This window comes from Secundilactobacillus folii (assembly GCF_009720675.1).
In the GTDB taxonomy this organism is placed as follows: Bacteria; Bacillota; Bacilli; order Lactobacillales; family Lactobacillaceae; genus Secundilactobacillus; species Secundilactobacillus folii.
Window position 1 is genome coordinate 1 of the sequence record NZ_WNJO01000005.1, and the last position, 57671, is coordinate 57671.

The 57671-nt window shown below is 45.5% G+C and carries 53 protein-coding genes and 1 tRNA gene (1 of these 54 running past the window's edge); 30 read left to right on the top strand and 24 right to left on the bottom strand.

The genetic code is table 11. The features are described from left to right. Positions 1-313 precede the first annotated feature (313 nt). Entirely contained in the window at positions 314-544 is a 231-nt protein-coding gene (locus tag GM612_RS04995; RefSeq protein ID WP_173021227.1) for a YbaN family protein, read from the top strand. Positions 545-595: 51 nt separating this feature from the next. Here the strand turns inward: GM612_RS04995 and lplA are convergent, their stop codons facing one another. The 3 genes from lplA to GM612_RS05010 all read right to left on the bottom strand — a co-directional run bounded on the left by lplA (position 596) and on the right by GM612_RS05010 (position 4470). After that, positions 596-1651 carry a lipoate--protein ligase gene (gene lplA / locus GM612_RS05000; protein WP_155431291.1) on the bottom strand — a complete coding sequence of 352 codons (1056 nt, stop codon included), beginning with the start codon at positions 1649-1651 and terminating at the stop codon, positions 596-598. Between the two features lie 124 nt (positions 1652-1775). Next, positions 1776-2885 carry a lactate oxidase gene (locus tag GM612_RS05005; protein ID WP_155431292.1) on the bottom strand — a complete coding sequence of 370 codons (1110 nt, stop codon included), beginning with the start codon at positions 2883-2885 and terminating at the stop codon, positions 1776-1778. 229 nt (positions 2886-3114) lie between these two features. Then, positions 3115-4470 (bottom strand): DUF2252 domain-containing protein, encoded by a 1356-nt coding sequence (locus GM612_RS05010; protein ID WP_155431293.1) that lies wholly within the window; start codon positions 4468-4470, stop codon positions 3115-3117. A 266-nt stretch (positions 4471-4736) separates the two neighbouring features. On the opposite strand from GM612_RS05010, the gene GM612_RS05015 reads away from it, so the two are divergent. The 7 genes from GM612_RS05015 (at position 4737) to GM612_RS05045 (ending at position 13713) form a co-directional block, all read left to right on the top strand. Then, on the top strand, positions 4737-6464 hold the full coding sequence (locus tag GM612_RS05015) for a phospho-sugar mutase (protein ID WP_155431294.1): 1728 nt from the start codon (positions 4737-4739) through the stop codon (positions 6462-6464). A 317-nt stretch (positions 6465-6781) separates the two neighbouring features. Next, complete coding sequence (locus GM612_RS05020) at positions 6782-7954, top strand: galactokinase (RefSeq protein WP_155431295.1); 1173 nt, start codon at positions 6782-6784, stop codon at positions 7952-7954. 89 nt (positions 7955-8043) lie between these two features. After that, the gene (gene galE / locus GM612_RS05025) at positions 8044-9048 is read left to right on the top strand and encodes a UDP-glucose 4-epimerase GalE (protein ID WP_155431296.1); all 1005 of its coding nucleotides are present in this window, start codon (positions 8044-8046) and stop codon (positions 9046-9048) included. Between the two features lies 1 nt (position 9049). Beyond that, a complete protein-coding gene (locus GM612_RS05030) occupies positions 9050-10513 on the top strand; it encodes a UDP-glucose--hexose-1-phosphate uridylyltransferase (RefSeq protein WP_155431297.1) in 1464 nt (487 codons plus the stop codon). Positions 10514-10546: 33 nt separating this feature from the next. Further along, on the top strand, positions 10547-11542 hold the full coding sequence (locus tag GM612_RS05035; RefSeq protein WP_343031814.1) for a LacI family DNA-binding transcriptional regulator: 996 nt from the start codon (positions 10547-10549) through the stop codon (positions 11540-11542). Between the two features lie 384 nt (positions 11543-11926). Continuing rightward, on the top strand, positions 11927-12856 hold the full coding sequence (locus GM612_RS05040) for an L-lactate dehydrogenase (protein ID WP_155431298.1): 930 nt from the start codon (positions 11927-11929) through the stop codon (positions 12854-12856). A gap of 77 nt (positions 12857-12933) precedes the next feature. Then, the gene (locus GM612_RS05045) at positions 12934-13713 is read left to right on the top strand and encodes an alpha/beta fold hydrolase (protein ID WP_155431299.1); all 780 of its coding nucleotides are present in this window, start codon (positions 12934-12936) and stop codon (positions 13711-13713) included. A 47-nt stretch (positions 13714-13760) separates the two neighbouring features. On the opposite strand, the gene GM612_RS05050 is transcribed toward GM612_RS05045, so the two are convergent. Beyond that, on the bottom strand, positions 13761-14708 hold the full coding sequence (locus GM612_RS05050) for a sugar-binding transcriptional regulator (protein WP_155431300.1): 948 nt from the start codon (positions 14706-14708) through the stop codon (positions 13761-13763). A 238-nt stretch (positions 14709-14946) separates the two neighbouring features. Between GM612_RS05050 and GM612_RS05055 the strand changes: the two genes are divergently transcribed. The 7 genes from GM612_RS05055 (at position 14947) to GM612_RS05085 (ending at position 21394) form a co-directional block, all read left to right on the top strand. Further along, the gene (locus GM612_RS05055) at positions 14947-16131 is read left to right on the top strand and encodes an NAD(P)-dependent malic enzyme (RefSeq protein ID WP_425500332.1); all 1185 of its coding nucleotides are present in this window, start codon (positions 14947-14949) and stop codon (positions 16129-16131) included. A gap of 1 nt (position 16132) precedes the next feature. Further along, positions 16133-17197: a [citrate (pro-3S)-lyase] ligase gene (gene citC, locus GM612_RS05060; protein WP_155431302.1), complete on the top strand. Its 1065-nt coding sequence runs from the start codon at positions 16133-16135 to the stop codon at positions 17195-17197. Continuing rightward, positions 17187-17480 carry a citrate lyase acyl carrier protein gene (citD, locus tag GM612_RS05065; RefSeq protein WP_155431303.1) on the top strand — a complete coding sequence of 98 codons (294 nt, stop codon included), beginning with the start codon at positions 17187-17189 and terminating at the stop codon, positions 17478-17480. Before citC ends, citD begins: the two co-directional genes overlap by 11 nt. Next, a complete protein-coding gene (gene citE / locus GM612_RS05070; protein WP_155431304.1) occupies positions 17480-18394 on the top strand; it encodes a citrate (pro-3S)-lyase subunit beta in 915 nt (304 codons plus the stop codon). The genes citD and citE overlap by 1 nt, the downstream gene beginning before the upstream one ends. Next, entirely contained in the window at positions 18384-19922 is a 1539-nt protein-coding gene (gene citF, locus GM612_RS05075; protein WP_155431305.1) for a citrate lyase subunit alpha, read from the top strand. Before citE ends, citF begins: the two co-directional genes overlap by 11 nt. Before the next feature lie 66 nt (positions 19923-19988). After that, positions 19989-20558, top strand: a complete 570-nt coding sequence (citX, locus tag GM612_RS05080; RefSeq protein WP_155431306.1) for a citrate lyase holo-[acyl-carrier protein] synthase — start codon at positions 19989-19991, stop codon at positions 20556-20558. After that, on the top strand, positions 20546-21394 hold the full coding sequence (locus GM612_RS05085) for a triphosphoribosyl-dephospho-CoA synthase (protein ID WP_155431307.1): 849 nt from the start codon (positions 20546-20548) through the stop codon (positions 21392-21394). Before citX ends, GM612_RS05085 begins: the two co-directional genes overlap by 13 nt. Before the next feature lie 160 nt (positions 21395-21554). Here GM612_RS05085 and GM612_RS05090 read toward each other — a convergent pair whose 3' ends face one another. Next, complete coding sequence (locus tag GM612_RS05090; RefSeq protein WP_155431308.1) at positions 21555-23474, bottom strand: M13 family metallopeptidase; 1920 nt, start codon at positions 23472-23474, stop codon at positions 21555-21557. Positions 23475-24051: 577 nt separating this feature from the next. After that, positions 24052-24276 carry a hypothetical protein gene (locus tag GM612_RS05095; RefSeq protein ID WP_155431309.1) on the bottom strand — a complete coding sequence of 75 codons (225 nt, stop codon included), beginning with the start codon at positions 24274-24276 and terminating at the stop codon, positions 24052-24054. Between the two features lie 481 nt (positions 24277-24757). On the opposite strand from GM612_RS05095, the gene GM612_RS05100 reads away from it, so the two are divergent. Further along, positions 24758-25186: a universal stress protein gene (locus tag GM612_RS05100; protein WP_155431310.1), complete on the top strand. Its 429-nt coding sequence runs from the start codon at positions 24758-24760 to the stop codon at positions 25184-25186. A 95-nt stretch (positions 25187-25281) separates the two neighbouring features. On the opposite strand, the gene GM612_RS05105 is transcribed toward GM612_RS05100, so the two are convergent. Continuing rightward, positions 25282-26955, bottom strand: coding sequence for a glycoside hydrolase family 13 protein (locus GM612_RS05105; protein WP_155431311.1), 1674 nt, complete (start codon positions 26953-26955; stop codon positions 25282-25284). A gap of 346 nt (positions 26956-27301) precedes the next feature. Here GM612_RS05105 and GM612_RS05110 point away from each other — a divergent pair, with 346 nt between their 5' ends. After that, a complete protein-coding gene (locus GM612_RS05110) occupies positions 27302-29038 on the top strand; it encodes an ABC transporter ATP-binding protein (RefSeq protein ID WP_343031815.1) in 1737 nt (578 codons plus the stop codon). After that, the gene (locus tag GM612_RS05115; RefSeq protein WP_216644507.1) at positions 29031-30833 is read left to right on the top strand and encodes an ABC transporter ATP-binding protein; all 1803 of its coding nucleotides are present in this window, start codon (positions 29031-29033) and stop codon (positions 30831-30833) included. Before GM612_RS05110 ends, GM612_RS05115 begins: the two co-directional genes overlap by 8 nt. 337 nt (positions 30834-31170) lie before the next feature. Here GM612_RS05115 and GM612_RS05120 read toward each other — a convergent pair whose 3' ends face one another. Both GM612_RS05120 and GM612_RS05125 read right to left on the bottom strand, forming a co-directional pair. Beyond that, positions 31171-32121: an amidohydrolase family protein gene (locus GM612_RS05120; protein WP_155431312.1), complete on the bottom strand. Its 951-nt coding sequence runs from the start codon at positions 32119-32121 to the stop codon at positions 31171-31173. Positions 32122-32220: 99 nt separating this feature from the next. Then, positions 32221-32775: a TetR/AcrR family transcriptional regulator gene (locus tag GM612_RS05125; RefSeq protein ID WP_155431313.1), complete on the bottom strand. Its 555-nt coding sequence runs from the start codon at positions 32773-32775 to the stop codon at positions 32221-32223. Positions 32776-32944: 169 nt separating this feature from the next. On the opposite strand from GM612_RS05125, the gene GM612_RS05130 reads away from it, so the two are divergent. Continuing rightward, a complete protein-coding gene (locus GM612_RS05130) occupies positions 32945-34081 on the top strand; it encodes a YibE/F family protein (RefSeq protein ID WP_155431314.1) in 1137 nt (378 codons plus the stop codon). After that, complete coding sequence (locus GM612_RS05135; RefSeq protein WP_155431315.1) at positions 34060-34839, top strand: YibE/F family protein; 780 nt, start codon at positions 34060-34062, stop codon at positions 34837-34839. Before GM612_RS05130 ends, GM612_RS05135 begins: the two co-directional genes overlap by 22 nt. A gap of 112 nt (positions 34840-34951) precedes the next feature. On the opposite strand, the gene GM612_RS05140 is transcribed toward GM612_RS05135, so the two are convergent. The 5 genes from GM612_RS05140 to GM612_RS05160 form a co-directional block, all read right to left on the bottom strand. After that, entirely contained in the window at positions 34952-35689 is a 738-nt protein-coding gene (locus GM612_RS05140; protein ID WP_155431316.1) for a glucose 1-dehydrogenase, read from the bottom strand. A gap of 94 nt (positions 35690-35783) precedes the next feature. Further along, positions 35784-36026 carry a hypothetical protein gene (locus GM612_RS05145; RefSeq protein WP_155431317.1) on the bottom strand — a complete coding sequence of 81 codons (243 nt, stop codon included), beginning with the start codon at positions 36024-36026 and terminating at the stop codon, positions 35784-35786. Positions 36027-36202: 176 nt separating this feature from the next. Beyond that, positions 36203-37240 carry a peptidoglycan recognition protein family protein gene (locus GM612_RS05150; RefSeq protein WP_343031816.1) on the bottom strand — a complete coding sequence of 346 codons (1038 nt, stop codon included), beginning with the start codon at positions 37238-37240 and terminating at the stop codon, positions 36203-36205. 561 nt (positions 37241-37801) lie between these two features. Continuing rightward, on the bottom strand, positions 37802-38266 hold the full coding sequence (locus GM612_RS05155; RefSeq protein ID WP_155431319.1) for a Fur family transcriptional regulator: 465 nt from the start codon (positions 38264-38266) through the stop codon (positions 37802-37804). Between the two features lie 82 nt (positions 38267-38348). Continuing rightward, positions 38349-38738, bottom strand: a complete 390-nt coding sequence (locus GM612_RS05160) for a hypothetical protein (protein ID WP_155431320.1) — start codon at positions 38736-38738, stop codon at positions 38349-38351. Positions 38739-38939: 201 nt separating this feature from the next. Between GM612_RS05160 and GM612_RS05165 the strand changes: the two genes are divergently transcribed. Together GM612_RS05165 and GM612_RS05170 are read left to right on the top strand one after the other, a co-directional pair. After that, a complete protein-coding gene (locus tag GM612_RS05165) occupies positions 38940-39980 on the top strand; it encodes a lactonase family protein (protein ID WP_155431321.1) in 1041 nt (346 codons plus the stop codon). Positions 39981-40174: 194 nt separating this feature from the next. Beyond that, complete coding sequence (locus GM612_RS05170; protein WP_155431322.1) at positions 40175-40456, top strand: hypothetical protein; 282 nt, start codon at positions 40175-40177, stop codon at positions 40454-40456. Positions 40457-40555: 99 nt separating this feature from the next. Here GM612_RS05170 and GM612_RS05175 read toward each other — a convergent pair whose 3' ends face one another. From GM612_RS05175 to GM612_RS05185, 3 genes are read right to left on the bottom strand one after another with little or no spacing between them, the layout of a single operon-like run. After that, positions 40556-41452 carry a sce7725 family protein gene (locus tag GM612_RS05175; RefSeq protein ID WP_155431323.1) on the bottom strand — a complete coding sequence of 299 codons (897 nt, stop codon included), beginning with the start codon at positions 41450-41452 and terminating at the stop codon, positions 40556-40558. Continuing rightward, the gene (locus tag GM612_RS05180) at positions 41449-42144 is read right to left on the bottom strand and encodes a hypothetical protein (RefSeq protein ID WP_343031817.1); all 696 of its coding nucleotides are present in this window, start codon (positions 42142-42144) and stop codon (positions 41449-41451) included. Before GM612_RS05180 ends, GM612_RS05175 begins: the two co-directional genes overlap by 4 nt. Next, positions 42141-44534, bottom strand: coding sequence for an ATP-dependent DNA helicase (locus tag GM612_RS05185; RefSeq protein WP_155431325.1), 2394 nt, complete (start codon positions 44532-44534; stop codon positions 42141-42143). The genes GM612_RS05180 and GM612_RS05185 overlap by 4 nt, the downstream gene beginning before the upstream one ends. 557 nt (positions 44535-45091) lie before the next feature. Here GM612_RS05185 and GM612_RS05190 point away from each other — a divergent pair. The 4 genes from GM612_RS05190 to GM612_RS05205 all read left to right on the top strand — a co-directional run bounded on the left by GM612_RS05190 (position 45092) and on the right by GM612_RS05205 (position 48116). Next, positions 45092-46036, top strand: coding sequence for an aspartate carbamoyltransferase catalytic subunit (locus GM612_RS05190; protein ID WP_155431463.1), 945 nt, complete (start codon positions 45092-45094; stop codon positions 46034-46036). Position 46037: 1 nt separating this feature from the next. Next, complete coding sequence (locus tag GM612_RS05195; protein WP_155431326.1) at positions 46038-47321, top strand: dihydroorotase; 1284 nt, start codon at positions 46038-46040, stop codon at positions 47319-47321. A gap of 61 nt (positions 47322-47382) precedes the next feature. Continuing rightward, entirely contained in the window at positions 47383-47592 is a 210-nt protein-coding gene (locus GM612_RS05200) for a hypothetical protein (protein WP_155431327.1), read from the top strand. A 134-nt stretch (positions 47593-47726) separates the two neighbouring features. Continuing rightward, positions 47727-48116 carry a hypothetical protein gene (locus tag GM612_RS05205; RefSeq protein ID WP_155431328.1) on the top strand — a complete coding sequence of 130 codons (390 nt, stop codon included), beginning with the start codon at positions 47727-47729 and terminating at the stop codon, positions 48114-48116. A 268-nt stretch (positions 48117-48384) separates the two neighbouring features. Here the strand turns inward: GM612_RS05205 and GM612_RS05210 are convergent, their stop codons facing one another. Genes GM612_RS05210 through GM612_RS05230 form a run of 5 tightly spaced genes read right to left on the bottom strand, consistent with a single transcriptional unit; the run spans position 48385 to position 52578 of the window. Beyond that, positions 48385-48723 (bottom strand): hypothetical protein, encoded by a 339-nt coding sequence (locus GM612_RS05210; protein ID WP_155431329.1) that lies wholly within the window; start codon positions 48721-48723, stop codon positions 48385-48387. Positions 48724-48771: 48 nt separating this feature from the next. Beyond that, on the bottom strand, positions 48772-49848 hold the full coding sequence (locus tag GM612_RS05215) for an ABC transporter substrate-binding protein (protein ID WP_155431330.1): 1077 nt from the start codon (positions 49846-49848) through the stop codon (positions 48772-48774). Continuing rightward, positions 49845-50657 (bottom strand): ABC transporter permease, encoded by an 813-nt coding sequence (locus tag GM612_RS05220; protein ID WP_155431331.1) that lies wholly within the window; start codon positions 50655-50657, stop codon positions 49845-49847. Before GM612_RS05220 ends, GM612_RS05215 begins: the two co-directional genes overlap by 4 nt. Beyond that, a complete protein-coding gene (locus tag GM612_RS05225) occupies positions 50654-51475 on the bottom strand; it encodes an ABC transporter permease (protein WP_155431332.1) in 822 nt (273 codons plus the stop codon). The genes GM612_RS05220 and GM612_RS05225 overlap by 4 nt, the downstream gene beginning before the upstream one ends. After that, complete coding sequence (locus GM612_RS05230) at positions 51472-52578, bottom strand: ABC transporter ATP-binding protein (RefSeq protein ID WP_155431333.1); 1107 nt, start codon at positions 52576-52578, stop codon at positions 51472-51474. Before GM612_RS05230 ends, GM612_RS05225 begins: the two co-directional genes overlap by 4 nt. 286 nt (positions 52579-52864) lie before the next feature. Between GM612_RS05230 and GM612_RS05235 the strand changes: the two genes are divergently transcribed. The 3 genes from GM612_RS05235 (at position 52865) to GM612_RS05245 (ending at position 55010) form a co-directional block, all read left to right on the top strand. Next, the gene (locus tag GM612_RS05235; RefSeq protein WP_246147578.1) at positions 52865-53545 is read left to right on the top strand and encodes a Crp/Fnr family transcriptional regulator; all 681 of its coding nucleotides are present in this window, start codon (positions 52865-52867) and stop codon (positions 53543-53545) included. A 56-nt stretch (positions 53546-53601) separates the two neighbouring features. Then, positions 53602-53674 (top strand) — tRNA-Ala (locus GM612_RS05240). A 664-nt stretch (positions 53675-54338) separates the two neighbouring features. Beyond that, complete coding sequence (locus tag GM612_RS05245) at positions 54339-55010, top strand: hypothetical protein (protein WP_155431335.1); 672 nt, start codon at positions 54339-54341, stop codon at positions 55008-55010. Between the two features lie 119 nt (positions 55011-55129). Here GM612_RS05245 and GM612_RS05250 read toward each other — a convergent pair whose 3' ends face one another. After that, the gene (locus GM612_RS05250; protein WP_155431336.1) at positions 55130-55834 is read right to left on the bottom strand and encodes an MIP/aquaporin family protein; all 705 of its coding nucleotides are present in this window, start codon (positions 55832-55834) and stop codon (positions 55130-55132) included. A 282-nt stretch (positions 55835-56116) separates the two neighbouring features. Next, on the bottom strand, positions 56117-56488 hold the full coding sequence (locus GM612_RS05255; RefSeq protein ID WP_155431337.1) for a hypothetical protein: 372 nt from the start codon (positions 56486-56488) through the stop codon (positions 56117-56119). Between the two features lie 173 nt (positions 56489-56661). On the opposite strand from GM612_RS05255, the gene GM612_RS05260 reads away from it, so the two are divergent. Next, on the top strand, positions 56662-57671 hold the 5' portion of the coding sequence (locus tag GM612_RS05260) for an MFS transporter (protein WP_155431338.1). Its footprint extends 442 nt past the window's final position; the window shows 1010 of its 1452 coding nt (coding positions 1-1010); it begins with the start codon at positions 56662-56664; the stop codon falls past the right edge of the window.

The following is a 57671-nucleotide window of genomic DNA, read 5'->3' on the forward strand; positions in this document are numbered from 1 at the left end:
TGGCGAGCGCGTTTCAGCTATGAGGCCAAAGAGCGCTGAAAATACGACTGAGTTGGCCATTGAAAGCAGTGCTTTGAACTTGGGATATCCGTCTTATTGATTTACGCGGCCGGGCGCTGTTTTGGCGAGCGCGTTTCAGCAAAGATGCCACCTTCAAATCGAATTTTTAAGCCTTCTAAATGCAATACTCATCTTTAAAATAGTAAAATAACGGTAGAGAAAGTTAACTTTTCCTAAATCACGAATAAACCCCTTGCTGAATTTCAAAATTCAATCTATACTACTTTAAAATTAAACGAAAGGGATGAATGACATGCAATTTATACTTACGCGGTTACTATGGTCTTCGCTGACATTTACAGGGTTTGTTGGCGCCATTATTGGTTTTGCCTTGCCAATCATCCCAGGAATTCCGTTTTTAATTCTGATGATTTATAGTTTGAAAAAACTCTCACCGGCTTTCCATCGCTGGTTGAGTCGTACGCGGTTCGCGGAATGGTTAAAGAAACATCAGCCGACTTTAGCAAAATGGCTGGTTAGTTAAACAGTAAGAAGGTGTGACGCATTCTTAGCGGTCACACCTTCTTTGTCTAAACTATTTTTTAACCTGAAACTTCTCCGGCTGTAGCAACATCGTCGTAAAATCACCTGGCGTCATCCAGGGCAGTACCTGGCTGATTAAGCCCGATTCAAATGCAGTTACAAGGTCAGATTCAGTCATTGGCGTACCAACAAGCTGATCTTCAGCGTCGGAGATGTTTTGGACCTTCGTAAAGAAATCGCCATACAGCGTAAAATGGGCTAATTTATCATCGACAACATCAAAGTTAAATGAGACGGTCCCCTGGTCAAAGTGATGGCTAACATAGTGCTCATAGTGCGGACGCTTGCCGTAGTTCCAATCATCATTGCCATAGCGAGTCTTAACTAACTCGTCAATTGCAGCCCAGTCGGCGTCACTTAAATGCATTAACGGAATGTCGGCCACTGATTTGACGTTAAAAATGTTGAGTAACCAGCGTTGGGTGAACTCTGCGACGGTAATCTGCTTGTACTTATCAGGCAGGGCAGCTCGAACGTCTAAGATGCGGCTTTTGACGGATGAAAAGCCCTTCGAAGTGTATTTTGAACGGAGTGGTGTCAGCACCTTACCAGCCGTTTCAGTATCGACATCGAACAGTAACGTGCCACCAAGCGAAAAGCGGTTCTTCATTTGAAATGCAGCCATGCCGGACACCTTTTGCCCGGCAATCGTAATATCGTTTCGCCCACTGACACCCACGTCTTCAATCCCTAACTCCTTCAACGTTTTCACTAGCGGGGCGGCATAGTGTTTAAAATCTAACCAATAGTGCTGATCCTGGGGTTCCATAACGTGGAACATATAGACAAAGTTTCCCATGTCTGTGTAAACCGCACCGCCACCAGCCGCACGGCGAAGAAGACCAATGTGATGACGCCGCAGATAGTCTAAATCGACCTCAAGGTAAACGTCTTGATATTTACCAACCACGACTGTTGCTTCATTACGCGCCAGAAATAAGGTGTTTTCGCTGAACGGATTATTCATGGTTAAGTACGAACTGATAGCTTCAACTGTTGGGGCATCGGTGACGACTTTCCCATTTCTTGAAATGTCTAATAATTTCATTTGCTTGCCTCCAAAGTAATTTGACTCGATTATATCGCCTGACTGGTGGCAAGGGATAATGAAAAGATTTGGTACCAAAAAAGGCGCTCTGTAAAGAGCGTCTTTTGTACTTTTATAAATACAATTAATAGTGAATGTTTAACAGTTCCGTTTTCTTAATATCATCAACCGTCTTCGTGCCAGCTAGTTGCATGATGATCTTCAGTTCATTATTCAAATGTTCAAAAACGGAGAAGACACCATCAGCGCCACCTAAAGCAAGGCCATAGATTGCGGGACGACCGATTCCAACTAGGTCAGCACCAAGCGCAATTGCCTTGAAGACATCTGAGCCGCGGCGAACACCAGAATCAAAGAGTACTGGTACTTGACCGTTAACTGCTTTTGCGACACTCTCTAAAACATCAAAACTGGCAGGTCCACCGTTCAATTGACGGCCACCATGGTTAGAAACGTACACCCCAGCTGCACCAGCACCAATCGCATAAGCGGCGTCTTCTGGAGATTCGATTCCTTTGACGATCACTGGCAAATCAGAGTAATCAATGATCCGTTTAACGTCTGCCGGACCAATTTTTTGAGCTGCAGCGGCGTAAATTTCAGAGATGCCTTTACCTTCGCCATCGCCCTCACTGAATTTGATCAAATTAGCCATTGGGATTGGGAACTGGAACTGATTGATGATATCAGCTTCACGGTAACCCCCGACCGTGGCATCAACCGTTAAGATAATGGCTTTCATACCAGCCTGCTTTGCTTCATCCAGCAGTGATTTATTGAAATCCCAATCCTTGCTCATGTAGAGTTGGAAGAATTGCGGTGCGCCTTCGCCACCAGCTGCGGTGTCAGCAATTGAAGTTGACGAATAGGTACTTTGTGCCATCAAGCCACCAGCCTTGGCCACGCCCTTGGCAGTGTCAACTTCACCCTTGGCATGTGCTAAGCCCTGGGCAGCAGTGGGCGCCATAAAAATGGGGGTCTTTAAGTCGAGACCGAAGACGTTGGTGTTTGTCTGTGGATCTTCCATGTCACTCAATGACTTAGGCACGATTTGACGGTGAGTAAATGCCGTTCGGTTCGCCTTCAAAGTCCATTCGTCTTCGGACCCACTGGAAATATAGCCAAAGCCGCCAGTTGGAATAATCTTCTTAGCCTCAGCTTCTAACTCGGTCAAATTCAAAATATTTAAAATTTTTTCGTTTTCCTGTTGCTCGTAACCATTTGTCATTACCATAATCTTTGCCTCCAAGATCAATAATTTAATTGAATAAATAGAGTGTACTTACTTTTTGTAAGTAAATCAAGGATAAAGTTTCAAACGTGCTCACCCAAAACGTCCGTAGAGGGATGGTAACTAAAAAACGCTAGCTTCCAACAGTATTGCAACTGGGAATCTAGCGTTATTTTAACTTAACTGATTGGCTTTAGCAGGAATAACGCCCACGGATTTTAGTGTGTAAGTCCTAGAGACGGTATTTTTTAAATGCAGCGTAGTCCTTATCGACTTGATCAGCATAGGCGGTGGTCCAGTTCTGAATGGCTTTACCAAACGATTCAGAATGGCCAAGGTAACCTAAAATAACACCGGCAGTAGGGCTTTGTGCATGACTGATACCTAGGACCCACGCACAGGTATTAGCGTAAGCTTCGAACTGATCCCAATCCAAGTCAGCTAGTTCAACTGAAGCTTTCATATCACGAAATTGGCGTACGTAATAGCTGCGGTCAGTGGTCGCAAAGTAGCCGAGAAAGGGGTCAGACGCCGACTGCATGATCTTTTGACAATCAACGATTCGTTTGCCTTCATTTTTTTCAAATTGAGCGTTGTGGACGTCAAGTTTATCGGCTAATTGACGGTGGGGCAGCGCTTCTTTGATCTGCAAAACTAGGTGTGAGCCGTCAGTGCTAGTCAGCAGTACCAAATAACAGCGGGAACCAAAGCTGCCGACACCGACACTGTGGCGAACGATGTCGGTGACGCTGAATTGCGATAGCATCAGATTCACGTCGGTTGCCAAGGTTCGGCGGTAATCTTCCAAATATTCGCTGATCCCTTCAGTGACATTATCTTCAACGTGACGGGTGCGCGGGGCGTTTTCTTTAAATGCAGTCTGGCCCTTACTATCAGTAACCGTAAACTTTCGAACGACCTGTTCTGAGTCTCTTTTACCAGCCTTATTAAGAAACTTCTTTAGCTTTTCAGTATGCAGTTCCTGACTCGGCATCGAATTTAGCACCGTTTCCACGTTGTTCACCGGATAAAAACGGTTCAACGCAGAACGTTCAAACATGTTTCGCAGACTTTGCTGGTAGGTTTGACCAAGCTTTTGAATCAGCTCAGCTAATTGTGTTTCGTTAAAGTCGTGCTCGCGACCGGCCAACAACGCACTGACCGCTAGCCGTTTGATGTCCCATTCAAAGGGGTTAATGCCGGCTTCATCAAAATCGTTTAAATCAAATAAGAGGTGGCGCTCAGGTGACCCGAAGAAACCAAAATTACCAATGTGCGCATCACCACAGATCACCGCGTGAATTGGTGAATTGGCTTGATGGGCAAGGTCATATTCCATTAATTCGGCGGTGCCACGATAAAAGGTAAAACTGGACTGGCTCATACGCTGAGTCCGTTCGGCTAATAGTTCCGGAATCAGGATGGCACGGACCTGATCCATTAGGCGATTAGGATCCCGGTCTGTGGGCTTAAACTGGCCTAATTTCTTGAACGAAAAGGCATCTCGCAACTGTTTGCCAATTTTACGCTGCTGTTTCAGTGACTCAGTCACAATTAACTGACTGAAATTAAATGGTTTAACACTCATGCTGTTAACTCCCCCTTAGTCCTTAAATCATTGCCCTTAGTTTACCACTTGTTGGAACTCCGAGCTCTGAGCAGGTGGTGGCCGAAGCTATGCTTGTGCATTTTATAAATTGAAAATGCAGTCTAGATGGAAAAATGCTAAAATGAAAAAGGCAAAGATTGCGAGAGATATTTAGTAAAATTTTTACTCATTTTCCGGCTTTCGCGTTATACTGAAAGCGGATGTGAAACGTTGAATACAAAATAATTAAGGGGAGTGGCGATGCAATGACTTGGCAAGATAACTATCAAGTTTGGAAGAACTATCAGGATTTAGACCCAACCTTAGCACGTGAATTAGCAGATATGGCAGGCGATAACGAAGCGCTGGAGAATGCCTTTACGAAACCGATGGCGTTTGGAACTGCAGGAATGCGGGGCTTGATTGGTCCCGGTATTGGTCAGATGAACGTCTACACAGTGGGTGCAGCAGCGGAAGGTTTAGCTCGCTTTATGGACACTTTGGCGGACACTGATAAACTGCGCGGTGTTGCCATCAGCTTTGATTCTCGTTATCAATCACGGGAATTTGCTCACCATTCAGCTCAAGTTCTTGGTGCGCACGGGATTCCAAGCTTCGTTTTCGATGACATTCGGCCTACGCCTGAACTGTCATTTGCCGTTCGACACTTGCACACCTACGCTGGGATCATGATCACAGCTAGCCATAACCCTAAGCTGTATAACGGCTTCAAGATCTACGGACCAGATGGTGGTCAAATGCCGCCAGTCGCTGCTGATAAGATTACGGAATACGTCCGCAGTATCGATAATATGTTCACTGTGAAGAGTGTGCCGGAGCAAAAGTTACGGCAGCGAAATCTCGTTCGCATTATCGGTGAAGATGTAGATGAGGATTATCTGGCTGGTGTCAAGGCGGTTTCTGTTAATCCTAAGCTGGTTGACGAAGTTGGCAAGAACATGACCCTGATCTATACGCCACTTCATGGTACTGGCCGGGTGATTGGGTATCGGGCTTTGAAGGATGCCGGGTATGATAAATTCACGATGGTCAAGGAACAGGCGATTGCTGACCCTGAATTTCCAACGGTCACCCATCCCAATCCGGAATTTCCAGAGGCTTTCAACATGGCCATCAAGCTGGGTAAAAAAGAGGGTGCCGATCTACTAGTGGCAACCGACCCTGATGCGGATCGCCTTGGTGCGGCTGTCCGGATGCCAAGTGGCGACTACCAGCTCATGACCGGAAACCAAATTGCTTCAGTCCTGTTGAACTACATTTTGCAGGCTAAAAAGGATGCTGGTCAGCTACCTGCTGACGGCATGGTAGTGAAGTCAATTGTTTCCACTGAACTCGCCACTAAGATTGCAGAACACTTTGGCGTAAAAATGACGAATGTTTTGACCGGCTTCAAGTATATTGCAGAGCAGATCAAACTAGCTGAAGAAAACCATGACCATACCTTCCTGTTTGGTTTTGAAGAGAGTTTTGGTTATCTGATCAACCCGTTCGTTCGGGATAAGGATGCCATTCAATCAACGATTTTGCTGGCTGAAGTGGCGGCTTACTACAAACAGCGGGGGCTGACGCTGTACGATGGTATTCAGCAGCTTTACAAGACGTACGGCTACTTCAAGGAAAAGACGACGGCTAAGGAATTCCCAGGCGTTGATGGTGCTGATAAGATGGCAGCCATCATGAAGGGGCTCCGTGATAATCGCCCAACTGAATTTGCCGGAACCAAGGTTGAAACCGTGGATGATTATCAGACCCAGGTCGCAACCCATGCGGATGGCAGCACGGATAAGTTAACGCTACCAAGTTCGAACGTGTTGAAATACTGGTTGGTCGATGGGACTTGGATCGCAGTTCGCCCATCCGGGACGGAACCTAAGATCAAGTTTTACATTGGGACAAATGGTAAAACGGATGCTGAAGCTAGCCAGAAGCTTGACGATTTTGAAAACGCGTTGAGTGCCTGGGTGAAAGATTAGTTTTTAAAGCTTGTATCAATCATCAAAGAAAATGCTAAGTAGGTGGCCGCCTGATTTGGGGTGCCACCTACTTTTCGTTATCAGCAATCATCTGAATTTCTTGGTAGGCTCATGGTGCGACTTGTTTCCGCTCTGGATTGCGAACTACGTTTGTTATATTTTGATCAGAATTGCCGTTTTGTCGTCTCCTTTTTGAGTGTGCTCAAAGCCTGATTTTACGTAAAAGAAAACGATTACATTTCTTGATTGACAAGCCAACTGATTTAGGTTATCTTAAAGGTAGTAAAATTTTTAGTAAAAATAACGGAGGCCTGATCATGGATTATCAAAGTTTAAAGGATGAATTTAACACGGCATTTGGCTATCAAGGTGAGCGCGTATACTTTTCACCTGGCCGGATCAATTTAATTGGTGAGCATACTGATTATAACGGCGGCAACGTGTTCCCATGTGCCATCAGTATGGGAACCTATGGTGTTTACGCACCGCGCGATGATAACCAAGTTCGTGTCTATTCCGCAAACTTACCAGACGCCGGCATCATCACCTATCAAATCGACCAACTGGCGTTTGATAAGAATGATAGCTGGGTCAAGTTCCCTAAGGGTGTGATGTACGAAATGGCTAAGCAGGGCAAGACCATTGATCACGGGTTCGATTTGTTTGTTCACGGTGATCTGCCAGACGCTTCAGGTCTCTCATCATCCGCTTCAATCGAATTACTGATTGGAAACATCTTAAACCAAGAGTTTAACTGGGGCGTTGACCAGTTGACGCTGGTTAAAAATGGTCAAGCAGTTGAAAACGACTACCTCGGTCTAAACACTGGTATCATGGACCAGTTCGCAATCGGCATGGGCAAGAAAGACCAAGCTGTTTTGCTGGATACTAACACCTTAAAGTACGAGTACGTACCCGTTGAATTAGGCGATAACGTGGTGGTTATCATGAACACCAACAAGCGTCGTGAGTTAACTGATTCGAAGTACAACGAGCGCCGTGCTGAGTGTGAAAAAGCCTTAGCCCTGATTCAAAAGGGTGGCGTTGACGTCAAAACGTTGGGCGACCTGTCACAAGAGGAATTCGATAAGGACGCCTACCTCATCAACGATGATACGTTGATCAAGCGTGCCCGTCATGCCGTCATTGAAAATCAACGGACATTGCGTGCCAAGAAAGCTTTGACTGAGGGCCAACTAGATGAATTTGGCAAACTCGTCAACGCTTCTCATGTCTCACTTCACTACGATTATGAAGTCACTGGTAAGGAGCTGGATACCTTAGCTGAAACCGCTTGGAAACAACCCGGTGTGCTGGGTGCCCGGATGACCGGTGCCGGCTTCGGTGGCTGTGCGATCGCAATCGTTAACAAGGCTAACGTTGATGACTTCATCAAAAACGTCGGTGATGTTTATAAGAAGGAGATCGGTTATGCCGCAAGCTTCTACGTTGCCAACATTGCCGATGGTCCCCGTCAGATTACAGCTTAATCTTGATCGTTTTACGAAGCGCAACGCAACTTATCTTGCAGAGCGCTTTTATATCGCAGTTTGAAAGAGAAAATAGGAGGTAACAGAATATGACAGTTGTTGTTTTAGGTGGTGCGGGCTACATTGGCTCACATACAGTTGATCGACTAGTTGAAAAGGGCTACGACGTGGCGGTGATTGATAATTTGATCACTGGGCACCGTGCTGCCGTGAATCCAAAGGCACGGTTTTATCAAGGTGATATCCGCGACCGGGCATTCCTCGATGAAGTCTTCGGTCAGGAAACTGATATTGAAGGCATCATTCACTTTGCGGCCTTTTCCATCGTTCCTGAATCAATGAGTGATCCGTTGAAATACTTTGATAACAACACTAGTGGCATGATTACCTTACTCAAAGCGATGAAAGATCATAATATTAAGCGGATCATCTTTAGTTCGACTGCAGCGACCTATGGCGAACCAAAGCAGATTCCAATCAAGGAAAAGGATCCTCAGATTCCAACTAACCCATACGGTGAAAGTAAGCTGTCGATGGAAAAGATCATTCACTGGTCTGACGTGGCATACGGCATCAAATTTGTCGCTTTGCGGTACTTCAATGTCGCCGGTGCTAAAGCTGATGGTTCAATTGGTGAAGATCACCATCCAGAGACCCACTTGATCCCAATTATTTTGCAGGTGGCTGCTGGCGAACGTAAGGGCCTGAAGATCTTCGGGACTGACTACCCAACTAAGGATGGGACTAACGTACGGGATTACGTTCACGTTGTTGACCTGGCTGATGCTCACATTTTAGCTTTGGAATACTTGAAGAGTGGTCATGACAGTGATGCCTTTAACCTTGGCTCCTCAACTGGATTTTCTAACAAGGAAATCCTTGAAGCTGCTCGTGAAGCCACTGGTCAGCCAATTCCTGCCGAGGATGCACCACGTCGAGCTGGTGATCCAAGTACCTTGATTGCTGCAAGTGATAAAGCACGGAAGGTTCTGGGCTGGAAGCCGCAGTACGATGACGTCAAAGAAATTATTAAGACCGCCTGGAACTGGAAGAAGTCCCATCCAAAGGGTTACAACGATCGGGGTGAAGCATAAGATGGCAGAGACGGTAAATACATTTGTGGACGCGATTATTGCTAGCGGAACGTATCAACCACTGGACCGAATTTACGTTACCAACCGAGTCCTTGGGCTAGTGGGTGATGATCCAGCCGTAGCTGCCAAAAGTGACGACTTGCTAGACGTGATCGACGCACTGCTGGAAACCGCTATCAAGAACGGCAAAATTGAAGATGGCCAGTCTGACCGCGACATCTTGGAAGCTGAACTAACCGATTTGTTGACGCCAACGCCTGCACAAGTCAATCAGCACTTCTGGAACGAATATCAGAAAACACCTGAAGCAGCGACGGATTACTTCTATCAATTAAGCCGTAAAAATGATTACATTAAGACCCGTTCAATTGCCAAGAACATCGTCTTTAATACCCCGACCGATTATGGTGACCTAGAGATCACCATTAACCTGTCGAAACCGGAAAAAGATCCTAAGGCAATTGCAGCGGCTCGCAACCAGAAATCTAATACCTACCCACTGAGTCAGTTGGCCATTGAAAACGAGGGTTACCGTGGTCGCTTAGGTTACCCGGCTCGGACCAATCACCGGGTGATCCGGATGTCGTTAGGTGGTGAACCATGGGGATTCCAGTACTCACCGTACGCTTATTTCAGTGAGCACGCGATCTTCTTGCTGCAAGCCCACCGACCAATGGTCATCAACCAGCACACCTTTAGTAATCTGCTAGAAATTGTGCGGACGTTTCCGCACTACTTCGTCGGCAGTAACGCTGACTTACCAATCGTTGGTGGTTCAATGCTGTCGCAGGACCACTATCAAGGCGGTCGCCACAACTTTCCGATGATGAAGGCGCCGATTGACCGAAAGATCAATCTGCCAGGTTTCGATGATGTTGATGCTGGTATTGTGAAGTGGCCAATGTCGACCATTCGCTTGTCAGGTGACACGCCAGAATCATTGATCAACGCGGCAACGGCGATTGCTGACAGCTGGCAACACTACGATGATGAGGCAGTGGATGTTCGAGCATATACCGATGGTGAACGTCACCACACGGTCACGCCGATTGCCTACCGCCACGGTGAGAAATTCGTCTTGGATATTGTTTTGCGGGATAATCAAACTTCCGATAAGTATCCAGATGGTATTTTCCATCCACATCAGGATGTTCAACACATTAAAAAGGAAAACATTGGCTTGATTGAAGTCATGGGTCGAGCCATTTTACCAGCTCGTTTGAAGGACGAGATGCAAGAAGTTAAGCATTACGTTCTTGGTGAACCAAACCAAATGAAGGATTACCACAAAGCTTGGGCTGATCAATTGAAGGCTGACAATCAATTGACCACCGATAACGCGGATGGCATCATTGATCAAGCCATTGGTGAAGTGTTCAATCGGGTGCTTCAGGATGCTGGGGTATTTAAACGGACACCGGAAGGCCAAGCTGCATTTGACCGGTTCATCGCTCAATTAAGCTAAAATAAGTCAATTTATGGAGAGAAGGGGAAACACGTGAAAGTGACATTAAAAGATATTGCGCAAAAAGCAGGTGTTTCCTTGTCGACGGTTTCACGAGTACTGAATTATGACACCACGCTATCGGTAAGTGACGACACTCGGCAACGGATCTTCGAAATCGCGGAAGAACTCAACTACACTAAGGCTAAGCGAGCCCCGAAGACGCCTGATACTTACCGGATCGCTGTGGTGCAATGGTATTCGGAAAATAAGGAACTGGACGATCTCTATTACATGGCGATTCGAATGGGTATCGAAAAGCGCAGTCAGGAGCTCCAGATTCAAACTGCACCGGTTTTCCAAAATCAAGTCTCAGAAATTAGCAGCGATGTTGATGGTATTATTGCGGTTGGCAAATACAGTGAGCCACAAGTTAAGCAGCTCAGTGCTTTAACTGACAATTTGGTGTTCGTTGACTGGAGCGGAATCGAACAGGGCTTTGACAGTGTTGTGACCGAGTTTAAACGACCGGTTAGCAAGGCCTTGGACATTTTGCTGCGACAGAGTGATGAGGTTGGCATTATTTATGGTTCCGAATTTACGACTGACGGAATTTTGAAGATCCCTGATCCACGTTATCGCGCCTATGAATCGATTCTGTCTGCAAAGGGTAAGTTTCAAGCACGGTTTACCTACCAGGGTAACTATACGAATCAGTCGGGTTACGAAACAATGAAGCGGGCAATTAAAGAGTTGGGTAATGATTTACCACACGCCTTTTTTATCAGTAATGACCCAATGGCGATCGGTGCTTTAAAAGCGCTGGGAGAAGCTAATATTGCGGTTCCTGACCGGGTAAGTCTCTTCAGCTTTAATGATACGTCGGTTGCAAAGTACGTTTATCCAGAGCTCAGTGCGGTTCATGTGGATACTGACCAGATGGGAATTTGTGCCGTTGACCTGATCCGCAGTCGGCTGGAGAAGGGTCGTGAAGTCCCACTAAAGGTCGTGGTTAGTACTAAATTGATGTTGCGTAAGAATACCAAGTGAATAGCAACTAAAAAGGGATTCCTCTATTCAGGAATCCCTTTTTAGTTGCCCAACGGTCGGAATCTAATCATTGATTCTAAAATGCAGCTTCTTAAAGTCACGTTCTGTCGGGACAGATTAGGACACCCAATCGACAAGCTTAGTGAAAAAAATGCAAACAATTCACACGTATGTTAAATTAAAAATCCCACTAAATCTTGTAATTTTAGTAATTAAGTTAAAATATATTTTAAATATTTAAAAAATAGTGATTTATTTTTAAAAAAGTAAACAAAATTCAATGAAATGCGGTATAATCAATGTGAACTTAAAAACAAGAAGCAAACAATTAAGTTAATGGATATCAGACTAAGATTCAGGGCTGCCTGAAAGGAGACTGTCATTATGATTAAAAAACACCGTAAAGTTTTGTTGGTTGGCGATGGCGCCGTTGGTTCATCATTTGCATTTTCACTGCTTCAAAACTGTACCATCGATGAATTGGTGATCGTTGACATCCAAAAAGAACACGCTGAAGGTGATAGTCTTGACCTTGAGGACCTGACACCCATGATGATGCCAGCTCAGATTCGAAGTGGTGAATACGCTGATGCTGCCGATGCTGATATCGTGGTCATCACAGCTGGTGTACCCCGTAAACCTGGCGAGACCCGTCTCGATTTAGTTAAGAAAAATACCAAGATTTTGGAATCAATTGTGACGCCAGTCGTTAATAGTGGTTTTAGCGGTTGCTTTGTCGTTTCAGCGAACCCGGTTGATATTTTGACGGCCTTAACGCAGCACATTTCTGGGTTTCCTAAGAACCGGGTGATCGGTACCGGTACTTCGTTGGATAGTGCCCGCCTGCAAGTTGCTTTAAGCAAGGAGCTTGATGTCAGCACCAGTGATGTCGATGCCTACATTTTAGGTGAACACGGTGACAGTTCCTTTGCCGCTTATAATGAAGCGACGGTCAACGGCATGCCGCTGCTTAGCTTACCAAATGTTGACTCAGTTCGCCTGGCGATGATTGAAGATGACGTTCGCAAGAAGGGCGGACAGATCATTAGCCGTAAGGGAGCTACTTTCTACGGTGTTGCAGTAAGCCTTATGAAAATCTGTCGAGCTATTTTAATGGATGAAAATCTGGTAATGCCGGTTTCAGCACCACTTGATGGTCAGTATGGCTTAAACGATGTTTACATTGGCACCCCAGCAGTCATTAACGCTAGTGGTATCCGCCAGGTGATCGAAGTTAGCTTAACTGACGAAGAAACCAAGAAGATGCATCAATCTGCTGAAAAAATGAACGATATTTTACTGGCATCAGAATAGTGGTAAATTAGTTATCGAAAAGAAGGGAGCCAAGGTCATTAGGCTCTTTTTTTGTAAGTCGAAAAGGGGGCGAGAATTTGAAATTCACAACCAGTGACCACGTCCAACTGGCTTATAGCGATGAGGGAACGGGTCAGCCAGTTGTCTTAATCGGGGGAATTGGCAGCTATCAGGGCATTTGGCTACCAACCCAGCAGTACTTAGTTGCGCAGGGCTATCGGGTGGTCACCATGGACGCTAGGAATCAGGGGCTTTCTCAGCGGACGATCAAGGGACGACGCATTAGCCGCCATGCCATGGATCTGGCTGAATTATTAGCCGCACTTGATTTGCAAAACGTCATTGGGATCGGTAATTCGATGGGGGCTTCAACCCTGTTTGCCTATGCTTCACTTTTTGGTAAGGGTCGCTTTAAGTCGTTTGTGGACGTTGATCAAAGCCCGAAAATGATTGCTGATCGATCGTGGTCGTTTGGGTTCAAAAACCTGACTTGGGATAACTTTCCAGCTGCACTTAAACTGCCTATGGGGCCAGCAACCGCAACCCCAGTCACCGATGAAGTTCGTCAAGCCGTGCAACAGGCGCGGGCTAACCACCCTTACAATCCCGAGCAAAACTATCCTTGTTTGGTGGATCACGCTTTCCAGGATTGGCGAGACGTCTTACTGCGGTTGCAAATTCCGTTGCTAGTTGTGGCCGGTGATCAATCGCCTTATTTTGATCCCCATTTTGCTTCAGCAACTACCCAATTAGCACCACTAGGTGAGTCAGCAGTCGTTCAACATGCAGGGCACATCGTCATGGCTGAACAACCCGCAAGATTCAATGCAATTCTCAGTTCATTTTTAGCCAAATAAAGCACGTGTCTGATTAGCCTTCAGGGTTAACAGCACGTGCTTTTTGATTAAGCTTGCATTTCCAATAAAACGCGGTTAGCAACCGATTCGTTGGTGACAAAGTCGGTCAGCAGGCCGCCACGTAATGCGCCCAGCAGCGCCCGGCCTTTAAACTTACTCTTCACGATTGCGAATCGATGCGGGACCGTCAAAATCGAGTCCAGTGATGCACCAAATAATTTATCATGGTCCGGATTCAAAATGTTGCCATTGATGTCGTACGGGCGGCCATATAGCATCCCCGCAACTGCATCGGGATCGATATCGCCGAGGATCTCATGACGATGATTACGCCACAGGGGAATCGAATCGACCGATGCTAAAGTGCCGACACCTGCAAACAGTAGATCCATCTTAGCCATGGTTTCAAAGGCGGAATTCAGTGCTGGTTCTTTCTTTAGTGCCTCACGAGTCTGATCGTTAATAATGTAGAGTGGTGCCGGAATTGTCCGGAAGCTGGCACTAAACTTAGCGGCCGCTTTTTGAACGAGGGGGGTTGCACCTAACGTTGAATTGTATTTTAAATTATCGCCCATAAACTGAGTGAAGACGAGGTCGTCTTGAATCTCGGTTTGAAAGTGATTGATGACGTTGGCTACCGTACCACCCCAGCCGATGCCGGCTACTGAGCTACGGTGCAGGATATCCTGAATCTCTTCGGCAGCAAATTCAACGATGTTTTCGTAGTCTTCATTAGTGTTATCGGCATCCTTTAAAATGAACGCGTTCTGTAAGTCGAACTGTTTCTTGAATCTGGCCTCCATTTCCATGTTTCGGTCGATTGGCGCATTAATGGCAATTTTGACTAAGCCGGTATTCAGCGCGTCATCCAGTGCTTTAGTGATCAGATAGCGACTCATGTCATACTTCTTTGAGATCTGCGCAATTGTCAGTTTAGATAGGTAGTAATCGCGAGCAATGTTTGCGAGCTGCTCGCGAGATTTCATTTCGTCCATTCGTGCCTCCATTTGATTGACGGGTTTTCAAATGACATGTTTTTTATCATTTTTCAAATACATTACTATCATACCAATTTTTGAACGGTCTGACTCACTATTTTTGAATAGTTTTAATACAACGGAAAAATGATTTTAAAAATTACAAAATATTGATTTGTATTTGAAATATTTAAAAAATTGGTGTAAACTTAGGGGGATAAATTGATAATAAGCTCACAAGACTCGTTCGGAAGGAATGGTGCGATTGACTGATACAGATGAAATTTTAAAAGTCCATGAAAATCATACGGGCGTTTTAGACATTCAATCCGACCTTGATGTTCAAAACAAAAGCGATTTGGGGAAGGCCTATACGCCGGGGGTGGCTGTCATTTCAAAGTTGATTGCTCAGCACCCAGAATTAAAGAGTAAGTATACGGTTAGTGGTAAGTTAATTGCACTGGTGACGGATGGCTCCGCAGTTTTAGGGCTTGGTAACATTGGTCCCGCTGGCGGTTTGCCGGTCATTGAAGGTAAAGCGCTGTTATATAAAGACCTTGCTGGCATTAACGCCATTCCGATGGCGGTTGACCAGGTATCAACGGCCGAGATTATTAAAACGATTAAAAACGTTTCCCAGTCGTTTGCTGGGATTCATTTGGAAGATATTGCGGCGCCAAAGTGTTTTGAAATTGAAGAGGCGCTAAGTGCTTCACTGGATATTCCCGTCTACCACGACGATCAGGAAGGCACGGCTATCGTTGTGTTAGCGGGCCTGATCAACGCTGCTAAAGTGACTGGCAAGTCACTGGTCGATATGCATGTTCTGATCAACGGTGTCGGTGCTTCTGGTCTCGCCACTGCAAAGTTGCTTCATTCAGCCGGGTTGAGAAACATCACGCTCGTTGATATCAATGGCGTTGTCACCGCTTATGATGACCGGTATAATCATTATCAACGGGACTTAGCTGGAAAACTGCAAACACCTGATGCAATGAAGGGCTTGGCATTAAGCGATGTTATTAGCAATCAAGATGTCTTCATTGGTTTGTCTGACGCCCATCTATTAAGTGGGTCTGACGTGCAGCAAATGGCGCCAGACCCAATCATCTTCGCACTGGCTAACCCGGTCCCTGAAATCGAACCAGACGAGGCTGCCCAGGCCGGTGCGGCGGTTATTGCCACTGGATCCAGTGCCCATCCTAACCAAGTGAACAACATATTAGCGTTTCCGGGTACGTTTAAGGGACTGCTTAACAGTGGCTTAAAACATGTCGATGCGAAATTGCAGTTAGTTGTGGCTCAGGCGTTAGCGAGTGTCGTTGAACACCCAACTGCGACTGAAGTGGTCCCAGGCGTCTTCAACAAGCAGGTCGTTGCAACCGTCAGTCAGGCTATTGAGCAATATGCGTCGAAGACCGTTGCGACAGCGGAGGCTTAACATGGATGAACAAATCGTTGACCTTTACTTGAAGGATCCGCCAGTGCGACAAGAGTGGGAACGCTTTTTAACCAGTATTGGGATCCACAACTTTGCGGACAAGGAAGTCGATCAAATCGACTACACCATTGGTATTTATAGTGGCGATGACCTAGTTGCTACTGGGTCGGTAGCTGGCAGTGTGCTGAAGTACATCGGCGTGTGCAACAAAGGAGTCACCACTGGGGCACGCTTTAATGCCATCGTTTCCGAACTTGTTAACCGTCAGTTTGCCAATCACGTTTTTCATTTGATGGTGTTTACGAAGCTTAAATATAGTGAAAGCTTTCAGCACATCGGGTTTAGTGAACTAGCGCGGTCAAACGAAGCAGCACTGCTGGAGACGGGTAGCCCAGACGTTGCAGACTTTTTAAGTGATATCCCGCGGGTTGCTGACCAAGCCAATAAGAAGGTTGCTGGCATCGTGATGAATGCTAACCCGTTTACACTTGGTCATCGGTTCTTAGTGGAACAAGCAGCCCGGGCCAATGATTTAGTTTATGTATTTGTTGTGAATACGGATGCGTCTTTGTTTACGACCGATGAACGGACTGAACTGGTGAAAGCCAATACGCAAGATCTAGCCAACGTTATCGTAGTCAATGGTGGTGATTATATGGTCAGTTACGCCACCTTTCCAGCTTACTTTCTCGCATCTACTGACGAGACTGTCAACTATCAAACAACCCTGGACGCCCGGATCTTTCGCAACGTCATTGCGCCCGCGTTAAGTATTAAAACGCGGTATGTCGGTTCCGAACCGCTTTCACGAACCACTGGGATCTACAATCAGGTTCTAGCGCGTGAACTACCCCCAGCAGTCGAGCTGAAAGTGATCGAACGAAACCGAGTGAATAGCGATGATGCGACGATCATTACCGCCACTAAAGTCAGACAGTTGATTAAGACCGGTGAATTGAAACAGCTACCAAGGTTAGTACCGGCAGCCACTACTCAATTTATTCAGGACCATTTAAAAACCTTACAAGCACGGATTCAGAAAGGAATGAACATTGATGGAAATTAAGGACACAGCCGTTGCCGGTACCTTGGAATCATCTGATATTCAAATCATGATTTCAAAGGCCACTGACGGGATTCAAATTGAACTGAAATCCGACGTTGAAAAACAGTTTGGCGATCAGATTCGTCACGTGATTACAGCCACGCTCAATGCATTAGGTGTGCAAGCAGCAAAGGTGAAAGCAGTCGATAAGGGCGCACTTGATTGCGTCATTAAGGCTCGCACGATTGCTGCAGCTCAGCGTGCCAGTGAAACCACTGCGACACCTGCATGGGAGGTACTATAATGGCTGATAACGAAGAACGCTTACGCCGAACAATGATGTTTGTTCCCGGCAATAACCCTGCAATGGTAAAGGATGCCGGCATCTATGGTGCTGATTCCATCATGTTTGACTTGGAAGATTCCGTTTCGATGGCTGAAAAAGACGCCGCCCGGATCTTAGTCTATGAAGCCCTTCAGACACAGGACTACGGGGATGCGGAGCTAGTCGTTCGGGTTAATGGTCAGGATACCCAATACTACGCCAACGATGTTAAAGCAATGGTGAAAGCAGGCATTGATGTTATTCGGCTGCCAAAGGCTGAATCAGCTGACATGGTTAAGCAGCTTGAAGCTGATATTTTAGCGGCTGAAAAAGAATTTGGCCGTCAAGAAGGTTCCACTCACTTAATGGCTGCGATTGAAAGTGCTAAAGGGGTGTTAAATGCCCCTCAAATCGCAGCTGCCTCAGACCGGATGATTGGGATCGCACTCTCGGCTGAAGATTACACAACTGATATGAAGACCCACCGTTATCCAGACGGTGTGGAATTGGAATTCGCCCGTAACATGGTTCTTCACGCGGCTCGTGCTGCCGGTGTGGCGGCCTTTGATACGGTCTTTACCAACATGGACGATACGGAAGGCTTCTACCGTGAAACTGAATACATCCACCAGCTTGGATTTGACGGTAAATCACTGGTTAATCCACGCCAGATCGCCATGGTCAATAAAGTGTATGAACCAAGTAAAAAGGAAGTTGCGAACGCCAAGAATGTCATCAACGCAATCGAAGAAGCCCGTCTTAAAGGTTCTGGTGTGATTTCGATGAACGGTCAAATGGTTGACCGTCCAGTTGTGCTACGTGCGCAACGGGTGATGCGGCTGGCAAAGGCTTCTAACTTAGTTGATGAGGAGGGGAACTACCTTGAAAAATAATGTTGATCGCGACTTACCAGAAGATGTGATGGCTGATTTAAATTACCAACCATTTAAGACGACCGAAATTGGTCACCCGGAGATCCAGCGAGTAGCACCAAAAGTTCACGTTTCAACTGGTGATGACAAAGTGGTCACTGACATCAAACAGGTGGTTAAAGATACCTTACAAGATGGCATGACAATTTCATTTCATCACCATTTCCGCAATGGCGACTTTGTTTTCAATAAAGTTATGCGCGAGATCATCGATGGCGGATACAAAGACCTAACCTTGGCTCCTTCTTCACTGACTGGTGTGATGAATGACATGGTCATCGAAGCAATCAAAGCAGGTACCATTACTCACATCACGAGTTCTGGGATGCGTGGTTCACTTGGTGATTTTGTTTCCCATGGTGGGTTGAAGAACCCGGTGATTTTCCGTTCTCATGGTAACCGTGCCCGGGCAATCGAACACGGCGACATCAAGATCGATGTGGCTTTCTTGGGGGTGCCGAATGCTGATGCACTAGGTAATGCTAACGGGATGGAAGGCGACGCCGTATTTGGCTCACTGGGTTACGCCTTAATGGACGCTCAGTACGCCAATAAAGTGGTGCTTTTAACGGATAATATTGTGAGCTATCCAAATACACCAGCTTCAATCAAGCAGACTCAAGTGGACTACGTCGTTAAGGTCGACAAAGTTGGTGATCCCGATAAGATTGGCTCCGGTGCAACCCGGTTCACCAAGGACCCTAAGGAATTAAAAATTGCTTCGACAGTCAACGATGTGATCGTGAACTCACCCTATTTCAAGGATGGTTTCTCATTTCAGACCGGGTCTGGCGGTGCTGCGTTAGCGGTGACCCGTTACCTGCGTCAAGCGATGATCGATAATCACATCAAAGCATCGTTCGCACTGGGCGGTATCACTAAGCCAACGACGGACTTGTTAAATGAAGGCCTGGTCGACAAGGTCATGGACGTACAGGATTTTGACAAGGGTGCTGCCGAATCGATGCACACGAACAAGAACCAACAGGAAATTGATGCTTCATGGTACGCTGATCCCGATAATAAGGGTGCCATGGTCGATCAACTTGACGTGGTGATTCTAAGTGCATTAGAGATCGATACCAAGTTTAACGTGAATGTCATGTCGGGCTCTGATGGTGTGATTCGGGGCGCAATTGGTGGTCACCAAGACGCTGCAACCGCTAAGCTGACGATTATTTCAGCACCGTTGGTTCGTGGTCGGATTGCCACCGTTGTTCCCGATGTCACCACAATAGTGACACCTGGAGACTCCGTGGATGTCTTGGTTACCGAATATGGTATCGCAATCAATCCCAAGCGCAAGGATCTGCAAGAAGCACTTGGCAACTTGCCTGGAGTGCCAGTATACACGATCAGTGAACTGCAGCAGTTGGCGGAAAAGAAAGTTGGCCAACCCAAGCCACTTGAGTTCACTGACCGCACCGTGGCCATGATTGAGTACCGCGACGGGTCGATTATCGATACGATTAAAGAAGTAAAGGATTAGTTTAATCAATTCAGTTTGCAGGGGTTCAAACAACACGCAACTTCATTTGACGAAAGGAGGGTGGTCATGGCCTCAATTTTTTCTACTGGTGAGCCTCAGGTGATCAGTGATGTTTTAAACAATCGTGATCAGCGGGCGGCTTTGCAACGCCACTTGCTAGAATGGTCTCCTGGCGAAACACTGATTGCAATTAAGCTCAACATTCCAGGGCCAATCAAGAACAATGCGCCAATTCGACAGCTTTTTGCCAGGGGCACAGCGCGTTTTTATAACCAGCTTAAAGCCCGAACTCACGACTTTTTGACCGCCGCTCAGTGGGATAAGCCGACTGGTAATGAGTTATTTATTACCACTCCGTTAGACGCAGTTACGGTTAAAAGAATGGCGGTTCAATTTGAAGACCATGATCATCTGGGTCGTTTATTTGATGTGGACGTGATGGATGCGAGCCATCCAAGAGCACTTTCACGAGCGGATTTTAAAATGCCGGTCCGTAAATGTTTGATTTGCAACCGAATTGCAAAGGATTGTGCCCGTTCACGGCGACATTCCGTAACTACTTTACAAACTCGAATCAGTGAAATTTATGCCGCTGAATTTAATGCCGGCCAAGGACGTGAACCATGGATGAATTAGCGAAGAACGCCTTAGTTGGCGACGCCTTAAAAGCGTTACTGTACGAGGTCAGTGTTAATCCGAAGCCAGGATTGGTCGATCCCGTGTCTTCCGGCCCGCATCCTGACATGGACGTCTTCACCTTTATCGACAGTACGGTTAGTTTGCGACAGTATTTTACTAGTTGTGTAGGGCAAGGAGCGGCTTTTCACGGCGATGATCTTAGACAACTGTTTGGTAGTATCCGGCCGATTGGAGTTCAGGCTGAACACGAGATGTTTGCGGCTACCAACGGAGTCAATACGCACAAGGGCGCCATCTTTTCACTCGGTATTTTAGTAACAGCTGAGGCTTATCGTTTGAACCACCAACAACTAACTGTGACCAACGTGGTGCAGTTAATGTTGAGAGGGTTAACGGCAAGTGACTTTAAAAATCTTGATCGTCAACCAGCAGACTTGTTAACAGCTGGGGAACGCCAGTATTTAAGATATGGTACAAAGGGTATTCGCGGTGAAGCGGAAACTGGTTACCCGACGGTGATATCGGTAGGTTTACCCACTTTACGGGCTGCTAAGGGGAACCAAAATCAACGCCTGCTTGATACGTTAATGATGCTTGTTGGTCATTCTGTGGACACCAATTTGGTCAAACGAGCTGGTAACGAGGATGTTGTCGAATGGGCTCACGTACAAGCAAAACGGTATTTTGATTTGGGCGGCAGCCAGACTGAAGACGGCATGGCCTTTCTAACCCAACTGAATCAAACCTTCACTGACCGTAATCTGAGCCTTGGCGGGTCAGCTGATCTGTTGATCTTGACCATTTTTCTTGGGCTGCGTGAAGGCATTATTTAAACAATAAGCGTGTGGCTAAACGCGTTTAGACTCTAAAATATGGTTACAAAAAAACGGATTTCTCGAACATGAGAAATCCGTTTTTGGAGTTTATCCGGGTAAAACCTGAAATTTAAACTGGTTAGATTAGGAAAATGTCTGGCGCTAAATGCAGATTTAATCACCAAATTTTTACTCGTTCGGCAGGCGCCTTGTACATGCCGTCGCCTTCGTGAATATCAAAAGTGTTGAAGAAATCATCTAAATTTTGGACTTGAACGTTGGCCCGTAATTTAGCAGGGGCATGCACGTCAATGGATAAGAGCAGCTGTTCGCGTTCTGGGGTGGCTTTTTGACGCCAAATCTTAGCCCAATTTAAGAAGAAGGCCTGTAAGTCAACGTCTGCTTCTCCTTTAGCCGCTTCAAGGGCACAGCTTAAGCCGCCAGCGTCTGCGATGTTTTCAGAAACGGTCAGTTTACCATTCACTGTCTGGCCGGCAAACGGAATGCCATCGAACTCTTTGACCATGTTTTGAGCCAGCGCTTGGAAATGTTGGTTATCTTCTTTAGTCCACCAATTGTTTAAATTCCCATATTCGTCGAAGAGTGAACCGTTGTTGTCAAATGCATGGGAGATTTCGTGGGCAATCACCGCGCCGATGCCGCCAAAGTTTTGACTGGAAGACTGTTTGAGACTGTAAAACGGCGCCTGCAAAATCGCTGCTGGGAACACGATGATGTTGTGGAATGGGTGGAAGTAGGCATTGACTGTGGCAGCACTCATTTCCCAACGTGTCCGGTCGACCGGCTTATTCCAACGTGCAAAGTCATCTTCGCTGCGGATTCGGGAGAACGTCATAACGTTGCTGAGCACTGAACCCCCATGCGTGGCGTCAGTGACTTTGAAAAGACTATATAAGGCGTCGATCTTGTCTGGATAACCGACTTGGATACCCAACTTATCAAGCTTTAAGATGGCCTTGTCGCGGGTTGCTTTACCGAGCCAAGTGTTGTTTGCGAGGCGCTTTTTGTAGACATTGACCATTTTAACGACCATGTCATGAACGTCTTTTTTAGCGGCCTCACCAAAGTATTTTCGACCGTAATAGTCGCCGACGACCTGGTCAAAAACGCCGGTGGCCAGATCGTAAGCGGCCTTTTCTTGACTGCGGGCTTCCTTTCTGCCACTCATGGCTCGGCCATAAATAGTACTGGTCTGCCGTTGTTCCTCAGTCAGGTAGCTTGATAGGCCCATCACGGTTTTGACCAGCATCCAAGACTTCATTAACTGGAAATGATCATCGGTCAGGAGGTCACTTAATGCATCAAAGTAAGCTGGTTCCGGACTAATGATGGTTTCAGGAGTCCCATGAACGAGCGTTGTAATTGCGGTCTTCAGGTCCAATTTATCGGTGCTGGCGGCAATTTGATCGAGGGTGCGAGGATTATACATCTTACTGTAATCAGCGCTCTCTTCGGCTGATTTAACGTGCGGTGCGATGAGTTGGTCAAATGCCGTGGCATTGTCGATAATGGCAGTAGCTTGGTCCTGATCATATCCAGCCTGCTTGAATAGCTCGGTCATCATGTCTTTGAAGATCGGCATCAACTGCGCAGCGGCCTTGTTGTCCTTTTCATAGTAGGTTTTATCCGGTAAGAAAAGCCGTGGGCCACTTGCAAATAAAGCATAAGTGGTGGAATGTTTCATGTCGGAATCGATATCAAATGAGAAGGGGGTTGGGAGACCAGTTAAGATCCAGTCGGCAAGTTGCTCACTCAAATCCTGATAGCCATTCAGCTTCTCGATTCGTTCTAAGTATGGCTTAAGTGGCTGACTACCATCTTTTTCACGCTTATCAAAGTCACTGACTAAGGCGTAGAATTTTTTAAACTCTGCCATTTCAGCATTTTGGGGCTCAAGTTTGCCGTCTAGCAACTCTTTAAAGTCAGCCATTAAGGTTTTTTCGATGCCATCAGATAGGTCGGTAAACCCACCTGTAGTCGAGTGGTCACCGGGGATTTTGGCCGTTTTAAGCCATTCGCCATTGACGGCATCGTATAAATCAGTTTTGATCAAATCTTGATTAATTGTATCTGCCATTTGATAACCTCCGTTAAATGATTAGATTGATATTATTATACAGCTAAGAATTTCGGTTTGAAATACAGAAGGCTTAACTCAGCAGGGAAAGACTTAGCTTTCGGGTTCAAAAAAACGCTGATTAGGTAGTATCAGCGCCTTTTTTTGAATCTTAGAGTTGTTTTAATTTGGAGATTTTGGGAAGCGGTATTGTTGCTATTATATAGCTGAATCGGGCTACCCAAAGCAGAAACTTGCGTGTAAACAATCCTAGTCAGCCCACCTGGCTTTCTGCCTAGGCTCGCTTACACTCCAGTTTCTAAACGCTTTGGTTCGCACCTTGTTGAATCGGGCTACCCAAAGCAAGGACTTGCACATAAGTCAACTTTGCCATAATTCACGGCCAAGCCCGCCGCAAATTCTGTCAAAGTCGCCTTATGCTCCAGTCCTTAAACGCTTTGGTTCGCACCTTGTTGAATCGGGCTACCCAAAGCAGAAACTTGCGTGTAAACAATCCTAGTCAAAAACCCAGGAAGCCCACCTGGCTTTCTGCCTAGGCTCGCTTACACTCCAGTTTCTAAACGCTTTGGTTCGCACCTTATAATTTCCACCATTTTTTCTCCACCACTGTCACATCATCTAAGTCCGCAATCTCGAACTTTTCAATGTCTCCCTTGTGAGTGAGATAAAATTCGCCATTGCTTGGTGACGTATTGACCATTCCCGTGACGTTTTTTGACTTGTCTAGCCTTAACTTGATTACCCAATTATGATGGTACGCTTCTGTTAGCTTTGATAACAAATCGTTTGCTGTTTCTTGCATTTATATCCCCCCGTTTTGAAGAACCAAGACCCATTTTAAGATGCCACGAATTGGAAATCAATCTTGACATTTGAGACATGCGTGAGGAGTCTTGCCAGACGGCGTTTCTGAGAAAAAAGAATATTTCACTTGAATTTGTCACCTATTTTCCACACTTTATAGACCAGTTGACTAACACTCCGTTAGTTTCGATTACTGAAATTTGTAAATTAAAATCAAGAAGTGCAGAACTGTATATCTCACATTGGTCCGCGCTATTTTCGGGAATAATAAAAGGTTCAATCATGTTGCCCATACCATTTGTTTTCTATACAATACTTTGGTATACAACGTTAAAAATTGAGCAGTTCAATGGTTGTGGCCATTGATCATTAAGACCACTTGTTTATTTGATTACCGCCGACATACCGGTTTGTATTTGTACGAAAATCGTTGTGAATGTGGTAGCATTAAGTTAAGAAAATATTTGGGGGTGTCATCCATGTTTGAGAAGATTTTGGTTCCATTAGACGGTAGTGAAAATGCGTTTCGTGCACTCGATGCAGCCGTTGATATTGCTAAACATTACGACTCACAGATCACAGCCGTTGTGATTGCCAACGACCAAAGTTATAGCCAGTACGGGGCAATTTTTGGCGGCGATATCATGGCTCACATGAAAGAACAGGCGGAAAAAACGCTGCAGAAGGCGCTGGAGCGAGCCAAGCAAGATGGCATGGACATTGAGACCCAGTTCGAAGTCGGCATACCCAAGCAAGCCATAGCGGAATCACTGCCTGACTTGTTAGACACGACTTTAACCGTAATTGGCAAGTCGGGGGTCAATGGTCTTAACCGAGCAATCATGGGGTCAACCACCGCTTACGTTGTCCGTCGTTCCCTTACCCCAGTGCTCGTAGTTGGGGATTAACGCCCACTTAAATTAAATAAAACGACAAAAAACACCAGGAACCATTTCCTTTTTGAGAATGGGTTTCCGGTGTTTTTCATTTGATTAGCCTGACATTAGTCATACTGATAAACTTTAGTTTCGTAGGGTCTCAGCGTATTGCCTTGGTCATCCGCATAATTACCGATAAGCAGTTTAGCATCCTCAGGATAACTGAATTTACGAGTAAGCCTCTGAGCTGTAAAGTTACTGATGACGAGCAACGTTTGGCGGTCGTAATGGCGGTGATAGGCAAATATATCTGGGTCGTCGGCACCAAGCAATTCAAAGTGGCCTAATTTGATTAAATCGCTTCGATGCCTTAAAGCAATCAGTTTTTGATAGTAGTAAAATACCGAATTTTGGTCTGCTAAAGCCGCCTTAGCATTGATCGCTTGATAATTAGGGTTTAACGCAAACCACGGTGTGACGTCCGAAAAACCGGCATTTGCCGTGTCATCCCACTGCATCGGCGTTCTGGCGTTGTCGCGGGACATGTGGGCCAACCAGCGAAGCATGGTAGTGGGTGCGACAGCTTTTTCCTGATCAACGAATTGTTGATAGGCATTCAGCGATTCAAGGTCTTCATACTGGTCAATGGCGTGATAGTGCACGTTGGTCATGCCTAACTCTTCACCTTCGTAGACGAATGGGGTGCCCTGCAGCATGTGCAGCGTTGTGGCAAGCATTTTCGCTGCCAGTACACGGTACTTAGGGTCGTCAGTCGCAAAACGGGAAACGGCTCGTGGCTGGTCATGGTTATTCCAGTATAGGCTGTTCCAGCCGATACCATCCAGTGCGGTCTGCCAGCGGCCTAATGCCTGCTTTAATTCTGGCAACTGAACCGGTTCATCGTTCCATTTGCCGAAGCGGGCATCCGGGTTAGGAGCTAGATCGACGTGCTGAAATTGAAAGACCATGTTCAATTCTGTACCGTCTAAACTAGTATAGTTTTTGGCGTCTTCTGGTGAAGAGCCGGGCATCTCACCGACCGTCATCACGTCATAGTGAGATAGTACTTCGCGGTTCATTTCCTTCAAATACTGGTTTAGCTTTGGCCCATCCGCAACGACTTTTTCAACGTTACCATACGCTGCACCCTTGGCTTGTGGAGCGTCTGGCAGCCCAACTGGTTTAGAAATCAGGTTAATGACGTCCATCCGATAGCCATCGATTCCCTTATCCAGCCAAAAGCGCATGATCTGATAGACGCTTTGGCGCACTTTTGGATTTTCCCAGTTTAGATCTGGCTGCCCCGGTGCAAATAAATGTAAGTAGTATTGTTTTCTGGCAGGGACATAGGTCCAAGCGGAACCGCCAAAGTAAGCGCCCCAGTTATTAGGCTCATGCCCGTCTACTGGATCACGCCAAATATAATAGTCAAAGTAGGGGTTATCCTGACCTTTTTGACTTTCCTGAAACCACTGGTGTTGGTCTGAAGTATGGTTAACAACCAGATCCATCAATAATTTCATGCCCTTTTGGTGCATAGCGGCTAACAAAGCTTCAAAGTCAGCCATTGTCCCGTATGCTGGTTGAATCTTTTGATAGTCAGCGATGTCATAGCCGTTATCCTTATCTGGGGACGCGTAGATCGGGTTTAGCCAAAGCACGTCGACGCCCAATTTTTTCAGATAATCAAGCCGTTCTTTGATACCGTTTAAGTCGCCGATACCATCGTGATTACTGTCCTGAAAACTACGTGGATAGATTTGATAGATCACTGAATCTTGAAACCATTTTTTGGTCATGCTGAGTGAACCTCCTACAGTTTGATTTTAATATCAGGTAATCCAGTTTACTTAACTGGCGAGTGATAGCTGTGATGATGCCCTTTTCATTTCCAATCGTTATTGTCAGTGCCCATCGCCACCACCATCGATACTAGCATTTTGTGCAAACGCTTGCAATTCGTTAAAGACAGGTTTTGGGAGGCTTTATCAGGGAGGAAAGGGTGATCATCCTCCATCTGACGCGAATCTCGCGACGACGGAAATTAACATTTCCGATCATTCGATCCTCCAAGCGTTATCGGCTAAAAACGCTTCCAATCATGATAAACTATCGATGAAATTAAATGATTAGGGGGTGGGCACCGTGTTGCGGACGCTACTTAGCTCGGTTAGAGAATACCGGTGGCAAACGATTATTACACCGCTAATGGTGGTCGGTGAATCAGCAATTGAAGTTCTGCTACCGTTTCTGATGGCCGCAATCATTGATCAGGGCATTCAACCCGGAAATATGTCTGTCATCATCCACGTGGGGATTATTCTATTATTGATGTCGGTAGTTTCACTGACTTTGGGGGCAGGAGCCAGCTGGTTTTCCAGTCAAGCTGCCGCGGGATTTTCTAAAAATTTACGGCATGATTTATTCAATCAGATTCAAACGTTCTCATTTCAAAATCTTGACCATTTTGCGACTTCTAGTCTGGTGACGCGCTTAACGACGGATATCACTAACATTCAAACGGCCTACCAGATGCTGATTCGAATCGCTGTTCGAGCGCCGTCTCTGCTATTATTTTCAATCATCATGGCCTTTTTAGTCAGTGCTCAAGCCGGGTGGCTGTTTGTCTGTGTGATTCCGATTCTAGCCACGGGTCTGTTTTGGATCGTCAAGAAGTCGCGACCTTTGTTCCGTCAGGTATTTCGCGGATATGATCAACTCAACCGCGTAGTCCGTGAAAATCTACGTGGTATTCGGGTCGTTAAAACCTATGGACAGCAAGCGGCGGAAATTGATAAATTTCACCGTTCAGCCCACAATATTGCCCAGGTCTTTTCACACGCGCAGCGAATTGTTGCTAACAATATGCCACTGATGCAGTTTGTTATCAATACGACAATGCTGATCCTATCTTGGATGGGCGCCAAACTAATTGTGGGACATCAGCTGCAAGTCGGGCAGTTTGTTAGCCTCTTTACTTATAGTATGTCGATTTTATTTAGTCTGAATATGTTTGCAATGATCTTCTCACAACTGTCTGTTTCCCAGGCCTCGGCGGAGCGAGTCGTTGAGGTGTTAACGACCAAACCTGATATTGTGGCTAAAACTAATGCCATAGAGGACGTTGCTGACGGCAGTATTGAATTCGACCACGTCACGTTTAGTTACCCAGGGACGGATGATGATCAGCTTAAAAATGTCAATCTACGCATTAAAGCTGGCGCAGTGGTTGGCATCATTGGTGAAACCGGGACCTCCAAAACAACTCTTGTCTCACTGATTCCGCGCCTATATGATGTGACCAGTGGCGTGGTGCGCGTTGGTGGTCAAGACGTGCGGAATTACGAGCTCAAAACACTGCGCGACCAAGTGGCAATGGTGCTGCAAAATACGATTTTGTTTTCCGGCACTATCCGCGAGAATTTAAAGTGGGGTGATGCCGAGGCCACGGATGAACAGCTCAATGAGGTCCTGCAACAAGCTCAGGCTAAGGACTTTGTGGATGCCTTACCCGACGGCTTGGACACTAATTTGGAACAAACTGGTCAAAACGTTTCTGGTGGTCAACGCCAACGATTGACGATTGCCCGAGCTCTATTGAAGCACCCTAAAATCTTGATTTTGGATAATGCCACCAGTGCCACTGATTCGCAAACTGAAGCTCGGATTCGACAGGCGTTTAAAACCGATCTGCCTAACGTCACAAAACTCATGATCACGCAGCGGGTAGCTAGTATTATTGATGCCGACCAAATCATTATCATGAAGCGTGGGGGAATTGAAGCGGTTGGCACTCATGAAGAGCTCATGCAGACTAATCAGTGGTACCAGCAGCTTTACCAAGCTCAGCAAAAGCAGAGCGGAGGTGGCGACCATGAATAAGCGACGTGAAACGTTCATGAGGCTGTTAAAAATGCTGGTTAGTGATTTTAAAGGGTGGCTCGTTATCAGTTTGATTGCCATTATTTTGAGTGCGCTGGCTGGGGTTGCAGGTTCCTTATTTATCCAACGATTGATTGACCACTACATTATTCCGTTAACCAAGGCCACTGATCCAAATTTTGGACCGTTGCTGTTTGCACTCGGTATCATGGCGGTGATTTTTTACGTTGGGGTCATGGCCACAGTGGTTTACTCCCAGATCATGGCGGTCATTGGACAACGTATCCAAGAATCAATCCGAGATCAGATGTTTGAAAAAATGGAGACGTTGCCGCTGCGATTCTTTGATCAAAATGATTATGGCAACATCATGAGCCGTTATACCAATGATGTGGATACATTGATGCAGTTGATCACCCAAAGCTTCCCACAGTTTATCGTAGCACTGTTTAACGTGACCTTCGCCCTCGCAGCGATGCTGGTTTTAAGCCCAGTGTTGACGCTTATTTCACTGGCGATTTTTGCCACGAGTATCGTCATTGTTCGGTGGTTGACCGCGCACAGTGCCAAGTATTTCCGGGCTCAACAAGCATCGATTGGGAAATTAAATGCATTTGTAGAGGAAATGTTGAACGGTGAACGGGTTATCAAGGTCTTCTCCCACGAAAAAGAAGTTCAAGTAGACTTTGAAGTTCACAACGAAAATCTCCGCAACGATGCTCGTTACGCCAATGGATTTGCAACCATGCTTTTTCCAATTATGGGCAATATGGGGAACTTGCTTTACGTTCTGATTGCCGTCTTGGGCGGTGGCTTAGCTATTATGCACCCAACGTTACTGACGCTGGGAACGATCGCGGCTTTTCTGCAGTTAAGCCGTTCTTTCAGTCAGCCAATTGCTCAGATTTCGCAACAATTAAATGCCATTGTTCAAGCGATGGCGGGGGCTGGTCGGATTTTTCAGTTGCTGGACGAGCCGGCAGAAGATGATCAGGGGACGACGACCCTAGTTAAGGACGGGGAAAGTTGGTACTGGCAGCTAGCAGATACTTCTCTGCCGCGGGTGCCAGTTAAGGGTGACATTTGTTTTTCCCACGTTAATTTCACTTACCCACAAACCAAAGCTGGTTTGCATGACATTACGTTTGAAGCCAAAGCAGGCGAAAAAATTGCCCTAGTCGGCGAGACTGGCGCAGGGAAGACAACGACGACCAATATGCTGAACCGTTTTTACGATATTGACAGTGGCCAGATCACATACGATGGCATTGATATTAAAACCATTCGTAAACGAGACTTGCGTCACGCGTTGGCGATCGTGTTGCAGGACACGCATTTATTTACTGGGACCATCCGGGATAATATTCGCTATGGGGAACCCAATGCGGATGATTCAGCGGTGATTTCGGCAGCCGAGTTAGCTCGTGCTACAGACTTTATTGATGAGCTGCCAGCAGAATACGATACGGTAATCACGGGGGATGGAGACGCATTGTCTTCTGGTCAGCGACAGATGATGGCGATTGCCAGAGCAGCAATCGTTGATCCACCCGTGATGATTTTGGATGAGGCAACCTCTAACATTGATACCCGGACGGAACGGCTGGTACAGGCGGGGATGGATGCCTTGATGGCGAACCGAACGACCTTCGTCATTGCGCACCGTTTATCCACCGTCTTCAACGCTGATCTAATCTTAGTTATCGATAATGGCCGAATTGTTGAGCGGGGCACACACGAAGAACTTTTGAAGCTTCATGGCAGGTATTTTGAGTTGTACCAAGGGCTGGCATAGAATTCAAAAAACGCCTCATCTCAGTGATCAAAAATGTTCACTGAAATGAGGCGTTTTTGCTTGCAATGCTTCAAAAAATAACGAATTACTTTTTGTTTTTAAGCCATTGTTGCAAGTTAGAAATTTCTTTTTGGCGCTTGGCGTCCTTCTTTTGGTTCACAGGACGGTGGCCTTGTACGCCATGTGGATGTGCTTTTCTCATGTCTAACCCTCACTTTAATTTAGAATCCAACCAATCATTTAACTATTCTAACGCATGTGGTATTGCAAATGCAACCCAAGGTAACGAAAAACCAGTTGAAAATAGCCCTGATAGTCTTAATGATTAAGCTGAAAATTAAAGTTGGATGCCATATTGACTAAGCAATTTTTGGCCGTTATTAAACAAAATATTTTGTTTGAGAGCCGGGGCAACTAGTTTAGTCTTTTCAAATTTTTCTGCCAGCATATGAACTGCCGGCAGTGGGGTGTATGGGAAGTCGGCACCGTACAGTAGTTTCGAAGGATCAGCAATTTTCAGCAAAGTTGGTAGCTGGTAAGGTAATACCATGCCTGCAATATCGAAGTACGAGTGGTTTAGAACTGTCATCAAGTCGTCACGTGGAACTTCCAAGCCCAGAGCCTTTGAACCTTCAGAAATTCGTTGTGCGATTATTGGCAACAGTGCACCAGCGTGGGGAATTATCCACTGAATATTTGGATAACGACTAAAGATTTGGTGTTCGGCCATGTTGCTGACAGCTCTGGTGGTGTCAAAGAAGAATTCCATTAGTGGTGTGGCGGTCTTGGCATTCGCCGTAGTGTTGATCGGTTTGGGTTCCGTGGGATGAATGCAAACCAACGCGTGCCGCTTGTTTAAACGATCCATGATCGGATCCATTTCGGGATCACCAAGGTACATGCCTAAACTATTGGTTTCCATGATGAAGCCAGTTGCTTGATCATCATCTAAAGCGGTGTCAACTGTAGTGACACTTTCTGAAATGTACGGCATTGGTAATGACGCCATAAAACCTAATTTATCTGGATAATTCCGGTGGAAATCTCGTCCAAATTCGTCAACTTCTTGCGCTAATTCAACGGTTTCCTGTTTATCAGGGGTGCTTATTTGGGGACTTGAGATTGATAATAGACTGTAATCAATCTGTTCTTTGGCCATCATTTCCAAAGCGGAATCAACGGACCATTTAGGAGTAGCAACACCATCTCCGTGGCCATCAAAGGCTCGGTCAAGGTAGTCAACAAAACCAGGAGTTAAATAATGTGAATGAAAATCAATTTTTGTCATTTTAAGGACCCCTTTCAATGTCATACATTTTAAATGATTGAACATCTTCTGTGGAGAGTCAGTTTTAGGCAAAAATGTAACCCCCTGTCAAAACTCTTTTTAGACGTGGTTGAATAAGGTATCAAAATCGATGTCATAGACACTTAGGACACTGCTTGTGAGCTGTATCAGAATTTCCACTAGTTCCTCAGGAGTCCGAGAGTCGTCTGTTCGTAGCCAATTGGTAGCCACACCAATATGGGCAGTGACAATGTACGCAGCTACCACGTCTATTGGTACGTTATTTTTGGGGAGCCGGCTTAGAAATTTCTGATAATATGTAATACCTGAAGTAATGATTTGCTGTTCAAAATCCTGCCAACGACCTTCAATAATAAAGGATTTAAAGGCGGAACGATAATCAGCGAAGTGTTGAAAATAACGGGTGTAAAAGGACTTCGGCGTTTCGTTATCATAGTTGTCTTCTAAAAAATAATTTAATAGGTATGACTTTGCCCAGTCGTAAAAGTCGAATTTATCCTGAAAATGACGGTAAAAAGTAGTTCTAGAAATTTGAGCAGTTCGAATTAGATCCAACGTTGAGATCTTTTCAAAGGGCTTACTATCTAATAACGTCGCCAGTGCGTTAACCAGTTTTTCCGGTTGCTGAATCATCGTGACATCTCCCTAGAAATTATTAATTTTATTGTACTTCAAAATTGTTATTAGAATGAGTGGCATCAAAAATAGAAGTGAAACGTAACGGTTAGTTTAAAAATGACGGCTGCTTGATTGTGCATTGGTCCAATATGATATGATAACTACCGACGAGGTGGATGTAGAAATGGGAACGCAGGTAAAGGTTCAAAATAAGATTTGGCGCCGTTGGTGGCCCTATCTGATTGTGATATTAGGCGGATTGCTGGTCTTCGGTGTTGCACATGATGACAGTTTATATCAAACCCCAATTTTAAAAATTCAATCAGTCAATAGAATCAGTCAATCTAAACAGTCCGACCAGTTTCATAACGAAGATGAACAGGTTGAACAAAAACTCAATGGGATCATTACCAATGGTAGTGATAAAGGGCAAAAACTGAGTGTCGAAAACACCTACATGAAGTCCGAAGCCACAACACTCGGGTATCATGCTGGTCAAAAGGTCTTTTTAACCGTTCACCATAATCATGGCAAACTATCAGCCACCGTTAGTAATCTGAAACGTGACACGACTTTAGCCTTTACCGTCTGGCTGACGATCAGTTTGTTGTTAGTGCTCATGCGGTTCAGTGGTCTTATGGCGCTGACCAGTGTTATTGTGAACGCAGTCCTGTTTTGGTTAGCTATTAATTGGAATACGAATACCCAAGGTGGCATTGTTTTGGTCATTTTTGGTGCCTTAGCAGTGGTGTTTGCTGCTTTAACGCTGCTCATCGTGATCGGTCCTAACCGTCAAATGCTGATGACCTTGCTGGCAACAATTGGTGGCACCGCATTATCGATTATTGTGGCACTGATTGTGTTCGCACTGACTCATGAGCGTGGCGTTTACTACGAGTCCATGCAATATGTGACCCAGTTGCCACGGCCACTTTTCTTAGCGGAAACGATTCTTGGTTCACTGGGTGCCGTGATGGATGAGTCTACTGATATTATTTCTTCACTAATAGCGTTGAAAATTGAAAAACCAGATATTTCAGCCAAACAGATTTTTAAGTCCGGTCGGCAAATCGGCGGGGAGATCATGGGGCCATTAGTTAACGTCTTATTCTTTATCTTCGTGGCTGATACGTTACCACTGGGGTTGTTGTATTTAAAAAACGCTAACAGCTGGGGCTACACCTTCAACATGACCATGTCGCTAGGCGTGGTTCAGAGTTTAATCAGCGGTATCGGTATTGTACTAACAATTCCGTTAGCGTGCGGCATCACAAGTCTAATGATGGGAGGTTGGAAGTCATGGGCACGATTACGGCGTTAGGTTTATTATTATTGGTCTGTATGGTTGCTGTGGGTGGCACCCAGGGGCTTCAAGCTTGGTTGAGCTTGATTTTTAACTTTGGTGCTTTATTCTTCGCCATGGTCTTGATGGCGTTTCACTTTTCGCCAGTCCTGGTTACCCTTATCACGGGCATCATCGTGTTAGCCATGACGATCTTTTTAGGTGGCAGTGACTCAGATAGCACAATGGTAGCCTTTTACGCCTCAGTAGTCGTTTTGATTCTGCTAGTGATTTTAATTATTCCGATCGAGCATTGGGCTCAGATTCAGGGCTTCGGTCAAGAAGATAGTGAGGATCTCGAAGGGATGTCCACAGTCTTAGGCATTAGCTATTTAAACGTGGCAATTTCGACCGCTATTTTAAGTACTTTGGGCGCCATTGCAGAGGCTGCAATCGCGATTGCAGCCGGATTAGCAGAAATCTTGGAACAGCATCCTAAAATTACACTCAAAAATTTACAAGGTGCCGGCTTTCGGGTGGGTAAGCAGATTATCGGCACCACCTTTAACACACTGTTCTTTGGTTTCTTTGGGGGGTTCTTAGCGTTATTCATTTGGTTCGCTGGAGTCCATTATTCCATGGGTGAAATCTTGAATGATAAAATTCTTGTTAGCGAGATATTAATGGTGCTGTTTTCGATGATATCAGTGATTGGTACGATTCCACTGACGACCTGGGCCATGGTCACATTTGAGCGGGAAAAGAGGCGCCGACTCTCAAAATCAAAGCAGGAGTAATTGGTTTGCATAGGGTTCATCGAGAGGTTAGTTTTTTTAAAATTCAAAGATTTAGCCAAACAAAAAAGCCAGCGTGCATCTAGCGCTGGCTCTTGATTTGTAAAATTTGCTTTTATTGCGCGGTATAACCACCATCGGCCGCAAATTCAGCACCCGTGACGAAGCTTGATTCATCAGACGCTAAGAATGCAATGACGTTAGCGATTTCTTCAGGTTGCCCATTGCGCTTAAGCGGCACGATCTTTTTACCTGCATCTTGTTGTTCTTTTGGAATTGATTGAATTAATGGGGTTTCAATGATACCAGGGTGCACAGAGTTTACACGAATATGATCTTTTCCTAACTCCAGTGCAGCATCCTTGGTCATACCCCGAATGGCAAATTTGCTGGCACCGTAAGCAATTGAGTCAGGCATTCCGACCAGCCCGCCAATTGAAGAAATATTAACGATTGATCCGCCCCCAGCACGACGCATAGAAGGTAAAATGGTTTTCATGCCGTAGAATACCGAATATTGGTTAACTTTTATGACTTTGTCGTATTCCTCTGCCGTAATGTCATCAATAGTCTTCATAATGCCCATTCCGGCGTTATTCACCAGAACATTTATAGGACCAAATTTGGCCTCACCGTCCGCTACGACGCGTTGCCAATCGGCTAGATTACCAACATCCTGCTTCAAAAAGAGGCTCTTATCACCTAATGAGGACTGAACTTGTTTACCCGCGGTTTCATTTAAATCAGTTAGAATGACTTTTGCACCATTAGCAATAAACTTCTGTGCACTCGCTTTACCCATACCACTTGCGGCACCTGTGATCAGTGCTGTCACATTACTCATATCAGCCATGTTATCGTCTCCCTAGCTTTTTAAGCTAAACGTGTTTTCCTTATCAGCATTAATTGTGAGAACCGTTGAAAGAGTTTAAGTGAAAAATGATAATTTACACACCCTTAACGGCATAAAGGTTAACGGTAGGTGACCTTGGAGAAATACTCTGACAGTAAATCAGGCGTTCTTTAGGATAAATTGAATCAGACGAATGGTATTTAATTTGATTACCCCTCATGAGCTGTTTTTTCGTGAAAGTTGCGACGACCCTTTTATTTTTCGCGACTAGGTTGCCAGCATACAAGATTTCAGTTAGTAGGGTAATGATGCCTAATTTAATCGTTCTACTCAGCATACTAATAACCACCATAAAATAGAGTGAAATTCAAATTTGATTATTTTTATTGTATGCGCTTTTTTATAATATTACAATCACGGGGTAGTTTGTTCGAGTTGTCTAATCAAAATTCACGTGCATAAAAAATAAGAGCCACTCCCGTAGGAATGACTCTCATTGATTAAGCTTGATCCTTATTGAGCGGATGAACTATTAGCTGAGCTGGAGCTAGCGGTTGCAGCTGAATCGATATCCAGTACCCCTGAGTAGACCCAGTATTGCTTAGCACCTGAAGCGGTACTAAACGTGATGCGGTACCAAGTAGAACCAGATTCATCTTTAACGCCCTTGTCGTTAATATAAACTTTCTTACCTGTTGAAGCCTTAACTGATGACCAGCTGTACTTCTTCATATTCGTGTACGCATTCTTCACGTGATTGTAAAGTCGGTACTTGGAATAATTAGTAGACAATTTTGCGGTCTCGGTAGTCTTGGAGTAAGTGACTTTGTCGAGTTTCGTTGCAGCGGATGAACTGCTTGCCGTTGAAGCAGAACCAGAAAAGTCGTTCTTATAGTAGGATGATACCAGTTGATAGAACTGAATCATCGTATAGCCTTGACCAAAGTACTTTTTACCAGTGCTTGAATAGTAGCCAACTGGGTCGGTATGATCAGAGCCACCCAAGTATTTAGCAACGGCTCGGTGAGACCAGACAGTCCCTTTGCCATCGTAGTCCGCACGGTTTGGCTTCAAGCCATATTGGTGCAGCAGGTAGGCGGTGTACCAAGCAGCGTTAGAAACTTCGTGGGCAAATGCAGACTTGCTGTGAACTTCAACTTGTTCAAATTGAACGAAGCGCGCGTTGCCAGGGAAGCCAACACCCCAAGAAAGGTAGTTCGTGTTGGCAATGTTGATAATGTGCGTGGCATCAACGAATGAGTGCACGAAAGCGTTCTTATAGTTAGCCTTCATGTAAGCAATTTCGTTATAAATCGTAGAACTTGGGTTGGCAGTCTCGTGGACGACCACACCTTCAGGTTTACCAACACCATGTCGGTAAGCATTCTTTGGGAAACCTTTCCAAACGTTGCTAGTGACGTTGGCAGGTTTAATATTTTGGCTATCAATGTAGCTATTAACGGCAGAGCTGGCATGCGCTGTCGTGGTTCCGGCCGCACCCACAGTAAATAGGGTCAGCAAACCGGTTAAAAGCAATGGAATTTTTTTCACGTTAGTCATCTCTCCATAAACATCATTTTTTATTTATATGAACGGTCAATTCATTTTCCTAGGTAATACTACCGAGAAATGGCGGTCTTGACAAGCCAATTAAATTCATGAAAGCCTAATATTACAGTGATAGACACTGCATTAATGGGCAAAACTGGACTTGTTTTCAATCATATTAAGAACAGGTAACAAAAATCTAAAGGTCCACGACAGTTTTACATTATTGGACAATTGGTGCTGATTTGTTTAGGCACCAATAGTTGGGTATGGCTCATCAGTGAGTAATCAGCAAAAGTAACTCAATGAGATGAGCGGGTTAAGCAGCAGTTTTGTTGAGGTGATTTTTGCGACACTGTTATTCAAATCTTTGTGTCGAAAGTCATCGCTCGATGTTCTGCTACTCTTATCTGCTGCTTGTTCGGCTTCTCATGCAGAGGCTTTTACCTCTAGGAAAATAGCTGATGTTTGGAATTCACACTAAATAAGCCTTCAGTTGGCCGAGTTCCAACAATCAAGTTGAAACAGCCATCTAAAGGCTTATTTGGAATTTATCAAGCCAGCTTAGGAAGCCAAGGTAACACCCTTAGCTTGGCATTCTGGGCATAGACCATAAAGCTCGATATGACTACTGTTAAAAGTGTAGCCGGACTGCTGTTTTGCAGTGTTTTTGAGCATTTCGTTAATTTGTGGCAAATTTGGATCATAAATATCTGTAACCTTACCACAGTTTTCGCAAATGGCGTGGTAGTGGGGACGACCAAAGAAGTCGTAACGCACACCACCATTTTCGTTCGGTATCTCGATCACAATTCCCAGTTCAACGAATAGGTTTAGAGTATTGTACACAGTTGCCAAACTCAACGAATCCATTTTTGGAGCTAATTCCTGATAAATGGTTTCTACCGGTGGATGATTCTCGTGAGTCATCAGGTAGTCTAGAATTAGTTTACGTTGCGGCGTGACCCGAACGTGCTGTTCACGTAGCTTTTTCAAAGCTGAATCCAGAGCATCGTTAGATTCTGCCATACCTGAACCCCCTCCTTTCAGATTAGACTAATTATCAGCTAACTATATTAAAACACTTCTTTTAGAAATATTCCAGGGAAGCTTATTTAATAATCAGTTCGGTTTGTGAACTGCCAAAGGTATTTTTCGCAAATCCTGCCATGTAAGTCTGAATCTCATTGACCAATTCATCGTCTGGTTTGGTCATTGGAACGATGGTTAGTTGTGCCGATGAAGATGCACGACTACTTGGCGTCAATTGAACGATTCCCCGGAAAACATCGGTTTGTTTTTCAGCGACCCCCCAGGTCAACGACTGATCATGCATCACCGTGCTCATTTGCCGGTTGACGTACTTGGCCGTTTCAATGATTGTTTCATTGGGGACGGTTTGTCGACGCAGTAAATTGATATCTTTGACTTTAAACTGGGTCAGCCAGTCCATCGTGAAATGGGGTGTCATGATTGGGTGATAACGTTCAAATTTTGCCATGTTGGTCCTTCTTTTTAGTTAGTAGGTGTTTAAAAGTTTAACACAGAATAGTGTGGGGTGGTGCATACAACGACTTAAATTTTCATGGATTTAATATTCCTCTTTAAAATTATCAGACGGATTCAAGTGGATCAAGTCGGGCTAGACCTGTGCTATAATGAACAAGTGGAATTTAAAAATTAGCATAGTGGAGGATCGAACATGATTGAAACATTTTTAATCGGTACCTATACGCACAAAAGTAGTGAAGGGGTTTACGAGCTACAATTGGACACTGACAAAAAGCAACTGCAAAATTTAGAGCTGGTTGGCAGGGCCGGTAACCCCACGTACGTGACTGAATCAAAGGCCCACAAGGTTTACGCCATTGATGCTGAGTCAGAAGACGGTAAGAAAATCGGTGGCCTGAAGATCTTTGATGCAGCTGAAAAACCGTTTAAAGAACTGGGTAAAACTTTAACTCCAGGGACCTCACCGGCCTACGTCACGGTTGATGAAGCTCGCCAGTTTGTTTATACTGCAAATTACCATACCGGCATCGTTACGGTTTATAAAATCGAATCAGATGGAACGCTAACAACCACGGATACCGCCAAGCATACAGGTGCCGGTCCGCGACCTGAACAGCAGGATGGTCCCCATCCGCACTTCTCCGACCTCACGCCTGATAATCGGCTAGTTGTCTGCGACTTAGGTAACGATACGGTTTATCTTTACGACGTCAGTGATGACGGTAAGTTGACCGAGCACTCACGCTTTAACTGTGCGCGGGGATTTGGACCGCGTCACATTGTCTTCAATACCGATAAAAACGTTGCTTACCTGGTTGGTGAACTTGGCAGTGGTGTTGCAGTTCTCGATTATGATGCCGCTGAAGGCAAGTTCTCTCTGCGTCAATCCTTAAGCACAATTCCAAGTGACTGGACTGCTCATAACGGTGCTGCAGCTGTGCGGTTATCCACTGACCAGCACTACCTATACGTTTCCAACCGCGGCTTCAATTCCATTGCGACGTTTAAAGTTGAAGTTAATGGTGAGTTAACGCTGATCGATCAGATACCTTCAGAAGGTGATTTTCCACGGGATTTCAACTTTAACGCCGATGAGAAGTTTGTGATCTTAGTCAATCAAAATACTGATAATGCGACTTTGTACAGCCGGAACGCAGACAGTGGTAAATTAACACTGGTCCAAAAGGACTTCACAGTTCCAGAAGGGGTTTGTGTGGCGCCCACAAAATAAGGATTCGAAAGTGATTAAATAAGATTCATCTAAGCACTCTCATTTTTAAACCCCGATGAGTTCGGGGTTTTTAAATGGCTTCTTTAGCCTAAATTAGAACTTGCTAAAAGTGGTTCTAAATCCCTATACATGGGCATTGGAAGCGTTACAATGACCGTGGATAGAAAATCTGTTAGGCAAGGAGTGAGAATGACATGATGAATCGAATTAATCTTCAGTTGGTTGCAATGGGGCGTCAGGTTTCGCGGGGGCGTGTTTTGATACTGATGTTAAATATTATCGCCTTCATGACCTTGATTCTCAGCTCATCTGATTTATTGATTAGCCTCATAATTTTCTCGAGTCTAATATTATTGAACGGTCACTTCATTGTATTTGGCACGACCAAAGAGGCTCATGGACTCCAGGAACTGGATCTGTGGATCGTTGGTCTGACCCTATTTGCCGGTTATATGAGATTAATGTTTGGCATCTAATCTACACCAAAAAGCACTCATTTAAATCATAAATAAAGCAATCGCAGGTGAACTTCTCAACTTGGAAGTTTAACTGCGATTGCTTTGTTTAGTCTATCATCAGTCATTTTCATGTGACAGGTAACGGTTCATAATCGTCAGATGGTGCTGAATGGTCAGCGATTTCAGTACGCCCATCCCAGGGAAATGGTGTGCTTGTGCCAATCTTTGCAAGGAGGCTGTAGCAGGCGTTTGATTGATCCGTGGCTGGTGGGCGATCCAGTTAACAGTCTTCGTCAGTGCTTCAAAGTACTTTTCTTTTTGGTGCTTAAAGTCTGCATGCTGGTCGGAAATAAAGTGGCGGATCCGAACTTGATTACCCTTTAAATAAATCAGATGAATACCGACGGTTCGACTGGGGAAACCACGTTCGTAGTAAGTTGCTCCCTGAGTCAGGTAATCGCCAAAGCCAATTTCGCCGTATTGCCCAGCAAATTGGGCGTCATTACTCCAGAAGCTGTCTGGCATACTGGTAAATTCAAAACCGTGCTCCGGAACGCTAAAGTGGTCGAAGAGGTGACCAAATTGACGCCCCTTTAACAAGCGTCGAATACGCGCTTCTGGTGGTACGAGTAAAGTCGTCGACTGCGGCAGCCAATCATGATCCAAAAATAATTTTAAATCGGCGAAGTGCTGAACGATGACCAGACTGTTTTCTAAGTGCTTAGGCGGGAGTAGCGGCGTTAACACATATGCCCTTTGAATGTCTGGCGTTTTCATAAGACCGTCGATAGGGTAACGTTGGGCTGCCTGGAAATGGTAGTGATCTACCTGTGGATCTTGAATCACCGCCAGTGGCTGGCTACGGTCAATAAAGTACTGAATGGTTTTGGGCAGCGCCGGCACATCTCGAACCGGTTCAATAATGGGCACAATGTTTTTGTGGGGCTGGCTGGCAAATGCAGTGAGTGCTTTTAAGTCATATTGTCGGCCACGAAAGTAGGGGTAGTAGATCATTGATGACTGGCCTCCAGTAACTGATGCTGCAGACGGGCCACTTCAAGGTTTAAGGCATCAACTTCCTCTTGTAAAGCAGTCACCGCATTGGTCTGTGTTTCCTTTATGAATCTTTCGTAAAAATTATTTTCTGGATCATAAATATCGTAGTGCTGATGTCGCTTTTTAAGTTCGCTGAACAACCGGTCAGTCGAATACTGGCTGATTCCCGTGTCCACACGCTTGGCTTTGCGGACTTCACGTGCCAGCGAATAAAGGAAGTTGCGCATCAGTTCACCACTGTCCAGCTGCAGTTCTTGGTAGCGCGGCTTTTTTTCGACGGTCAAGTAACCAGGTGTCAGCACTGGTTCTGTGGCAGCCTCCAGCTGCATTTTGTCATATTTTTGATAACTCATGACGCCGATCTCAGCTGGAATCTCAGCCTTGATTTCTTGATAAAGTGACAGTGGTAACACGAAGTAGTTATAGTTGCCTATAAAAGAAAGCTTAGCGTTGGAGTGAAAGTCGTTTTTGGTGACTTTAAGCTCGTAACAGCGCCACTCATCTTGACCGTTCGGCAACCGTTGGTAACTTAACGTATCAACGATTCCGTGGTCGTCTGGCATCGTCACTTCTTCAACCGCAATACTGCCAGTTTCCTGACAAGTTTCGTAGAGTGTCTTTTCCAAATCTAACGTCAATTTTGTTTTCACTTTGCTTGCTCCTTTGTAGCGACCATTTTCCAGAATTGTTCGATGGTGGGTGCGAGTTCATTGGCAGCGTGCAAAACGCGGTGGTACTGCCAATGCGGCGGAAAGTAACGGGTGTAACGACGACTGGCAAAACGTTGGTCCATCAGTAAAATTACACCAACGTCCTTGGCACTGCGAATGAGTCGTCCAGCCGCTTGAAAGACGTGATTGAGACCAGGTAACTGGTAGGCGTAATCGAAGCCCGGTTCACCCTGAGCGTCAAAGTAATCGCGCAGTAAGTCGTTTTCCGTACTCAGACCAGGTAAGCCAACGCTCACAATACCCACGCCAATTAGCCGATCAGCTGTTAAGTCGATGCCCTCAGAGAATAAGCCACCGAGGATCGCGAAGCCAACGAGCGATTCACTGGGGTCTGGCTTAAAGGCCTTGAGAAAATCAGCCCGTTGCGTTTCACTCATATTATTCTTTTGAACTACGGTTTTGACCGCTGGATAGGCCGTTTTGAATGCCAGGCTGACGGTTCCTAAAAAACTATATGACGGCAGAAAAACCAGATAATTGCCGGTTTTACCACTGACTAAGGTCTTAATACTAGTGATAATTTTGGCCAAATTAGCTTCGCGATTACGGTAGGTGGTGCTGATATAATCGGTGATCAGGATACTTTGGTGCTTGGGTGGAAATGGCGATGGTAGTTGATAGCAAAGACTTTCCTCATTACCGCCGAGAACGCGCTGATAGTACTCCAGTGGCGAAAAGGTGGCGGAAAATAGAACTGCGCCACGCCCCTTTGAGAGGCAGTCATGCAGGAATGCGCTCGGGTCTAAGCAGAGCTGTTTAAAAGTAATTTCACGGTCCTGGTCATCGCCCAAATTGATTTTAGTCCGGTAAGTTTCATCGTAAAAGTCAGCAATTTTCAGGTAACTCAGGGCGGCAAAATAGTAGTCTAAAACCGCCTTGGTGAATGGTGTCTGCGGCCGTTTTTCATCGCTGATCCAGTCACTGATATGATCACTTAATTTAACAACTGCTTTATTGAAGTCATCAGCGGGACGATTGAAGACGGTTTCGGTATCGTTGCTTTCCATCAGGGGTCCAGCCACCTTAAAAAATGCCCGTCGCATAGTACGAAGAGCACGTAACAAAGTTGGGGTGCCCTCGGGTGAATTCTTAGTGGTGGCAATCAGGTCCGTTAGCGGTTCCAGTGATAGTTCTGCCGAGTACATATCACGTGAGCGACTAACTAGATTGTGGGCTTCATCAACCAGGAAAAAATTATCGTCGTCATGGTCAACGGCAAAGAACCGCTGCAAGTAGACTTTTGGGTCAAACAAATAGTTGTAGTCGCAAATAATCACGTCACAAAACAAGCTGACGTCTAAAGAGAATTCGAAGGGGTCGAGCTGATGTTTGCGGGCGTACGTTTCAATCGTTTCACGCGTGATGGCAGTTTCGTTTTGCAAAATATCTTTTAAAGCTGGTTTCAGCCGGTCATAATAACCCACCATATACGGATTATCTTCTGGGGCTAGGTCGGCTTCTTCTGGGAAAGTAATTGCGTCCTTGGCCGTTAGTGTGATGCTGTGCAGGATCAGCCCTTCTTGAGCCAAGAGTTCTAGGGCTTGTTCTGCCACCCGGCGTGTACTCTGCTTGGCCGTGAGGTAAAAAAGACGTTGAATCTGGTCTTCACCCATTGCTTTGATGCACGGAAAGACCGTTGAAATGGTTTTACCCGTTCCAGTTGGGGCTTCAATAAAGAGCTGTTTCTTCAAACTCAAAGCTTTGTAGACGGCAACCGCGAGCTCCCGCTGACCCGTTCTGTAATGGTCGAAAGGAAATGTCAGGTCTTTAATGGATTCATTACGACGATTTCGCAGGTCAGCGCGCAGCTTTAGCCAGGATTCATATTCGTGAGTGACGCTCTCAAATAGCTGAGTCGCTTCGCCCAGCGTATAAGTGATCTTTTTAGCGGTCACTTCCTCGGTCGTTCGTCGGTAGTAAGTGAGCTGGAGAGTGACTTGGTTAAGGTTTTCGTCAGTCATTAAAATGTAGGCGTACATTTTGACCTGGCTCCAGTAGAGGGTCAGGGTGTTATCAGAAAGTTCGTCAAAGGCTGCGTCAGAAGTCTTGATTTCTTCTATCAGGGTGGCTTCACCGTTTAAAATGACACCGTCAGCACGGCCGTGAATGAGGAATGACTTGCCTGCCAAGGTCACTTCACGCTGCAAACTATATTCTTTTTGGTATTTTTCACCGCGAGACCGCTGCAGCATCCGGTGGATCTGGGCACCTTCTAACGCGGTATTCAGACTGTTCAGACTAGCGTTTAAGTCGCCAGACCGCAGTGTAAACTCAACTAGCTCGCGAATTCCTAGTTTGGCTGTCGTCATTTTTCGTTCCTTCTCGTTTCAAGCTGAATCCAATTATATCATGCTGGCGGACCGAAACAAACGTTTGGGTACGAATGTTTTTGGTGGCAACACTGAGGTGTGATTGTGCTCGTGAAGTGCCATCTAACCGTGTAAATCCCTGTCTCTTAGCGTCTTTACGCTTCGAGCTGTACCGATAATTGGAAGGGCTCAGTAGTTGCTCATTTATTGCACGCAAATTTGATGTCAAATTCAGGTTGCTATTCCAACGTTTTAACAGGTTTAAGGTCCCTAAACCAAAAATGAAATTCAGTAAAAACAGCTTGTATTTCAAAGAAATTCAAGGTATAGTATCAGCAAGGAAACCTTTAACAAATAGTCCTGTGAGGCTAAGAAGGAACGGTGAACTAGGCGGCAAGTCTAGCTTTGATGAACCTCTCTACCCACAGGCGGCAGAGAGGTTTTTTGATACTGACGATTTAATTGTCTCCCGTGAGAGCAAAACGTCCTAGGACACACCTAAAAGGCGCGCTTTGCAAACACGGCAAGGCGCGTTTATTTTAGGAGGAATTCTTATGATGATCAAAACCACCAAGCCGTTAAGTTACGCAAACGTACTCAGTATGCAGAATTTAAGTGCCAATGAAGTTATGAGCTTTATTCACGAAGCACAAGCGTTCAAAGCGGGTTACCAGATTCAGTTGACTCGCCCCGCATACGCTGCTAATTTATTTTTTGAAAATAGTACCCGAACCCATACCAGCTTTGAAATGGCCGAACGGAAATTGGGCCTGCAAGTGATGGACTTTAACACTGCTACTAGTTCCGTTAAAAAGGGCGAAACTATGGGTGACACGGTCAAGACGCTTCAGGCTATCGGAGTGGACGTTATGGCCATTCGCGACAGTCACAATGAATACTACCGTGAACTGACCAACGACCGTAACATTCACGTTGGCATTGCCAATGCGGGCGACGGTTCCGGTGAACATCCTTCGCAATCACTGCTTGACATGATGACGATTTACGAAGAGTTTGGAACTTTCGAGGGCTTGAAGGTCGCTATTGTAGGCGATCTGTCACACTCCCGCGTGGCTCGTTCCGATATGGAAGTGCTCAATAAACTAGGTGCCCAAGTCTTCTTCGGTGGCCCGCAAAAGTGGTTTGACGAGCGGTTTGAAGCTTATGGCACTTGGCTGCCAGTTGATAAGCTGGTTGACCAAATGGACGTCATGATGTTTCTGCGTGTTCAGCACGAACGTTTAGATAGTCAGGAAAACGAGACGTTTACTGCAAAAACGTATAACGCAGTCTACGGTTTGACACCTGAGCGCGAAGCACGAATGCAAGATCACGCAATTATTATGCACCCAGCACCAGTCAATCGCGACGTGGAGATTGCTAGCGACTTAGTTGAATGCGATCGGTCCCGTATTTTCCAGCAAATGGCCAATGGTGTTTTCGTCAGAATGGCAATCATGACTAGCTTACTGCGTTACCAAGGTTTAGTGGAAGAGGACTAAGATGACAAAACGATTGATCAAAAACGGTCAGTGTTTGATCGATGGCCGGCTGCAAGTGCGAGATATCTTGATTGAAAACGATCAGATCAAAATGATTGGTGAGCATTTAAATGAACCGGCTGATCAAATTATTAACGCTCAGGGACTATTTGTGAGTCCGGGGCTAGTTGACGTTCACGTCCATCTGCGTGAACCGGGACAGACCGATAAAGAAACGGTGAAGACGGGTAGTTTAGCAGCGGCTCATGGTGGTTACACCACGATTGCAGCGATGCCAAATGTGTTGCCTACACCGGACACACCAGCAAGAATGCGTGATATGCTGGCGCTGAATAAGCGCGACGGTGCGGTTCATATCCTGCAGTATGCAACGATCACGACTGACCGTGGCGGTGATGAAATCGTCGATATGGCAGCGCTCAAAGATGCGGGGGCATTTGCCTTCAGCAATGACGGCAACGGGGTTCAGACTGCCGGTACAATGTATCAGGCAATGAAACAGGCCGCCCAGTTAAACATGGCAGTCGTTGCTCATGCTGAAGATGACAGTCTCACCTATGGCGGTGTCATGCATGAGGGAGCAGTGTCGCAACAATTAGGTTTGCCAGGGATACCCAGCGTTTCGGAAACCGCGCAAGTTGCCCGCGACGTGGCTTTAGCTGCTGCTACTGGTGTTCACTACCACGTTTGCCACGTGTCTTCAGCCGCAACGGTTCAGGTGATTCGGGCCGCAAAGGCTGCTGGCGTAAACGTAACGTGTGAAGTTTCACCGCACCATTTGCTGCTCAGCGACCAAAACATTATCACGGATAACGCGATGCTGAAAATGAATCCGCCTTTGGGAAGTGAAACGGATCGGCAAGCACTGATCAGTGGCTTATTAGATGGCACGATTGATATGATTGCGACTGACCATGCGCCGCATACGGATGCAGAGAAGGCTCAGTCGATGCTGAAGGCACCGTTTGGTATTACCGGCAGCGAAACGGCCTTTGAAATGCTTTACACCCGGTTTGTAGCGGACGGCAAATTCAGTTTGGCACAGCTGATCAACTGGATGGCCGTTAAACCAGCTCAAATATTTAACGTTGAAGCGGGCTCACTGCGGGTTAATAATACCGCTGACTTGGCTTTATTTGACTTAACGACACCGCACACAATTTCTCGTGATGAATTTTTGTCTAAGGGTCACAATTCGCCATTTATTGGTGAACAGGTCATGGGTCAGACGGTGAGAACGATCGTTGACGGCCAGGACGCATTTGTCAGCCAACCCGTCATCTAAACGTTGCGAGGCGCAACTCCAATTCGCTATAATGGATGGTGAACAGACAGGAGGCATAGCAATGACAGAGGCTGATTTGGAACTGTTGAAGCCACTCTTTGAAACCTATAACATTCATGTGCTTTCGCAAGGCACTATGGTGACTAAAGTCAACGATCACGACGCCCAGTTAGACGCCAAGGGCTACATGCCTGACCAACTGATCCAGGTCGTGCTGGAGATTATCAGCACGGATTTACGAGCTGAGTGGTTCAAGCGCAAGCACGGCTAATGTGACAAATACATGACAAATATTTCAAGCCAAGGGTAAATCCTAATTTAACTGATACGCTGGTGTAACTTTCCTGTTCTATACTGGGCTGCATTAAGGAAAGTTAGAATCAGCTATTCAGGGAGATTAGAAGATTGTCAATTAAACGGATTTTTGCAAGTTTATTAGTGATTATTACGATGGTCGCTGGAGTTGCTGGTGTTAGTGGCACCCAAGCGGCTGCCAAAGCCAAGTACAATCCGAAAGCGGACGCCATTATGAGTGTTTCGGCCTTCAAAAGGATGGGTCGGGTACATTATCACAAACGCGTCTTTACGTACTATTCACCAAATGGTTCTGGGGTGTTTGGAATGGGTCGCTATACCTCAGATGGGACGTATACGTTAAACGGCCACGATAAAAACGGTTATTTGATTTTAGCAAACAATAAACGTTTTGGTACTAAGATCAAGACGCCACTTGGAATTGGCGTTGTTCATGACCGCGGAACTTATGGCGGCCACTACGATATTGTTGTGAAATAGATAAACCTGTCTCATCCCAATGACGGATGGGATTTTTTGTTATCTGCAACAAAGGGCTTATAACTAAGTCTTTTATAGCTGACTTTTGACAGCAGCCCCTTGATTTGTCATCAATTATTTGAAATTGACCCATTATTTAAACGTGTCTCTTGGCTTTCGAGCTACCAAAAAAGGATTTCCCATTCAGGAAATCCTTTTTTGGTAGCTATACTTCGCATTTAAGCGAGTTTTGTTACAGGCTGTTTGTTTAAATGCAGTTTAATCGGTGTTAATTGTTTTTCCAGTCGTCCAGTTCACCTTCGTGATGGCCGAGATAATGAATGGCATCGAGAGCTAATTTGTCAGCTTGCTTGGCCACTTCTTCTTGGGACTCGTTAGCGTAGAAGTCAGAGAGAAACCCCTCACCAACTGCTTTATAGATGTGTTCACGCGCTTCACCCTGGTCTTTAAACAGTGTGTCTAAGCCGTGGAGGTCATCTTTTGCAGCTTGATAAACGACTTCTGCGATGTCATTTCGATTACCTAATTTTTTCGATGCATACTCCAGCAGGAAATCATTCATATCAACGATGACGCTTTGCCGAAGAGCACTTTCAGATTTTTTCAAGAAAAATCACCTCTTTAGACTTATTTTAGAGCTTTTGATGGTGAAATATCAATGTGTGTGCATCTTAAACTCCAGGTACAAATCATTATAACGCCCGACCAACTGCGGTGACAAATTTTGATAAATTTGGAGGTGGGCCATGGTCTTTGCATCCGGGTAAAATTGGCGGTCATCACGAACCGCTTTTGGCAGCAATTCCCTAGCCTTTTCGTTTGGTGTGGCGTAGCCTACGTACCTAGCGTTTTGAGCCGCGTTCTTTGGTTCCATCATGAAGTTTAAAAACGCATAGATGGCAGCGTAATGCTTAGCCGTTTTAGGAATCACTAAATTATCAAACCACAAATTACTGCCTTCAGACGGTACGACGTAATGCAAATGAGAGTTGTTTGCCATCATTTCACTAGCTTCCCCAGACCAGTCGACTGCCAATGCAGATTCGTTTTCGGCCATGTACATCTTAATTTCATCAGCCACAATGGCCTTGACGTTTGGACTAAGCCTGTCTAACTTATTTTTCGCCGCCAGTAATTGGCTGTTATTAGTAGTGTTCATAGAATCACCATTTGACGCCAGCGCAAAGCCTAAAATGTCTCGCGCCGAGTCGACTAACATGATCTGGTTGCGGTACTTTGGCGACCAAAGATCGTTCCAGTGCTTGATTTGACCAGACCGAACGTATTTATCATTATAAATAATTCCTAGCGTGCCCCAAAAGTAGGGGATTGAATAGCGATTATGCGGGTCAAAATCGAGGTTCATTAAGCGGGGATCAAAATTCTGCATACCTTTAAGCCGTGAACGATCTAAGGGCTTAAGTAGGTGAGCGGCCCGCATTTTTTCAATCATGTAGTCGCTGGGAACGGTGAGGTCGTAACTGGTGCCACCCTGCTTGATCTTGGTATACATCGCTTCATTACTATCAAACGTCTCCACGTTCACGTGGTAGCCTGTTTCGCGCTGAAATTTTTGAATTAAGCTCGGATCGATATAGTCGCCCCAGTTGTAGAGGTTAAGCACTTTATTGCCGCCACCGCTATTGTCGGTTGCTTCTAGCCGATTAGCAGAAAAACCCAGTAAACCGCAAACGGCTAGGATGGCAATGGCAAGTCCAAGTAATCGTTTCATTTGGCTACGCCTCGCTTTCGCTTAAGCATCCTGCGCTGATGGGATTGGCTGACAAAGTAGTAGCCCAGGATCAGACCTAAAGTCAAGACGAACAATAGACCAGACAAGGCGTTGATCTCCAGACTGATTCCCTGACGAGCCCGTGAGTAAATTTCAACGGACAACGTTGTAAAGCCATTGCCGGTTACGAAGAAGGTGACTGCAAAGTCGTCTAGTGAATAGGTGAGTGCCATAAAGAAACCGGAGAAAATTCCGGGCGTGATAAACGGAATGATGACCTCCCTTAAAATCTGTGCCTGATTAGCACCTAAGTCGGCCGCTGCATCCAGCATGCTGCTGTTTAGTTCCTTTAACCGTGGCAGAACCATTAAGACAACGATTGGAATGGAAAAGGCAATGTGGCTGAGTAGTACGGAAGTAAAGCCTAATGGGATACTTAACGTTGTGAAAAAGATCAGAAAGCTTGCGCCAATGATAACGTCTGGTGAGACAATCAAAATATTGTTCAATGATAATAATGTATTTTTAAAAAATGGTCGGCTGGTCTGCTGGATCCAAAGCGTTCCTAGCGTGCCAATGATAGTCGATATTAAGGCCGACAGGAGCGCAATCAGCAGTGTTTGCAGGACAATGGCAATCAGCCTAGTATCGGCGAATAACTCACCGTAATGGGAGAGTGTGAAGCCGTTAAAGTGATCCATCGTAGTCCCGCTGTTAAATGAGTACACCACGAGAAAAATGATTGGGGCGTACAAGACGATGAAAACTAAGATTAAATATAGGTTGGACCAGTGTATGCGCTTGGTCATCGTACTCGCCCCCCGTCAGCTTGCCGATCACCTGTCAACATCATAATAATGACCATGGCGATGATCAGCACAACTCCAATGGTTGAGCCCATTCCCCAGTTCATGGTCGTCAAAAAGTGCTCTTCGATGGCAGTCCCCAGGGTGATAACCTTGTTTCCGCCAATCAGCCGAGTCAACATGAAAAGTGATAACGACGGGATGAAGACGGACTGAACGCCAGCCTTCACACCGGGAAGTGTTAGCGGCCAAATGACCTTGCTGAAGGTTTGCCAACTGGTCGCGCCAAGGTCACGACTGGCATTGATATACGAATCACTCACGTCATCAATCGAATTGTAGATCGGTAGGATCATGAACGGTATCTGGATATAGGTGGCCACAAAAACGAAACTGAAGTTAGTAAAGAGAATCTGCTGCGGAGCAATGCCGAAGAGACCTAGAAATTGATTAACGACGCCAGACTGGCTAAAGATGCCGATGAACGCGTAAGCCTTGAGCAACAAGTTGATCCAAGTGGGTAGAATCGTTAGGAGTAGCCATAATTGGCGGTGCTTGAGTTGGTGAATGTAATAGGCTGCTGGGTAGCTAATCAGCAGGGTGAATACAGTGATCAAAAAGGCCCACCACAGGGAGTTCACGGTCATCATTAAATAAGTGCCAGACTTGAAATAAGTTTCATAATTGGCCAGTGTAAAATGGTGGTTGAGATTTAGGAAAGACTGGTAGATAATCAGGCCCACGGGGGCAATCACGAAGAGGCCGATCCACAGACCGTACGGAATATAATAGCCCCAATTGGCGTACTGACGACGGCTCATGTGTGTGCCTCCTCTCCATCTTCGTACTTTTCCAGGCGGGCGTCGAATTCTTCTTCGGACTCGTGCAGTCGCATGACGTGAATGTCGTAGGGCTCAAAGGTCAGTCCGACTTTTTGACCAGCCACTGCGGGATTGGTTGAGTGAATCAGCCATTCGTTTTGGTCTTCATCGTACGCCACGATCTCATGGTAGTCACCACGGAAAAGCTGGCTGTCAATTGTCACGGTGAGTTTTCCCTGCTCTGGCGTCGTAATGTCCAGATCTTCTGGGCGCAGGACCACTTCGACGGGTTCGTTAGGCTTCATGCCAGCGTCCGCGCACTCGAATTGTTTGCCGACAAATTCAACTTCATAATCCTTGATCATGGTGCCTGATAAAATATTGCTTTCGCCAATAAAATCGGCGACAAAATGGTTGATCGGTTCGTCGTAAATATCGACCGGCGTGCCGCTTTGCAAAACCAGACCCGTATTCATCACAAAAATGTCATCACTCATGGCCAGCGCTTCTTCTTGATCGTGGGTCACAAAGAGAAAGGTGATGCCCAAACTTTGCTGCAAATCACGTAATTCGTACTGCATATCTCGTCGCAGTTTAGCATCAAGGGCGGATAACGGCTCATCTAGCAGTAGCATCCGCGGTTTTAGCACAATGGCTCGGGCAATGGCTACCCGTTGCTGCTGGCCACCGGAAAGCTCGCTGATGGCACGTTCACCATAGCCTTGTAGTTGCACGGATGCTAATGCATCTTGAACACGAGTCTTGATTTCAGCTTTACTTAACTGATTTTGCATTCGCAGGCCAAACGCCACGTTTTCATTCACGTTCATGTGAGGGAAAAGGGCGTAATCTTGAAACACGGTGTTCACTTTGCGCTTATTTGCGGGTAGGTCGTTGATCCGTTGGCCGTCAAATAAAACGTCGCCTTCAGTGGCGTCGGTAAACCCGGCAATGATCCGTAAAATGGTCGTCTTCCCACAGCCAGAAGGACCTAGTAGGGTGTAAAATTTACCCTCCTCAAGTTCAATGTTGATGCCCTTCAAAACTTCGGTATCACCATAGCGTTTATGAATGTTTTTTAATCGAATAATTGGCTCAGTCATGTCGTCCTCCTAAGGTGCGGTGAGTGGTTTTAAGGGGCTCTCAGAAAGCACCGCTCCATCGCAAATAAAGGTTTTGGCTAAAGTGTAGCACCTTGCCTCTAAACTGCACATATTTAAACTTCTGATTCTGTCAAAATGCAGTTTTCAGTTGCCTCGAACTATTATACGGATTCAGACCATCGTTGGCTATAAAAATTACTTGATTTACGTCAAGTCAAATTACTTTCTAATGTTTTATAATTAGGTAGAATAAGTTGGTAGAGATGAACCGATGGGAGGATCCGTTATGTTAGATCATCATGATGCAGTTGCCTGCGTAAAATTAGTCCCGATTTTTCAATCATTAGACCATCAAACTTTAGCTGCTGTGGCTGACCTGGTGCAGGAACGCCACGTTGCTAAGGGCGAGTTCGTGTTCTTAGCTGGTGACCGAGCTAACTCACTGATCATTCTTGCCCGGGGCCAAGTCAAGGTCAGTCAAAGCTCACCAAGTGGGCGTGAGCAAATGATTCGGTTGCTGAAAACCGGCGATTTTGACGGCGAATCGGTGCTGTTTGAAGATTCCGAGCGGCAAACCAGTGCGGAAGCGTTGACTGATACCCAAATCTGTATGATTACGCGAGCTGATTTTCAGCAATTGATTAACGATTCGCCAGCTGTGGCGGTCAATATGTTAAATACATTGGGCAAGCGGGTTTCACAGTTGGAGGCTCAAGCAGCTGCAACGTTAACAACAAGCGTTGGCGAACGGCTGGCAAACTACTTAGTGGAGACTAGTTCTGAACTGGAGAAGCAAGACTTTGACCTGCCGTTGCAGAAAAAGGATCTGGCAGCTTATCTGGGGACGTCTCCGGAGACAATTAGCCGTAAACTCAAGCAGTTCTCAACGGATGGTTTGATTACCCAGAAGGGGCGCAATCACATTACGCTTTGTAACGTGGACGGTTTGATGATGGTCGACAGCTAACACATTGCGCTTAACACGCTGGCAGACAAGTGGTAATCTAATAAGTGTAATTATTTGGGTCCATAGCTCAGTTGGGAGAGCGCCTGCTTCGCATGCAGGAGGTCGACGGTTCAAGTCCGTTTGGATCCATTGAGAATTAGATTACGGTTGAGATGAACTGTTGAATGCTAATCAATTCGTTTTTGAAATTGAACAAGATCGATTTAGTTGAGTTTTGAAGACGTTAAAGCAACTAAGAAGCGCCCTGACATTGTGATCAGGGCGCTTTTTAAGTGACTTAAGAACTGACTTCAAATGTGCGAGAAAAGGGTCTTGGTGTGGTGACTATGAATGAGATAAATGAATATCCGTGCTTAACTAACGAGTCAATAACGTCATTTTGAGTCATTACTAGACATTAATTTCACAATATCTAATTTTGAATGTCGCATTATAAGGGGTGTTTTGACCTTTTAAATATTCGGTCTTCACAAACTGAAGGGAAACGGATACAATAGTATTAGTTACCTTGTAAGCGATTCCATAATACTTGATATTAACCTAGCTAGTACTATTATCTCTTCTTGAGCAGGTAACGACGGGAACTTGCAGGAACCCGGAATAATTATTTTACAGTCATAACAAAAAGCCCAATTCAAGGGCTTTTTTGTTTGCTTTCAGTTTAACTTTTAAAATTAAGGTGGTCTTAATCAAGTGATTGCCAGAAAACTGCCTATTTTCATTGTGTTCCCGTCTTATTAATGATAGGCTCATGACGGGTCAATTAAAACGAATCATTTAAGGAGGAAGCAGGATGTTTAAACGGATGGGTACAAAAATATTAGTCGCAGCTACAATGGTTATTGGGGGATTTGCTGCCATTCAGCAGCCAACCGTGGCACATGCTTCAAAAACGTTTTCATCTATACCAGGCGGCCATTTTCAGAGTGCTAAGGCGCAGTATGCCTTTCACTTCCAAGCAATTAAAGCGGGTAATAAGACGGGACTTATGCTGGTCTTTGGGGATTTTAAGAATGCCTCGGTACGTTACGCAGTGCCAGTAAAAAGTGCCGCTAGCAAAAATCATAGAACGTTAAACATCTACTACCGCGTAGAGAGCCTAAAGGGTAAGCTGGGTAAGACAAACTATAAGATGAGTATTTACAAGTATAGTAATACGAAGTACCGCGTCAAACTGTACAATTATAAGAGTGGCCTCTTCCCAAGCTACAAGGGAACTGCTTATACTTTTAAATTAACAAAGAGTTCGCCAGCAAAAACGTTTGCTAACAAATACACCAAACCTAAACTGACTAAATCGCTAACTGCGGCACTGACCCAGTATGTGGCGCAGCAGTACGCGGCCGGTAAAGCCTCGCAAGATCCAAACGATCCCCAGGTGAAAGCAGCCATTACGAAAGCTGCTAACAACACTTTAAATAAGGATATTACTGCACTATTAAACTCGTATAATTTAAACTCCTAGAATTGTCTAAAAGTAAGGGGCACATGATCAAGATGATCATGTGTCCCTTTTTGCAAATAGTCGTGTGTAAATTTGACCATATGATATCGCTTTAATCCGAATTATCCGACCGTGTATTTTCATTTAATTGCCGTTTCAATCGCTGCTGCAATTACGCCTCCAACGAGCGGTCCACACATCGGTACCCACGCATAGTTCCAGTTTGCTGAACCTTTGTTTGGTACCGGCATAATGGTATAAGCAAATCGCGGTGCCCAGTCACGTGCTGGATTGATGGCAAAGCCGGTGGTTGTACCAAGGCTAGTGCCAATGACAAAGATCAGCATACCGACGATAAAAGGTTTTAAGCCAGTAGTAAAGTTGCCGAGGTTTAGCAAAATGAAAACGAAACTAAACGTGGCGATCACTTCTGATAAAAAGTTGAACAGTGGTGATTTAATCGCTGGCACAGTGGCAAAGATGCCGACGGAATTCCCCGATTTGGAACTAGTGGCTTTAAAATGGGGCGTAAATTGAATGATCACCACGACCGCACCAACGAAGGCACCCAGAAACTGTCCCGCCAAATATGGCAGCACTTCATGCCAAGGAAAAAGGCCAAACAGTGCGTACGGGATGGTGACGGCCGGATTCAAATGACCATCTGAACCCAATAACCCGGCAACGTAAACGCCCATGGTCACGGCCATCCCCCAAGATAGGCAGACAAAAGTCCAATTAGACCCAGTTGCGTACGTTTTCTTTAAGTTAACGCCGGCCCCAGAACCAGTCCCTAAGATGATCAGAATAGCCGTGCCAAAAAATTCCCCGATAAAGCCCTGCATATTGACACCCACCTTTATAGAATAATTAGAATTACAAACATCCTTATTCTAGCAGGTTGAAAACGCTATTACAAAGTGAAATTAGCCTCATAAGTACGACCTGAAATGAAAGCGGAACGTGATCGATGCTGAAATTGGTTGGTGAGACAGACAGCAGGCAAGTTTGATTGAGCTTTCAAACTTACCTGCTGAAATGATAACTTTTTTAAGTAAATGGTCAAATTTCCGAAATGTTTTAAATGACGTTTGAATGGGCGTGAACCGTCTCCTTAAATCAGAACTTTAGCCGTGTCGGACAGAACGATAGCCACCACTTCGGCGCCCCTTAACCGCCTTGCGCTTGAACTTTGGTTTGGCATTGTCAGCCTCAAAACGAAAGTGGTGCATCTTACCAGCAAATGGTTGGCCGCTCATTCGAATTCGTAGCCAGGACTGCATGGTTTGAATCATTGCTTTGGCATTTTCAACTTGAACTGGTTGTTCGTCTTTTTCCGCAGTTGGTAAAATATTATCTTGAATCTGTTTGACTAGTTTTTGGTGATAGGCGACTAGATCTGCGGTCAATGGTGCCTGTGCGTACTGGTTAAATAAATTTTCGATAAACCGAAGGGCGTCCTTTGGGCTTTCCGGTTGGTAATAACGTTCATTTGTCATGTTTTCCACCTCGTTTAATAGGATAGCAGGCCGGTTCCTCAGAAGCAAGAGGACGACTGCTGTAACGGGTGATCAGCCAACCAATCACCGTTGGAAATGCTTGAAAATCACGCTAATAAAGCGTAGATTTATTGTTGGCTTTGGAGAAATAAATGGAACAGGAGTTGTGAAAATTGGCTGAAAACAGTTTTCTAACTGATCAGCAGGTCCAAAAGCACCGTTGGTGGATACTGGCAGCGGTGGGGTTGTTTACGTTTATGTCGACCCTGGATGCCAGTATCGTTAACATTGCACTGCCCGTTATTTCCCGGGATCTTAAGGTACCGATGAACCAGGCTGAGTGGGTCGTTTCAATCTACTTAATTGTCATTTGTTCGTTACTGCTATTGTTTGGGAAACTTGGCGATTCACTTGGTAAGATTCGAATTTTTCGAATCGGAACGGTTTTATTCGTTATTGGTTCTTTATTTGCAGGCTTCAACGGCAGCTTTCCATTGCTACTGACAGCCCGGGTCGTGCAAGCGTTAGGGGCATCCATGACGATGTCTGCCAATAACGGTATCATTACTGAAGTTTTTCCATTTAACGAACGTGGCCGTGCACTTGGAATGATCGGTTCGTTCGTGGCCCTGGGATCGATTGCCGGACCTGGTTTGGGTGGCATCGTTTTGGCGCACTTAACGTGGGGTTACATTTTTTGGTTGAACGTTCCGATCGGGATTGTTACGATTATTGTTGGTCAACTGATTTTGCCCAAAGATATTACGATGTCGCACGAAAGAATTGACCGGATCGGTGCATTCACCATGGCCTGTTTTATGGTCGCTCTCTTTGTTGGCATCTTTTTGGGTCAAGAAATTGGCTTCGCTAACCCCGTTATTCTCGGCTTCTTCGCGGTGGCCTTGATTGTTGGCCTGATTTTTGTCAGAACGGAAAACCGACAAACAAATCCGTTATTATCATTTAGTTTATTTAAAAACGGCGCTTTTACCATGAGCCTGCTGTGTGGTTTTCTCATCTTTGTGACCAACTTCTTCTTCAATGTCATTGCCCCATTTTATTTGGAAAATGCCCGTCAGCTGCCCGCCAATTATGCGGGATACATTCTAATGGCTTTTCCAATCGTGCAGGTGATCGTTGCGCCTTTAGCCGGCACAGTTTCAGACCACATTGGTCCAGAGCT

Coding starts and splice junctions, on each gene's coding strand:
- GM612_RS04995 (WP_173021227.1), top strand. CDS start 314: ATGCAATTTATACTTACGCGGTTACTATGGTCTTCGCTGACATTTACA.
- lplA (WP_155431291.1), bottom strand. CDS start 1,651: ATGAAATTATTAGACATTTCAAGAAATGGGAAAGTCGTCACCGATGCC.
- GM612_RS05005 (WP_155431292.1), bottom strand. CDS start 2,885: ATGGTAATGACAAATGGTTACGAGCAACAGGAAAACGAAAAAATTTTA.
- GM612_RS05010 (WP_155431293.1), bottom strand. CDS start 4,470: ATGAGTGTTAAACCATTTAATTTCAGTCAGTTAATTGTGACTGAGTCA.
- GM612_RS05015 (WP_155431294.1), top strand. CDS start 4,737: ATGACTTGGCAAGATAACTATCAAGTTTGGAAGAACTATCAGGATTTA.
- GM612_RS05020 (WP_155431295.1), top strand. CDS start 6,782: ATGGATTATCAAAGTTTAAAGGATGAATTTAACACGGCATTTGGCTAT.
- galE (WP_155431296.1), top strand. CDS start 8,044: ATGACAGTTGTTGTTTTAGGTGGTGCGGGCTACATTGGCTCACATACA.
- GM612_RS05030 (WP_155431297.1), top strand. CDS start 9,050: ATGGCAGAGACGGTAAATACATTTGTGGACGCGATTATTGCTAGCGGA.
- GM612_RS05040 (WP_155431298.1), top strand. CDS start 11,927: ATGATTAAAAAACACCGTAAAGTTTTGTTGGTTGGCGATGGCGCCGTT.
- GM612_RS05050 (WP_155431300.1), bottom strand. CDS start 14,708: ATGGACGAAATGAAATCTCGCGAGCAGCTCGCAAACATTGCTCGCGAT.
- GM612_RS05055 (WP_425500332.1), top strand. CDS start 14,947: ATGGTGCGATTGACTGATACAGATGAAATTTTAAAAGTCCATGAAAAT.
- citC (WP_155431302.1), top strand. CDS start 16,133: ATGGATGAACAAATCGTTGACCTTTACTTGAAGGATCCGCCAGTGCGA.
- citD (WP_155431303.1), top strand. CDS start 17,187: ATGGAAATTAAGGACACAGCCGTTGCCGGTACCTTGGAATCATCTGAT.
- citE (WP_155431304.1), top strand. CDS start 17,480: ATGGCTGATAACGAAGAACGCTTACGCCGAACAATGATGTTTGTTCCC.
- citX (WP_155431306.1), top strand. CDS start 19,989: ATGGCCTCAATTTTTTCTACTGGTGAGCCTCAGGTGATCAGTGATGTT.
- GM612_RS05085 (WP_155431307.1), top strand. CDS start 20,546: ATGGATGAATTAGCGAAGAACGCCTTAGTTGGCGACGCCTTAAAAGCG.
- GM612_RS05090 (WP_155431308.1), bottom strand. CDS start 23,474: ATGGCAGATACAATTAATCAAGATTTGATCAAAACTGATTTATACGAT.
- GM612_RS05095 (WP_155431309.1), bottom strand. CDS start 24,276: ATGCAAGAAACAGCAAACGATTTGTTATCAAAGCTAACAGAAGCGTAC.
- GM612_RS05100 (WP_155431310.1), top strand. CDS start 24,758: ATGTTTGAGAAGATTTTGGTTCCATTAGACGGTAGTGAAAATGCGTTT.
- GM612_RS05105 (WP_155431311.1), bottom strand. CDS start 26,955: ATGACCAAAAAATGGTTTCAAGATTCAGTGATCTATCAAATCTATCCA.
- GM612_RS05115 (WP_216644507.1), top strand. CDS start 29,031: ATGAATAAGCGACGTGAAACGTTCATGAGGCTGTTAAAAATGCTGGTT.
- GM612_RS05120 (WP_155431312.1), bottom strand. CDS start 32,121: ATGACAAAAATTGATTTTCATTCACATTATTTAACTCCTGGTTTTGTT.
- GM612_RS05125 (WP_155431313.1), bottom strand. CDS start 32,775: ATGATTCAGCAACCGGAAAAACTGGTTAACGCACTGGCGACGTTATTA.
- GM612_RS05130 (WP_155431314.1), top strand. CDS start 32,945: ATGGGAACGCAGGTAAAGGTTCAAAATAAGATTTGGCGCCGTTGGTGG.
- GM612_RS05135 (WP_155431315.1), top strand. CDS start 34,060: ATGGGCACGATTACGGCGTTAGGTTTATTATTATTGGTCTGTATGGTT.
- GM612_RS05140 (WP_155431316.1), bottom strand. CDS start 35,689: ATGGCTGATATGAGTAATGTGACAGCACTGATCACAGGTGCCGCAAGT.
- GM612_RS05145 (WP_155431317.1), bottom strand. CDS start 36,026: ATGCTGAGTAGAACGATTAAATTAGGCATCATTACCCTACTAACTGAA.
- GM612_RS05155 (WP_155431319.1), bottom strand. CDS start 38,266: ATGGCAGAATCTAACGATGCTCTGGATTCAGCTTTGAAAAAGCTACGT.
- GM612_RS05160 (WP_155431320.1), bottom strand. CDS start 38,738: ATGGCAAAATTTGAACGTTATCACCCAATCATGACACCCCATTTCACG.
- GM612_RS05165 (WP_155431321.1), top strand. CDS start 38,940: ATGATTGAAACATTTTTAATCGGTACCTATACGCACAAAAGTAGTGAA.
- GM612_RS05170 (WP_155431322.1), top strand. CDS start 40,175: ATGATGAATCGAATTAATCTTCAGTTGGTTGCAATGGGGCGTCAGGTT.
- GM612_RS05175 (WP_155431323.1), bottom strand. CDS start 41,452: ATGATCTACTACCCCTACTTTCGTGGCCGACAATATGACTTAAAAGCA.
- GM612_RS05185 (WP_155431325.1), bottom strand. CDS start 44,534: ATGACGACAGCCAAACTAGGAATTCGCGAGCTAGTTGAGTTTACACTG.
- GM612_RS05190 (WP_155431463.1), top strand. CDS start 45,092: ATGATCAAAACCACCAAGCCGTTAAGTTACGCAAACGTACTCAGTATG.
- GM612_RS05195 (WP_155431326.1), top strand. CDS start 46,038: ATGACAAAACGATTGATCAAAAACGGTCAGTGTTTGATCGATGGCCGG.
- GM612_RS05200 (WP_155431327.1), top strand. CDS start 47,383: ATGACAGAGGCTGATTTGGAACTGTTGAAGCCACTCTTTGAAACCTAT.
- GM612_RS05215 (WP_155431330.1), bottom strand. CDS start 49,848: ATGAAACGATTACTTGGACTTGCCATTGCCATCCTAGCCGTTTGCGGT.
- GM612_RS05220 (WP_155431331.1), bottom strand. CDS start 50,657: ATGACCAAGCGCATACACTGGTCCAACCTATATTTAATCTTAGTTTTC.
- GM612_RS05225 (WP_155431332.1), bottom strand. CDS start 51,475: ATGAGCCGTCGTCAGTACGCCAATTGGGGCTATTATATTCCGTACGGT.
- GM612_RS05230 (WP_155431333.1), bottom strand. CDS start 52,578: ATGACTGAGCCAATTATTCGATTAAAAAACATTCATAAACGCTATGGT.
- GM612_RS05235 (WP_246147578.1), top strand. CDS start 52,865: ATGTTAGATCATCATGATGCAGTTGCCTGCGTAAAATTAGTCCCGATT.
- GM612_RS05245 (WP_155431335.1), top strand. CDS start 54,339: ATGTTTAAACGGATGGGTACAAAAATATTAGTCGCAGCTACAATGGTT.
- GM612_RS05250 (WP_155431336.1), bottom strand. CDS start 55,834: ATGCAGGGCTTTATCGGGGAATTTTTTGGCACGGCTATTCTGATCATC.
- GM612_RS05255 (WP_155431337.1), bottom strand. CDS start 56,488: ATGACAAATGAACGTTATTACCAACCGGAAAGCCCAAAGGACGCCCTT.